Annotated in this window: 43 protein-coding genes; 27 read left to right on the forward strand and 16 right to left on the reverse strand. The window is 43.9% G+C overall.

Annotated features, from left to right (window positions below; all coding sequences use genetic code 11):
• The first annotated feature begins 176 nt into the window (after window positions 1-176).
• A complete protein-coding gene (locus AB4513_RS12690; RefSeq protein ID WP_009848486.1) occupies window positions 177-1,217 on the forward strand; it encodes a lactonase family protein in 1,041 nt (346 codons plus the stop codon).
• A gap of 79 nt (window positions 1,218-1,296) precedes the next feature.
• Here the strand turns inward: AB4513_RS12690 and AB4513_RS12695 are convergent, their stop codons facing one another.
• Entirely contained in the window at window positions 1,297-2,472 is a 1,176-nt protein-coding gene (locus tag AB4513_RS12695; RefSeq protein ID WP_102258201.1) for a 2-octaprenyl-3-methyl-6-methoxy-1,4-benzoquinol hydroxylase, read from the reverse strand.
• A gap of 308 nt (window positions 2,473-2,780) precedes the next feature.
• On the opposite strand from AB4513_RS12695, the gene miaB reads away from it, so the two are divergent.
• The 5 genes from miaB to lnt all read left to right on the forward strand — a co-directional run bounded on the left by miaB (window position 2,781) and on the right by lnt (window position 8,513).
• Window positions 2,781-4,205 (forward strand): tRNA (N6-isopentenyl adenosine(37)-C2)-methylthiotransferase MiaB, encoded by a 1,425-nt coding sequence (gene miaB / locus AB4513_RS12700; protein WP_009848484.1) that lies wholly within the window; start codon window positions 2,781-2,783, stop codon window positions 4,203-4,205.
• A 163-nt stretch (window positions 4,206-4,368) separates the two neighbouring features.
• On the forward strand, window positions 4,369-5,490 hold the full coding sequence (locus AB4513_RS12705) for a PhoH family protein (protein ID WP_009848483.1): 1,122 nt from the start codon (window positions 4,369-4,371) through the stop codon (window positions 5,488-5,490).
• Complete coding sequence (gene ybeY / locus AB4513_RS12710; RefSeq protein WP_009848482.1) at window positions 5,491-5,952, forward strand: rRNA maturation RNase YbeY; 462 nt, start codon at window positions 5,491-5,493, stop codon at window positions 5,950-5,952.
• A gap of 120 nt (window positions 5,953-6,072) precedes the next feature.
• A complete protein-coding gene (gene corC / locus AB4513_RS12715; RefSeq protein WP_009848481.1) occupies window positions 6,073-6,963 on the forward strand; it encodes a CNNM family magnesium/cobalt transport protein CorC in 891 nt (296 codons plus the stop codon).
• 32 nt (window positions 6,964-6,995) lie between these two features.
• Entirely contained in the window at window positions 6,996-8,513 is a 1,518-nt protein-coding gene (lnt, locus tag AB4513_RS12720; protein WP_009848480.1) for an apolipoprotein N-acyltransferase, read from the forward strand.
• Window positions 8,514-8,604: 91 nt separating this feature from the next.
• On the opposite strand, the gene AB4513_RS12725 is transcribed toward lnt, so the two are convergent.
• Entirely contained in the window at window positions 8,605-9,075 is a 471-nt protein-coding gene (locus AB4513_RS12725) for a zinc ribbon-containing protein (protein WP_009848479.1), read from the reverse strand.
• A gap of 263 nt (window positions 9,076-9,338) precedes the next feature.
• On the opposite strand from AB4513_RS12725, the gene leuS reads away from it, so the two are divergent.
• The 12 genes from leuS (at window position 9,339) to lipA (ending at window position 22,116) form a co-directional block, all read left to right on the forward strand.
• The gene (gene leuS, locus AB4513_RS12730) at window positions 9,339-11,915 is read left to right on the forward strand and encodes a leucine--tRNA ligase (RefSeq protein WP_102258202.1); all 2,577 of its coding nucleotides are present in this window, start codon (window positions 9,339-9,341) and stop codon (window positions 11,913-11,915) included.
• 179 nt (window positions 11,916-12,094) lie between these two features.
• On the forward strand, window positions 12,095-12,751 hold the full coding sequence (gene lptE / locus AB4513_RS12735; protein ID WP_009848477.1) for an LPS assembly lipoprotein LptE: 657 nt from the start codon (window positions 12,095-12,097) through the stop codon (window positions 12,749-12,751).
• Between the two features lie 9 nt (window positions 12,752-12,760).
• Window positions 12,761-13,786 carry a DNA polymerase III subunit delta gene (holA, locus tag AB4513_RS12740; protein ID WP_009848476.1) on the forward strand — a complete coding sequence of 342 codons (1,026 nt, stop codon included), beginning with the start codon at window positions 12,761-12,763 and terminating at the stop codon, window positions 13,784-13,786.
• 64 nt (window positions 13,787-13,850) lie between these two features.
• Window positions 13,851-14,168 carry a ribosome silencing factor gene (gene rsfS / locus AB4513_RS12745; protein WP_009848475.1) on the forward strand — a complete coding sequence of 106 codons (318 nt, stop codon included), beginning with the start codon at window positions 13,851-13,853 and terminating at the stop codon, window positions 14,166-14,168.
• Window positions 14,169-14,171: 3 nt separating this feature from the next.
• Window positions 14,172-14,642 carry a 23S rRNA (pseudouridine(1915)-N(3))-methyltransferase RlmH gene (gene rlmH, locus AB4513_RS12750; protein WP_009848474.1) on the forward strand — a complete coding sequence of 157 codons (471 nt, stop codon included), beginning with the start codon at window positions 14,172-14,174 and terminating at the stop codon, window positions 14,640-14,642.
• A 6-nt stretch (window positions 14,643-14,648) separates the two neighbouring features.
• Window positions 14,649-16,541 (forward strand): penicillin-binding protein 2, encoded by a 1,893-nt coding sequence (gene mrdA, locus AB4513_RS12755; RefSeq protein WP_009848473.1) that lies wholly within the window; start codon window positions 14,649-14,651, stop codon window positions 16,539-16,541.
• Window positions 16,541-17,662 carry a rod shape-determining protein RodA gene (gene rodA, locus AB4513_RS12760; protein WP_009848472.1) on the forward strand — a complete coding sequence of 374 codons (1,122 nt, stop codon included), beginning with the start codon at window positions 16,541-16,543 and terminating at the stop codon, window positions 17,660-17,662. The genes mrdA and rodA overlap by 1 nt, the downstream gene beginning before the upstream one ends.
• A 3-nt stretch (window positions 17,663-17,665) precedes the next feature.
• Complete coding sequence (locus tag AB4513_RS12765; RefSeq protein ID WP_102258203.1) at window positions 17,666-18,505, forward strand: septal ring lytic transglycosylase RlpA family protein; 840 nt, start codon at window positions 17,666-17,668, stop codon at window positions 18,503-18,505.
• Window positions 18,506-18,598: 93 nt separating this feature from the next.
• Window positions 18,599-19,780 carry a serine hydrolase gene (locus AB4513_RS12770; RefSeq protein ID WP_012603373.1) on the forward strand — a complete coding sequence of 394 codons (1,182 nt, stop codon included), beginning with the start codon at window positions 18,599-18,601 and terminating at the stop codon, window positions 19,778-19,780.
• Window positions 19,781-20,012: 232 nt separating this feature from the next.
• Window positions 20,013-20,291 carry a DUF493 family protein YbeD gene (ybeD, locus tag AB4513_RS12775; RefSeq protein ID WP_029223108.1) on the forward strand — a complete coding sequence of 93 codons (279 nt, stop codon included), beginning with the start codon at window positions 20,013-20,015 and terminating at the stop codon, window positions 20,289-20,291.
• 195 nt (window positions 20,292-20,486) lie between these two features.
• Window positions 20,487-21,146, forward strand: a complete 660-nt coding sequence (gene lipB / locus AB4513_RS12780) for a lipoyl(octanoyl) transferase LipB (protein WP_012603371.1) — start codon at window positions 20,487-20,489, stop codon at window positions 21,144-21,146.
• Window positions 21,147-21,150: 4 nt separating this feature from the next.
• Entirely contained in the window at window positions 21,151-22,116 is a 966-nt protein-coding gene (lipA, locus tag AB4513_RS12785; protein ID WP_009848385.1) for a lipoyl synthase, read from the forward strand.
• A 154-nt stretch (window positions 22,117-22,270) separates the two neighbouring features.
• On the opposite strand, the gene AB4513_RS12790 is transcribed toward lipA, so the two are convergent.
• The 3 genes from AB4513_RS12790 to AB4513_RS12800 form a co-directional block, all read right to left on the reverse strand.
• A complete protein-coding gene (locus AB4513_RS12790) occupies window positions 22,271-23,632 on the reverse strand; it encodes a sodium-dependent transporter (protein ID WP_012603370.1) in 1,362 nt (453 codons plus the stop codon).
• A 288-nt stretch (window positions 23,633-23,920) separates the two neighbouring features.
• Entirely contained in the window at window positions 23,921-24,715 is a 795-nt protein-coding gene (locus tag AB4513_RS12795) for a YggN family protein (RefSeq protein ID WP_017103953.1), read from the reverse strand.
• A gap of 88 nt (window positions 24,716-24,803) precedes the next feature.
• A complete protein-coding gene (locus tag AB4513_RS12800) occupies window positions 24,804-25,277 on the reverse strand; it encodes a GreA/GreB family elongation factor (RefSeq protein ID WP_017096215.1) in 474 nt (157 codons plus the stop codon).
• A 145-nt stretch (window positions 25,278-25,422) separates the two neighbouring features.
• Between AB4513_RS12800 and AB4513_RS12805 the strand changes: the two genes are divergently transcribed.
• Window positions 25,423-27,357, forward strand: coding sequence for an ATP-dependent DNA helicase RecQ (locus tag AB4513_RS12805; protein ID WP_102258204.1), 1,935 nt, complete (start codon window positions 25,423-25,425; stop codon window positions 27,355-27,357).
• A 109-nt stretch (window positions 27,358-27,466) separates the two neighbouring features.
• On the opposite strand, the gene dinB is transcribed toward AB4513_RS12805, so the two are convergent.
• The gene (gene dinB, locus AB4513_RS12810; protein WP_102258205.1) at window positions 27,467-28,543 is read right to left on the reverse strand and encodes a DNA polymerase IV; all 1,077 of its coding nucleotides are present in this window, start codon (window positions 28,541-28,543) and stop codon (window positions 27,467-27,469) included.
• A gap of 163 nt (window positions 28,544-28,706) precedes the next feature.
• Between dinB and AB4513_RS12815 the strand changes: the two genes are divergently transcribed.
• Window positions 28,707-29,945 carry a response regulator gene (locus AB4513_RS12815; RefSeq protein WP_017101906.1) on the forward strand — a complete coding sequence of 413 codons (1,239 nt, stop codon included), beginning with the start codon at window positions 28,707-28,709 and terminating at the stop codon, window positions 29,943-29,945.
• Window positions 29,946-30,078: 133 nt separating this feature from the next.
• Here AB4513_RS12815 and nqrM read toward each other — a convergent pair whose 3' ends face one another.
• The 9 genes from nqrM to bolA all read right to left on the reverse strand — a co-directional run bounded on the left by nqrM (window position 30,079) and on the right by bolA (window position 38,196).
• Window positions 30,079-30,333: a (Na+)-NQR maturation NqrM gene (gene nqrM, locus AB4513_RS12820; protein WP_009848378.1), complete on the reverse strand. Its 255-nt coding sequence runs from the start codon at window positions 30,331-30,333 to the stop codon at window positions 30,079-30,081.
• A 16-nt stretch (window positions 30,334-30,349) separates the two neighbouring features.
• Complete coding sequence (locus AB4513_RS12825; protein WP_009848377.1) at window positions 30,350-31,354, reverse strand: FAD:protein FMN transferase; 1,005 nt, start codon at window positions 31,352-31,354, stop codon at window positions 30,350-30,352.
• A 174-nt stretch (window positions 31,355-31,528) separates the two neighbouring features.
• Window positions 31,529-32,755 (reverse strand): NADH:ubiquinone reductase (Na(+)-transporting) subunit F, encoded by a 1,227-nt coding sequence (gene nqrF / locus AB4513_RS12830; RefSeq protein ID WP_009848376.1) that lies wholly within the window; start codon window positions 32,753-32,755, stop codon window positions 31,529-31,531.
• 29 nt (window positions 32,756-32,784) lie between these two features.
• On the reverse strand, window positions 32,785-33,381 hold the full coding sequence (gene nqrE / locus AB4513_RS12835) for an NADH:ubiquinone reductase (Na(+)-transporting) subunit E (RefSeq protein ID WP_009848375.1): 597 nt from the start codon (window positions 33,379-33,381) through the stop codon (window positions 32,785-32,787).
• A 7-nt stretch (window positions 33,382-33,388) separates the two neighbouring features.
• Window positions 33,389-34,021, reverse strand: a complete 633-nt coding sequence (locus AB4513_RS12840) for an NADH:ubiquinone reductase (Na(+)-transporting) subunit D (RefSeq protein WP_009848374.1) — start codon at window positions 34,019-34,021, stop codon at window positions 33,389-33,391.
• Complete coding sequence (locus tag AB4513_RS12845) at window positions 34,021-34,788, reverse strand: Na(+)-translocating NADH-quinone reductase subunit C (RefSeq protein ID WP_009848373.1); 768 nt, start codon at window positions 34,786-34,788, stop codon at window positions 34,021-34,023. The genes AB4513_RS12840 and AB4513_RS12845 overlap by 1 nt, the downstream gene beginning before the upstream one ends.
• Window positions 34,778-36,022, reverse strand: a complete 1,245-nt coding sequence (locus AB4513_RS12850; protein ID WP_009848372.1) for an NADH:ubiquinone reductase (Na(+)-transporting) subunit B — start codon at window positions 36,020-36,022, stop codon at window positions 34,778-34,780. The genes AB4513_RS12845 and AB4513_RS12850 overlap by 11 nt, the downstream gene beginning before the upstream one ends.
• Window positions 36,023-36,027: 5 nt before the next feature.
• On the reverse strand, window positions 36,028-37,368 hold the full coding sequence (locus AB4513_RS12855; RefSeq protein ID WP_102258206.1) for a Na(+)-translocating NADH-quinone reductase subunit A: 1,341 nt from the start codon (window positions 37,366-37,368) through the stop codon (window positions 36,028-36,030).
• 519 nt (window positions 37,369-37,887) lie between these two features.
• Entirely contained in the window at window positions 37,888-38,196 is a 309-nt protein-coding gene (gene bolA, locus AB4513_RS12860; RefSeq protein ID WP_009848370.1) for a transcriptional regulator BolA, read from the reverse strand.
• A gap of 174 nt (window positions 38,197-38,370) precedes the next feature.
• On the opposite strand from bolA, the gene AB4513_RS12865 reads away from it, so the two are divergent.
• From AB4513_RS12865 to AB4513_RS12880, 4 genes are all read left to right on the forward strand, one after another.
• Window positions 38,371-39,522 carry a class I SAM-dependent methyltransferase gene (locus AB4513_RS12865; RefSeq protein WP_009848369.1) on the forward strand — a complete coding sequence of 384 codons (1,152 nt, stop codon included), beginning with the start codon at window positions 38,371-38,373 and terminating at the stop codon, window positions 39,520-39,522.
• 66 nt (window positions 39,523-39,588) lie between these two features.
• On the forward strand, window positions 39,589-40,158 hold the full coding sequence (locus AB4513_RS12870) for a YajG family lipoprotein (RefSeq protein WP_009848368.1): 570 nt from the start codon (window positions 39,589-39,591) through the stop codon (window positions 40,156-40,158).
• Window positions 40,158-40,706 (forward strand): peptidylprolyl isomerase, encoded by a 549-nt coding sequence (locus tag AB4513_RS12875; protein ID WP_009848367.1) that lies wholly within the window; start codon window positions 40,158-40,160, stop codon window positions 40,704-40,706. Before AB4513_RS12870 ends, AB4513_RS12875 begins: the two co-directional genes overlap by 1 nt.
• A 51-nt stretch (window positions 40,707-40,757) precedes the next feature.
• Window positions 40,758-42,116 carry an AmpG family muropeptide MFS transporter gene (locus tag AB4513_RS12880; protein ID WP_009848366.1) on the forward strand — a complete coding sequence of 453 codons (1,359 nt, stop codon included), beginning with the start codon at window positions 40,758-40,760 and terminating at the stop codon, window positions 42,114-42,116.
• Window positions 42,117-42,221: 105 nt separating this feature from the next.
• Here AB4513_RS12880 and AB4513_RS12885 read toward each other — a convergent pair whose 3' ends face one another.
• The gene (locus tag AB4513_RS12885; protein WP_009848365.1) at window positions 42,222-43,568 is read right to left on the reverse strand and encodes a DUF4397 domain-containing protein; all 1,347 of its coding nucleotides are present in this window, start codon (window positions 43,566-43,568) and stop codon (window positions 42,222-42,224) included.
• A 511-nt stretch (window positions 43,569-44,079) separates the two neighbouring features.
• On the opposite strand from AB4513_RS12885, the gene AB4513_RS12890 reads away from it, so the two are divergent.
• The 3 genes from AB4513_RS12890 to csdA all read left to right on the forward strand — a co-directional run bounded on the left by AB4513_RS12890 (window position 44,080) and on the right by csdA (window position 47,270).
• On the forward strand, window positions 44,080-44,967 hold the full coding sequence (locus AB4513_RS12890; RefSeq protein ID WP_012603361.1) for an outer membrane protein OmpK: 888 nt from the start codon (window positions 44,080-44,082) through the stop codon (window positions 44,965-44,967).
• Between the two features lie 110 nt (window positions 44,968-45,077).
• Window positions 45,078-45,971 carry a 2-dehydropantoate 2-reductase gene (gene panE / locus AB4513_RS12895; protein ID WP_009848363.1) on the forward strand — a complete coding sequence of 298 codons (894 nt, stop codon included), beginning with the start codon at window positions 45,078-45,080 and terminating at the stop codon, window positions 45,969-45,971.
• An 87-nt stretch (window positions 45,972-46,058) separates the two neighbouring features.
• A complete protein-coding gene (csdA, locus tag AB4513_RS12900) occupies window positions 46,059-47,270 on the forward strand; it encodes a cysteine desulfurase CsdA (RefSeq protein WP_009848362.1) in 1,212 nt (403 codons plus the stop codon).
• Window positions 47,271-47,286 lie beyond the last annotated feature (16 nt).

Here is a 47,286-nt window from a genome sequence, read left to right on the forward strand (position 1 = left end):
AGTCTCTCCGACCGCACCATCATTGAATAGAACCCAGCTTTTTAGCTGGGTTTTGTTTTATCTGGAATATGTAAATCTGCAAGCCAAGTCACCAAGTATTCTCTCCTATAACCTCACTTTTACTACGATTTTATTAGACAATGTCTGCTCCATTTCCTAACTGAGTATGACTGCCTATGAAAACCCTCCCTTTAACGATCGGTTGCTACACAGATTCTCCAAGTAATAGCCAAGGTGTATATCAAACTCAGTTAGATCTAGAAACGGGAACGCTGTTGCCTTTAGAGCTTATAGCGGCCTGTACAAATCCTTCGTTTGTCACCACGACAAAGCTAGGGATCTATACAGCTTCTGAAGTTGACCAAAAGATGCAACCGCAACTGATTCATATACCGAATTCTGATTCAACAATAGCGTCAAATACTAGACTAATTTCAGGAGATCACCCTTGTCATATCACGGTAGATCCCCACAATAAGTTTGCTATTACATCGCAATATTCATCAGGGGCATTCGATATCTTTAGTTTAAGTATCAATGGCAATATCGATAAACGGCTCAAAACACTCAAAATGGTTGGTTCTGGACCTAATGCAGAAAGACAAACAGGCCCACATGCACATCAAAGCCTTTTCCTAAAGAACTCTCCGCAGTTTGTCACCGTCGATCTCGGAGCCGATCGAATCAACTTCTATTGCTTTGACGAAGAGCAAGAAGAGTTCCTTGATGAACCAATGCAATCTATCAAAGTGCGGGCAGGGAATGGACCTCGTCACTTAATCTTTAACCAAGCCGAAGATAGAGCCTATGTGGTGTGTGAGCTCTCTGAAACGATATTGATTTTGGAAAAGTCTTTAGGGGTGTGGAGTATTGTGGAAGAGGTTGATGCATTAGCAAATATGGATAAAGGAGAAGCAGCGGCTGCAATTAAGCTATCGCCAGATGAGCAATTCCTTTATGTGTCTTGCCGACATCAATCCAGAATCAGTTGTTTTAGAATAGACTCCGTCACTCAAAAGCTCATTTTTATGGATAGTTACGATGTTGAAGGCAAGTTCCCTCGCGACTTTCATATCACTAATGACGGACAATGGCTTATCGCCGCAAACCAGCATTCCAACAACCTCACATCATTCAAACGAGATATTGAAGATGGCTCCCTCACCTATACTGGATGCTCTTTAGCCATTGATGCACCTGTTTGTGTGACGCAATAGCACTAAGCACTATCATGAAATCAAAAAAGGAGAGCCTCAGCTCTCCTTCTTTTATAACTAGATAACTTGGAGTAACCAATCACAACCCTAAAGCGTACTTAAGCACCTGTGATTTAATCGGCCCTGAGTTTTCTGCTAGCTTTAGTGCTGCATTTCGCACAAACTTAAGTGGGCCAATGTCATTGCTAAACGTTTTGTAGAAAAAGTCCATGCCACTTTGCATCATTAGATTGTCACCTCTTCTGATCACTTCATAGCGTCTCGCCACAGATTGATTCAATTCGCCTTTCTCTTGGGTGATATCCAATAGTGCTGCCACATCTTTAAAACCCAAGTTAACACCCTGCCCTGCTAGAGGGTTAATCGTATGTGCAGAGTCCCCGACTAAAATACAGTTATTCCTTGAGTATGATTGAGCATGACGTCGTGTCAGAGGAAAAGAACCCGAGTTCAAAACTTTGATATCACCTAACTCTTTAGGAAAGTGAGTAAGTACTTCATTACGTAGTTTTTCAGGGGGCATTGCTGACAATTGCTTAATACGCAGTGGAGAATCATACCAAACTAACGAGCCCTGCCCGACTTCTTGATCGTCAGAGACTAGAGAACACAAAGGCAAAAATGAACGAGGACCACTTGGTAAAAATTGCTGCCAAGTAATATCTTGCTGAGGCTGTTCTGTTTCTACGTTGATAAGCATGCAGTGCTGTCGGTAATCCCAAGCCGTAATACCAATCCCTGCTTGCTGACGGACGGCTGAATTTGCGCCATCAGCGCCAACCACCCACTTCGCGGACAACTGAGTACCCGACTGAAGCTTGACTATATTGGTCTCACCAAACTCAATCTCATCGAGCTTTTCTGGGCATAACAGTTCGAGATTGTCGTAGGCATCAAACTGAGCCCATAAACCCAATTGGATTAATCGATTCTCAACGATATAGCCCAAACGAGGAAGGTCCAGTGATGCTGCATCAAACCGAGTACGACACTCTGGATGTTCCCAAGTTTCCAATCGCTTGTAAGAACAGACGCGCATCGCTGCAATACTTTGCCATGCACCAAGATCTTCAAGCAAATCGACCGATGCTTGAGAAATCGCTGACACACGAATGTCCATCGCTTGCGACTCATCAAAAGCTTGTGGGGCAAAACCTTCGATCACCGCAACACTCAGACCTTGCTTTGCAAAACCGATTGCTGTTGCTGCACCAACCATGCCGCCACCGACGACTACAATATCGTAACTGTTCATATTTTGTACTTATCAGTTTGATTCTTTGACTGTTTTTGATTGTACTTTTTCATAACGAACTTGTAACCAAAAACCTTATTCGAAAGAAGGGTTATCCCTTATGGCATATGGCGTTAACGATAATAAAAACCACTACATAAGAGATTTGTTCAGACTACTAGTCAGTCGGTTTTGAAACCAGTACAATACGCCGCTTGCCGCTAGAGCCTGTCATAAAATTGAATACCGAATTATGACGAACGGAGCTAGCGGATGAATAATGGGCGATTTGCTCCCTTAAATTAAACTAACGATCGAGCGAACATATAATGAGTAAGAAACTGCTAATTAAAACTTGGGGCTGTCAGATGAATGAATATGATTCATCAAAAATGGCCGACCTGCTTAACGCTGCAAATGGCTATGAGCTAACTGAAGTACCTGAGGAAGCAGACGTACTACTATTGAATACTTGTTCTATCCGCGAAAAAGCGCAAGAAAAAGTATTCCACCAGCTTGGTCGTTGGAAAACGCTTAAAGATAAAAAAGAAGGTGTGGTGATCGGTGTGGGTGGCTGTGTAGCGACTCAAGAAGGTGATCACATTCGTCAACGTGCACCTTATGTAGACGTTATCTTTGGCCCACAAACATTACACCGTTTACCAGAGATGATTAAGTCATCACTGTCTAACGAAAAGCCAGTAATGGACATCTCTTTCCCAGAGATCGAAAAGTTCGATAACCTGCCAGAGCCAAAAGCAGACGGCGCAACAGCCTACGTTTCTATCATGGAAGGTTGTTCTAAGTACTGTACTTACTGCGTTGTTCCATATACTCGTGGCGAAGAAGTTAGTCGTCCAATGGATGATGTGCTATTCGAAGTTGCACAACTTGCAGAGCAAGGCGTACGTGAAGTAAACCTGCTAGGCCAAAACGTAAACGCATTCCGAGGCCCTACTCACGAAGGTGACATCTGCACATTTGCAGAGCTCCTTCGCCTAGTTGCGTCTATCGACGGTATCGACCGTATTCGTTTCACAACAAGCCACCCGCTTGAGTTTGGTGACGACATCATTGAAGTTTACAAAGATACCCCTGAACTAGTGAGCTTCCTTCACCTACCAGTACAAAGTGGTAGTGACCGTATTCTTACGATGATGAAGCGTCCACATACGGCTATCGAGTACAAATCTATTATCCGTAAACTGCGTAAAGCTCGTCCTGACATTCAAATCAGCTCTGACTTTATTGTTGGTTTCCCTGGTGAGTCTAAGCAAGACTTCCAAGATACAATGAAGCTAATTAAAGAAGTTGATTTCGATATGAGCTTCAGCTTTGTTTTCTCTCCACGTCCAGGTACGCCAGCGGCAGATTACCCATGTGATGTACCAGCACAAGAGAAAAAAGATCGTCTGTACGAACTGCAACAAACAGTAAACACACAAGCTATGCGTTTCTCTCGTCTAATGCTAGGTACAGAGCAGCGTATTCTTGTTGAAGGTCCATCAAGAAAGAATCTCATGGAACTGCGTGGCCGTACTGAAAACAGCCGTGTTGTGAACTTCGAAGGTTCTGCAGACCTAATCGGTCAGTTTGTAGATGTGAAGATCACTGAGGTTTACACTAACTCACTACGTGGTGAGCTAGTTCGCACAGAAAAAGACATGGGTCTACGCGTTGTAATGACTCCAGCAGAAATGATGGAAAAAACAAAACGTGAAGACGAGCTAGGTGTAGCGACATTTACGCCATAGGCAATACAACTGTTTGAGCACAAAGCGCAAACACAAAGCTTGAAATTACCTAACTAAGTGACCATCTTAGAAATAGGGATATCACCATCAAAAGCCCGGTCTAAATCGGGCTTTTTGCTCTTTTTTATATTTAAGAGTGAGTGGCACAAAATGAGAGGCTAATTTGAGCAATAAAATCGTTACCTTAGAGATAAATCTAGAGCCAGCAGATAACAAGCGCTTGGCAAGTTTATGCGGACCATTTGACGACAACATCAAGCATCTTGAGCGTCGTCTGGGCGTTGAGATTAATTACCGTAGCAACTTTTTCACGATTGTCGGTAAGCCTCACACTACAGCCGCAGCTTTAGACATCATCAAACACCTCTATGTTGAAACGGCTCCAGTTAAAGGCAACATAATCGATATCGAACCGGAGCAAGTGCATCTGGCGGTCACTGAGTCTGGTATTTTGGAGCAACACGTCGAGTCTGAAATCGACTACGGCAAAGAAGTGACCATTAAGACTAAAAAAGGCGTTATCAAACCTCGCACGCCAAACCAAGCACAATATCTAATGAACATGGTCACTCATGACATCACTTTTGGTATTGGACCTGCTGGTACTGGTAAAACGTACTTAGCTGTTGCGGCTGCGGTTGATGCACTTGAACGTCAAGAAGTTCGTCGAATCCTACTGACTCGTCCTGCTGTTGAAGCTGGTGAGAAGCTTGGTTTCCTACCGGGTGATTTAAGCCAAAAAGTAGACCCCTATTTGCGTCCGCTTTACGATGCACTGTTTGAAATGCTTGGCTTTGAGCGAGTTGAGAAGCTGATTGAACGTAACGTGATTGAAGTTGCTCCACTGGCTTACATGCGTGGTCGTACATTGAATGATGCGTTTATCATTCTTGATGAGAGCCAAAACACCACGGTAGAGCAGATGAAAATGTTCTTAACCCGTATCGGTTTTAACTCTCGCGCTGTGATCACAGGTGATATTACACAAATCGATTTACCTCGTGGTGCAAAATCAGGCCTACGTCATGCAACTGAAGTGCTCAGTGAAGTGGATGATATTAGCTTTAACTTCTTCATGTCTGAAGACGTCGTTCGTCACCCTGTGGTTGCTCGTATCGTTAATGCGTACGAGAAGTGGGAAGCCAAAGACCAAAAAGAGCGTAAAGAGTTTGAGGCTCGCAAACGAGAAGAACGAGAAGCCAAACTTCTTGAGGCTCAGCAAGCTGTTACGACACAATTAGCAACACAAAATAGTTCTGTCATTGCAGAGCAAGGTGATAAATAGATGTCTATTGAACTAGACCTGCAATTAGCAGTCGAAAATGAGCAAGGTCTTCCAACTGAGCAAGATATTCAACTTTGGTTAGACAAGACAATTCCTCAGTTTCAAGAGAGTGCCGAGTTGACGGTTCGTATTGTTGATACACAAGAAAGCCACCAGCTCAATCATGACTATCGTGGAAAAGATAAGCCAACTAACGTGCTGTCTTTCCCATTTGAAGCACCACCAGGAGTGGAATTAGATCTACTGGGTGACCTCATTATTTGCCGCCAAGTTGTCGAAAAAGAAGCAGAAGAGCAAAGTAAGCCTCTGCTAGCACACTGGGCTCATATGGTTGTACATGGCAGTCTGCATCTGCTAGGTTATGATCATATCGAAGATGATGAAGCTGAAGAGATGGAGTCACTCGAAACAGAAATCATGCAAACTATGGGGTTTGAAGACCCGTATATTCTAGAAAAGTAAATCGATTCTAGTAAAGTAGGTTGCAGAGAAACAATAACTCATCGAACCTGTGATTTTCGCAGGAATCTGAGTTGTAACGTGTGCTATCACACTTCTGATAGCGTTATTTTTTGAGAAATCATGAACGAAGGTAACCCCCCCACTTCTGAGGGAAGTAAAAAATCTGAAGGTCCGAGTAGAAAGTCCTTCTTTGAACGCCTAGGCCAACTATTTCAAGGTGAAGTTAAAGATCGCCAAGAGCTCGTAGATGTAATCCGCGACTCAGAAATTAATGACCTAATTGACCACGACACGCGCGACATGCTCGAGGGTGTAATGGAAATTTCAGAGATGCGAGTACGCGACATCATGCTGCCTCGCTCTCAAATGGTTACAGTTGAACGCACCGATGATTTAGATACATTGATTGCGCTTATTACTGATGCTCAACACTCTCGCTACCCAGTGATCAGTGAAGATAAAGACCATGTTGAAGGCATTCTATTAGCGAAGGACCTACTTAAGTATTTGGGTTCAGAAAGTGCCCCATTTGATATCGAACAAGTGATTCGCCCTGTCGTGGTTGTTCCTGAAAGTAAGCGTGTTGATCGCCTACTCAAAGAGTTCCAAGAAGAGCGCTACCACATGTCTATCGTTGTCGATGAGTTTGGCGGAGTTTCTGGCCTGGTAACCATTGAAGATATCCTCGAAGAAATCGTTGGTGAAATTGAAGACGAGTTCGACGATGAAGAAGAGCTAGATATTCGTAAGCTGAGTAAGCATACTTTCTCTGTTAAAGCTTTAACCACTATTGAAGAGTTCAACGATACGTTTGGAACTGCCTTTAGTGACGATGAAGTGGATACGGTAGGCGGCATGGTTATGACAGCACTCGGTCACCTGCCGGTTCGTGGCGAAATTGTAGAGATTGAAAACTACCATTTCAAAATAACATCAGCAGATAACCGTCGTGTGATTCAGTTACAGGTAACCATTCCTGACGAACAGCCTCTTCCTACTATCGAAGAATAACAACTTCTCTCTAAAGAGATAACAGAAATTAGATGACTAAGACCTTTATTCATCGCCTATTACGGCCGCTAGCGGCCGTTTTTGTTGGCGCTATAACCACCCTTTCATTCGCTCCATACTCTATATGGCCTCTTGCTATTCTCAGCCCAGCTTTGTTGCTGTTACTGATCCACAACCGTTCTCCTAAAAGTGCGCTTTGGATTGGCTACGGATGGGGTTTAGGCCAATTCGCAACAGGTATCAGCTGGGTATACGTCAGCATCGATCATTTTGGCGGCATGCCACTGGCAGCCAACCTGTTTTTGATGGCTTTGCTCATTGGCTACCTAGCGGTTTATTCAGGCCTATTTACCTGGAGCTTAAACAAGTACTTCCCTGCTAATAACCTAAGCCGCTTTTTCCTCGCAGCTCCTGCATTGTGGTTAATCAGTGATTGGCTACGTGGCTGGGTAATGACGGGCTTTCCTTGGCTTTGGCTTGGCTACAGCCAAATCGATTCTCCACTAGGCTCGTTTGCACCGATTGGCGGTGTCGAGTTAATTACTCTGGCAGTCATTGTCTCTGCATCTGCACTCGCTTATATGGTTATCAATAAAGCATGGAGTGTTGGCATCATCCCTGCGATCGTATTCAGTGCAGGTTTTGGCATTCGAAATATCGATTGGGTGACACCGAACCCTGAAAAAACAACCTCAGTGGTATTGATTCAAGGCAATGTAGATCAAGACAGTAAATGGCTACCAAGCCACCGCTGGCCTACGATGATGAAGTACACAGATCTAAGTAGAGAAAACTGGGATGCCGATATCATCATTTGGCCTGAAGCCGCTATTCCAGCATTCGAAGTTGAAATTCCATCTTTCTTACGTAACTTAGATAGCGCAGCGAAGATGAACAACAGCTCAATCATCACTGGCGTACTCAATCAGTCTGAAGATAAGAAGTACTACAACAGCGTTCTTTCTCTAGGTGTCAATCCATACGGTGAATACAGCTACGATCCAGACGAACGCTACCATAAACATCACCTATTGCCATTTGGTGAGTTTGTGCCGTTTGAAAATATCTTGCGCCCATTGGCACCGTTCTTCAACTTGCCGATGTCATCATTTAGCCGTGGCGATTTTGTTCAACCAAACATCGTGGCAAATGGCCGTCACTTAGCACCTGCGTTGTGTTATGAGATCGTCTTTAATGATCAAGTTAGACAAAGCGTGACTGATGAGACGGACTTTATTTTAACGCTCTCTAACGATGCGTGGTTTGGTCGTTCGATTGGTCCACTGCAACATATGGAAATCGCACAGATGCGTGCTCTGGAGCTTGGTAAGCCAGTTATTCGCTCGACCAACAATGGTGTGACGGCAGTAACCGATTACAAAGGCAACATCATCAAGCAAATACCTCAGTTTGAAACGGCCGTATTAAAAGCTGAACTCATTTCAACGGATGGTCAAACGCCTTATCACACAGTTGGTACTTGGCCACTGTACATCTGGGCGATGCTCAGCTTGGCGATGGGTTGGCTAATAAGAAAGCCAAAGAGCTAGATTCGAAGAAAAGTGATTAGAGGGTTGACTGGTTGGGTCAACCCTTTTTGATTGCTGCGGTTTAACATTGATATCGCTATAGTTCAGAAGTTTACGGTTTAAGGGCTTTACGACTAAACCCTTTAGAACCACATTTAATGCATGGAATGATATTGGTTGGGTGGTTATATTCGGTTTGATGGCCACACTCGTCACATACCAAGGTGCCTAACCCAATGACTTCACCCGCTTGATATAAGCCCTGATGTTCAAGATCTTGGAACAACTCAACCCATTCCACCTTAGTACGATCAGTAATATCCAACAGCCCTTGCCAAATAGAGTCTGCAATCATTAAATAAAACGGACCACTTTTGCTCTCTTCATAGCTTTCGGAAAACTCTTTTAAATCCGATTTTACGTAAGCGGAAATCAACGACAGCTCGTCTTTGGTCATGTCGTTGGCTGCTTTCGCATACTTACCTGACGTTTCTATTTTGTTGTTAAGCTCTTCAGGACTATGCTTCAGCGTTTCTATCACCTCTTCGACGACTTCTTCATAGAGTGCTTTTTTCTTCGGCATAACAACCTCCTTAAGATAACCAACCTTGAAACGAGCAAACGGATGCGCCGCAATGCACTCCCGCTCACAAACAAATGCAATTCATACTCTTAAGTATAGTTGCCCTGCGAAATTCAGTGAAAATTACACAATCTACTAGGCAGCAACTGCAAGTATGAAGGGTATAACTATTGTTGTACTCAGCTCCTTTAGGTATTCTATGACGATCTGTAAGATTCTGTTCTAACCGAACTCACAAATTCCAAGATAACCGGATACCATCGATGCAAGAACAATATAACCCGCAAGAGATTGAACAAAAGGTTCAACAACACTGGGATAACAGCGAAACTTTCGTTGTAAGTGAAGACCCAAACAAAGAAAAATTCTACTGTCTTTCTATGTTCCCTTACCCAAGTGGCCGACTGCACATGGGTCACGTGCGTAACTACACCATCGGTGATGTGGTATCTCGTTTCCAACGTCTACAAGGCAAAAACGTAATGCAACCAATTGGTTGGGATGCATTCGGCCTACCTGCAGAAAACGCAGCTGTAAAAAACAACACAGCGCCTGCTCCGTGGACTTACGAAAACATCGAATACATGAAAAACCAGCTTAAACTTTTAGGCTTTGGTTACGACTGGAAACGTGAATTCGCAACGTGTACGCCTGAGTACTACCGTTGGGAGCAAGAGTTCTTCACTAAACTTTACGAACAAGGCCTAGTTTACAAGAAGACTTCTTCTGTTAACTGGTGTCCAAACGACCAAACTGTACTGGCAAACGAGCAAGTAGAAGACGGTTGCTGCTGGCGTTGTGATACTCCGGTAGAACAAAAGAAAATCCCACAGTGGTTCATTAAAATCACTGAGTACGCTCAAGAGCTACTAGACGATCTAGACAACCTTGAAGGTTGGCCTGAAATGGTTAAGACCATGCAGCGCAACTGGATCGGCCGCTCTGAAGGTGTTGAGCTATCTTTCGCTGTTAACGGTGAAGAAGCGCCATTAGAAGTGTACACAACACGTCCTGATACACTAATGGGTGTTTCTTATGTTGGTATCGCTGCAGGTCACCCACTTGCAGAGAAAGCATCAAAGAACAATCCTGAGCTTGCAGCATTCGTTGAAGAGTGTCGTAACACCAAAGTGGCTGAAGCAGAACTAGCAACGATGGAAAAGAAAGGTATGGATACTGGCCTAACGGCTATCCACCCTCTTAACGGTCGTGTTGTTCCTGTATACGTAGCAAACTTCGTTCTTATGGATTACGGCACAGGTGCGGTAATGGCGGTTCCTGCTCACGACCAACGTGACTACGAATTCGCAACTAAGTACGGCATCGATATCATCCCAGTGATCAAACCTGAAGATGGTTCTGATCTAGACGTGTCTGAAGCGGCTTACACTGAGAAAGGTGTACTGTTCGATTCTGGTGGATTCGATGGTCTTGCATTCCAAGAAGCATTCGATGCAATCGCTGCGAAGCTTGAAGCTGAAGGCAAAGGTAAGAAAACAGTAAACTTCCGTCTACGTGACTGGGGCGTTTCTCGTCAACGTTACTGGGGTGCTCCAATCCCAATGGTAACCACTGAAGACGGTGAAGTTCACCCAGTACCTGCAGACCAACTGCCAGTCATTCTTCCAGAAGACGTGGTAATGGATGGCGTTACTAGCCCAATCAAAGCTGACAAATCTTGGGCTGAAACAACATTCAATGGCGAACCTGCGCTACGTGAAACTGATACGTTCGATACGTTCATGGAATCATCATGGTACTACGCACGTTACTGTTCACCACAAGCTGATGACATTCTAGATCCAGAGAAAGCTAACTACTGGCTGCCAGTTGACCAATACGTTGGTGGTATTGAGCACGCTTGTATGCACCTGCTTTACTCTCGTTTCTTCCACAAGCTTCTACGTGATGCGGGTTACGTGACATCTGACGAACCATTCAAGCAACTTCTATGTCAAGGTATGGTTCTAGCTGACGCGTTCTACCACACCAACGAGAAAGGCACTAAAGAGTGGATTGCTCCAACTGACGTGACTATCGACCGTGACGCGAAAGGCCGCATTGAAAAAGCTGTCGACAACCAAGGCCGCAACGTTGAGCACTCAGGCATGATCAAAATGTCTAAGTCTAAGAACAACGGTATCGACCCACAAGAGATGGTAGACAAGTACGGCGCTGATACAGTACGCCTATTCATGATGTTTGCATCGCCTGCAGACATGACGCTTGAGTGGCAAGAGTCTGGCGTTGAAGGGGCAAACCGTTTCCTTAAGCGTGTTTGGAAACTGGTTCACGCTCACTCTTCTAAAGGTGCAGCTGAAACTGTGGATGCTTCTGCTCTATCTGGTGGCCAGAAAGCACTTCGTCGTGATATCCACAAAACTATCGCGAAAGTAACGGACGATATCGGCCGTCGCCAAACGTTCAACACAGCAATCGCTGCAATCATGGAGCTGATGAACAAGCTAGCGAAAGCGCCTCAAGAGTCTGTACAAGATCGTGCAATTCTTGATGAAGCACTAAAAGCAGTTGTACGTATGCTTTACCCTATGACGCCACACATCTCTTACGAAATGTGGATTGCATTGGGTGAATCAAACGTAGACTCAGCAACATGGCCAACTTTCGATGAGAAAGCGCTAGTTGAAGACGAGAAGACTATCGTTGTAATGATCAACGGTAAGCTACGAGCAAAACTAACGGTTGCTGCTGACGCGACAGAAGAGCAAGTTCGTGAGCTTGGTCTAAATGATGAGAACGCTAAGAAGTTCCTAGATGGGTTAACTATCCGTAAAGTTATCTTCGTACCTGGTAAGCTTCTAAACATCGTTGCTAACTAATTTCGTTAGCACAGTGCAATTACTGAAGAATTAACGAACTTAATTCATCAAAAGCAGTCTGTAGACAGGGTAACTAATAGCCCTGTCTACTTATTTAAACGCTTTAGACTTGAGCCTAACAACTCAAGCGAACTAAAGCCTTTTAATAAGTATTCTACCTTCATGAGAGCCATCAAATAATGCGCCTGAATTCACTATCTTCATTGAAAGTTACTATTGTTGTTCTAACCGTTAGCCTACTGAGCGCCTGTGGTTTTCACCTGCGCGGTGATTACTCTGTGCCAGAAGAGCTCAACAAGATCTCTGTGACCAGTTACGACCAATACAGTACGTTTACACGCATGATGAGAAGCCAGTTGCGTATGAATAATGTGGAAATCGTGCCACCTGCTGAGAACACACCTAACCTTCACATCATTAGCGAAGGCGTCGGTGAGCGTACCCTGTCTCTTTACCAAAACACTCTAGCGGCAGAAAAAGAACTGACGCTTAATGCTTCATATCGTGTGACGATACCAGAGCTAGGCGACAAAACCTTCTCAACTAGCGTAACTCGAAGCTATTTAGATAACCCACTAACAGCGCTCGCAAAATCGGTTGAACGTGACATGATTGAAGATGAGATGCGCAAGTTGGCAACAAGCCAAATCCTTCGTCAAATGGCTCGATTGAAAGCAAATATTGCAGCCGACAGTATGGATCTACAAGCTCTAGAGAACGTTCAAGTGAAAGAGCTTGAGAAACAATACAACATCAAGAACATCGAAATTGACGACGTTGAGATCGACGCAAGTGCAGTACCTGATGCTGAGCCTAGCGTAACGGTTGAGCAATAGGTTTATTTAATGCGTATTTTTGCTGATCGTTTATCTGAGCAACTTGCTAAGCAGTTAAGTAACGTTTACCTAATTTTTGGTAACGAACCTTTACTGCTGCAGGAAAGCCGTGAAGCGATTCAAAAGACAGCCAAAGAGCAAGGCTTTGAAGAACGCCACCGCTTTGCTATTGATAGCAGTCTCGACTGGAATCAAGTCTACGACTGCACTCAAGCATTGAGCCTATTCTCTAGTCGTCAGCTCATCGAACTTGAATTGCCAGAGTCCGGGGTCAATGCCGCAATAGCAAAAGAGCTGCTCGCACTTTCAGAGCATATTCATAGCGACATCTTGTTGATCTTGGTGGGCACCAAGCTCACTAAGGCTCAAGAAAGCGCTAAGTGGTTTAAAGCACTCTCGAATCAAGGCCACTGGATCAGCTGCCTAACCCCAGACGTTAGCCGCTTACCTCAGTTTGTCCAAACACGCTGTCGTCAGATCGGCTTATCTCCGGATCCTGAAGCGATACAAATGTTGGCGCAATGGCATGAGGGTAATCTATTTGCGCTCACCCAAAGCCTAGAAAAACTGGCTCTCCAATACCCAGATGGAAAGCTCACATTAGTACGTTTAGAAGAATCGCTGAGTCGACACAACCATTTTACGCCATTCCATTGGAGTGATGCGTTATTAGCAGGCAAAGGCAACCGTGCACAGCGAATCCTGCGTCAGTTAGAAGCCGAAGGTGTCGAACCCGTTATCTTATTGCGCAGCATACAACGTGAGCTTGCTCTGCTATTACAAATGCAGCAACAAATGAAGCAGATGCCAATCGCGCAGGTATTTGAAAAGCACCGTATCTGGCAATCCAAAAAACCTCTTTATAACGCCGCGCTAACAAGAGTTTCGATATCTCAATTACACTCCCTGTTTGCGCTACTCACTCAAGTAGAATTGATGACAAAAACACAATATGAACAGTCGCCTTGGCCACTAATTCATCAGTTAAGCGTAGAGTTTTGTATCCCTTCAGCTTCAATCCCATTTCACGCATAAAAGCGTGGTATATTCTAGGGTCAACAGACCCTAAAAAGCTAAACTCAGATTAAAGGAACACCCCGTGTTACGTGAAGAACTAAAAGATTTTCTTGCAGACAAAGCCGACGACATGAAAGCAGAATCGATTGTGACTATCGATGTAGAAGGCAAATCAAGTGTTACTGACTACATGATTGTTTGTACTGGTACATCTAAGCGCCATGTTGCCTCTATTGCACAGCACGTTGCTGATGAAGTGCGCAAGGCTGGCATGAATCCCCTTGGCATGGACGGCCAAAAAGAAGGTGAATGGGTTGTTCTAGACATGGGCACAAGCATGCTTCACGTTATGCAAGAAGAGCATCGTGAGCTGTACCAACTAGAAAAACTTTGGGGCTAAGCTTTGAAGATCCAGTTAATCGCAGTTGGTACAAAAATGCCAAAGTGGGTTGAAGAAGGCTTTAAAGAATATAAACGCCGCTTCCCTCATGATATGCCATTAGAACTCATTGAAATCACTGCGGGAAAACGCGGGAAAAATGCCGATATTGCACGTATTCTTCAAAAAGAAGGCGAAGCAATGTTAGCTGCAGTTCCAAAAGGTAACCGCATTGTCACACTCGATATCCCAGGTAAAAAGTGGGATACGCCTCAACTCGCAGAGCAATTGGAAAGTTGGAAGCTGGATGGCCGTGACGTTTCTATCCTTATTGGCGGGCCCGAAGGATTAGCACCAGCATGTAAAGCGGCAGCAGACCAAAGCTGGTCTCTATCAGCACTTACTCTCCCTCACCCATTAGTACGCGTTATCATGGCTGAAAGCTTATATCGAGCTTGGAGCGTCACTGCTAACCACCCTTATCATCGAGAATAAGCGTTAATGTTACGTAAACGTAGCCAAATTCGTGATTACAAAGCAGAAGCACGACTATTTACTAGTCGTGCTTTTGTTGCGTTTGCAGGGATTATAGTGATGATGAGCTTGCTGGTTGTGAACCTTTACAACATCCAAGTTAATCAATATCAGGACTATAAAACCCGCTCCAACGACAACCGCATCAAGGTCGTTCCAATCGCACCCAATCGTGGTTTAATTTACGACCGCAACGGTGTACTTCTTGCAGAAAACCGGCCTGTTTTTAATCTGGAGATCACCCCAGAAAAAGTCAAAAACATGGAAGATACGCTTGTTCGTTTACAAGCGTTAATCGACATACCACCGGAGCGTATCGAACGTTTTAATCGTGATCGTCGTAATTCACGTCGCTTCAAATCAGTACCTATTCTTAATCAGCTTACCGAAGAACAAGTGGCGGTCTTTTCTGTAAATCAACATAAGTTCCCAGGCGTTGAAGTGACAGGGACGCTAAAACGTTTCTACCCTTATGGTGATGTGTTAACTCACGTGATTGGCTACGTATCTCGCATCAACGACCGTGATATGCAGCGCTTGGTTCGTGAAGAGAAAGACGCCAATTACCAAGCCACCCGCGATATCGGTAAACTCGGCATTGAGCGCTATTACGAAGACATGCTACACGGCACCGCTGGCTATCAAGAAGTCGAAGTAAACAGCCGTGGACGAGTGATCCGCACTCTTAAATTTGTACCTTCGGCTCCGGGGAAAGATATCGTGCTCAACTTGGATATCAAACTTCAGCTATACGTGCATAAACTGCTTGATGGACGTCGTGGTTCAGCCGTGGTTCTCGACCCGAAAGACAATGGCGTATTAGCCATGGTTTCCAGCCCAAGCTACGACCCAAATGCCTTTGTGCATGGTATTTCCTCGAAAGGTTATAATGCCCTGCTTCAAGACAAAGACCGACCTTTAGTTAACCGTGCAACGCTAGGAATTTATCCGCCAGCATCGACGATCAAACCCTTCATTGCCGTCGCAGCTCTGCAAGAAGGCGTAATTACTCCGAACACGACGCGTAATGACCCGGGCTATTGGAAGATTCCAAACTCAAAAACGAAGCCGTTCCGCGACTGGTTACGTTGGGGACACGGTGTCGTTGACATAGAGAAAGCCATTGAAGAATCGGTTGATACCTTCTTCTACCAAATTTCATTTGATTTAGGCATCGATCGCTTATCTAAATGGATGATGTTATTCGGTTTTGGTGATTACACTGGCATCGACATTTACGAAGAAAGCAAAGCGAATATGCCCACTCGCGAATGGAAAATGGCCAGACACCGTGTACCTTGGTATCAAGGTGACACCATCCCTGTCGGTATTGGCCAGGGCTACTGGACAGCAACACCAATGCAGATTGCAAAAGCGACTTCAGTATTGGTCAATGAAGGAGAGGTAACCGCTCCCCATTTACTACGCGCGACAATTGAGAACGGTCAACCGTTCGATGAACAAACGATATCTGAAATCGAAACGTACCCTCCGGTAACTGGTGTTAAGCAGAGATACTGGGATATCGCGCAAGAAGGCATGAGATTGGTAAACCACGGAAAGAAAGGCACAGCAAGACGCTCATTCCAAAAAATGTCTTATCAAACTGCTGGTAAATCAGGTACTGCACAAGTCTTCGGTCTAAAAGAAGATGAAGAATACAACGCAGATGAAATCGCAGAACATTTACGCGATCATGCCCTCTTCACCGGTTATGCGCCTTTTGAAAATCCTGAAGCGGTCGTAACTATCGTTTTGGAGAATGCCGGTGGTGGTTCATCAAATGGTGGCCCAGTTGTAAGAAGAATTTTAGACCATATTATTCTTGCAGAAGATTATGAAAGTGAGCCAATAAAATAATGAAACTTGATCCTTCAACTGGACGAAATAGAGCCCTATTTGAACGGCTGCATATCGACCTGCCGCTATTGCTTGGCATTCTGGTTTTAATGGGCTTTGCCCTATTGATTATGTACAGCGCAAGCGGACAGAGCCTTGCGATGATGGATCGCCAAGCGATGCGTATGGTGCTGTCTTTAGGTGTGATGATCTTTTTAGCGCAAATCTCGCCTCGTACTTATGAGACCTTGGCTCCACTACTGTTTGCGGGCGGCGTTATTCTACTACTCGGAGTGTTGTTCTTTGGCGAGGCCTCTAAAGGTGCACAGCGCTGGTTAAACTTCGGCTTTATTCGATTCCAACCCTCTGAACTATTGAAGCTTGCAGTACCTTTGATGCTGGCTCGATTTATTGGTAAGCGCTCGCTGCCACCCACTTTCCAAACTTTAGCTATCTCATTAGTGATGGTGTTTGTACCGACAATCCTTATCGCTAAACAGCCCGATTTAGGCACATCGATACTCATCGCAGCATCCGGTATCTTCGTGATATTCCTGGCAGGTATTAGTTGGAAGATCATTGCCAGTGCCGCGATTGCACTGGGTGGGTTTATTCCAATCTTATGGTTCTTCTTGATGCGTGAATATCAAAAAGTTCGTGTAAGAACCCTTTTTGACCCTGAATCAGATCCATTAGGCGCGGGCTATCACATCATCCAAAGTAAGATTGCAATTGGCTCAGGTGGTATATCAGGAAAAGGTTGGCTGCAAGGTACCCAATCTCAACTAGAGTTCATTCCAGAGCGCCATACCGACTTTATTTTTGCGGTCATCGCCGAAGAGTGGGGCATGATTGGTATTTTGTTTTTGCTCGCTATCTACCTGTTCATTATTGGCCGTGGCTTAGTGCTTGCAAGCCAAGCTCAAACAGCATTTGGTCGAATGATGGGCGGCAGTATCGTACTGAGTTTCTTCGTCTATATTTTCGTAAACATTGGTATGGTAAGCGGCATTCTACCTGTGGTGGGTGTCCCTCTACCTCTGGTCAGCTATGGCGGTACCTCTATGGTTACCCTTATGGCCGGTTTCGGTATTTTAATGTCAATCCATACACACAGAAAAGCATTCTCAAAGGCGACCTAATTGATGTCTGTTAAAGTAACTCCTATAAAAACATCTTTGGTTAATGAGCTGCCAATAAAAAAACTAGTATCTATAGTGAGCCTAGCCGTTGTTATAAACGGTTGTTCTTCGACAGAACCAACAGGACGCTACGATATAGATTCAGACATTGCACCAGACGCACCGATCTCAGTAGAGCATCTCGAGGATGCTCACCCTCAGTATGAACCTTATAGTTTAGGTGGTAACACGGATTACACTTTGCGTGGCGAAGACTACAAGATCGTAAAGAAGACAGAAGGGTTTACTGAGAAAGGCAAAGCCTCTTGGTACGGTAAGAAATTTCATGGTCATTTAACGTCGAATGGCGAGATCTACGACATGTATTCGATGTCTGCGGCACACAAAACATTGCCGATTCCGAGCTATGTAAAAGTGACGAATACCGACAATGACAAAACGACGATTGTGCGCATCAATGACCGAGGCCCATTTCATGAAGGGCGAATCATTGACCTTAGTTATGCCGCGGCATACAAACTCGATGTATTGAGAACAGGCACGGCAAATATTGAGATAGAAGTCATCACTTTGGCTATGCCAACCGACGCAAATAAAAAGGCGGCTTTACCTCAATTTATTATTCAAGTAGCCACTTCCCCACATGAAGATAGAACCGAGAAGTTAGCCAAAGATCTAGGCGAAAAGTTAGCTGTAGCAACGTTCTTGCAGCCAAATGATGATAACTACCGCCTGATGCTTGGCCCATTTCATGACTATGCTCTGACTCAAGAAAAATTAGAACAAGTTAAGCTAATGGGTTACCCGTCAGCTTATATAAAAAAACACACGCTAACTCGCTAATTTATCTAACAGTTACTTCTGGTAATCAGCGCTCTGGTGTGACAGAGTGATTCTGTTAATATATGAATAGTTCACCTAATAATTGCATTCAAAATGATTAAATCTAATAAACTTGTTAAATCGATTTTTGCTACTTCAGTTGCACTTTCTGCAACGATAGCAACATCGTCATTCGCCGCTCCTATTATTGTTCCTGACGCTCCTCAAATCGCTGCTAAGGGATTTGTTCTGATGGATTACCATTCAGGCAAAGTACTCGCAGAGAAAGAGATGAACACTCAACTTTCTCCAGCAAGTTTAACCAAGATGATGACGAGCTACGTAGTCGGCCAAGAGCTAGAGCGCGGCAACATCAACCTAAACGACGATGTTGTTATCAGTGAAAATGCTTGGGCTAAAAACTTCCCTGATTCATCTAAGATGTTCATTGAAGTGGGTACAACCGTTAAAGTTGAAGAGCTGAACCGCGGTATCATTATTCAATCAGGTAACGATGCTTGTGTTGCGATGGCTGAACATATTGCTGGCTCTGAAGATGCATTTGTTGACTTAATGAACGCATGGGCGAGCTCTATCGGAATGAAAGACACGCACTTTGCTAACGTACACGGTCTAGACAACCCTAACCTTTACTCAACGCCTTACGATATGGCGCTACTAGGTCAGGCGCTGATTCGCGATGTTCCTGATGAGTACCGCATCTACTCACAAAAGAAATTCACTTACAACGGCATCACCCAGTACAACCGCAACGGTCTGTTATGGGATAAGAGCATGAACGTTGATGGCATTAAAACGGGCCACACAAGCAATGCAGGTTACAGCCTAGTAAGCTCAGCAACCGAAGGTAAAATGCGCCTAGTTGCTGTTGTTATGGGCACCAAGAATGCTAACGCTCGTAAAACAGAAAGCAAAAAACTGCTTAGCTACGGTTTCCGCTTCTTCGAAACAGTGGCACCACACACCGCTGGAGAAACCTTCGTAGAAGAGAAGATCTGGATGGGTAGCAAGGACACGGTTGCACTAGGTGTCGACGAAGATACGTTCGTTACTCTGCCTCGTGGCCAAGCTAAGAACCTGAAGGCAAGCTTCGTTCTTGAGAAAGAGCTAGAAGCACCAATCAGCAAAGGCGACGTTGTGGGTAAACTATTCTACCAAGTCGACGGTGAAGACGTTGCTGAATACCCACTACTTGCACTTGAAGATGTAGACCAAGGCAGCCTATTTAGCCGCCTGTGGGATTACCTAGTACTGCTGTTTAAAGGTTTGTTCTAAATCAGCCAACGGTTTGTTCTACACAAAACCTAAGCTTGCTGTATAGCTAACCTAATGAGTAGGTTCATGATTTTCTCATTAGCGAAACAAAAGCCGCCATGTGCGGCTTTTGTTGATCTTGAGTTCGGTGATATTTACACGTAATATTCCGCATTATTACTCGTGTCTGTTGACCGAACACGCTTTTTATCGACATTTCGCCAATTTGCGAGAGTCTAGCCTTTTGGAGCTAATCATGAACATCAATTCTGATGCAAAACTAAAAGACCTCTTAGAGTTCCCTTGTTCATTCACTTACAAAGTTATGGGCTACGCTAAGCCAGAACTTACTGAACTAGTGCTAGAAGTGATCCAGCGTCATGCTCCTGGTGACTACAGCCCAACTCTAAAACCGAGTGCGAAAGGTAACTACCACTCTGTTTCTATCAATATTACTGCGACTTCAATTGAGCAAGTAGAAACGCTATATAAAGAACTGGGCGAAATCGAAATCGTTCGTATGGTTCTGTAACTTTCGATTACGCATGAAAAACAGCGGCTTATTGCCGCTGTTTTTGTTTGAAACCCTCGCTCCCCTTACAAAGCATTCAACTTAATTTTCAATAAATACAAAGAAAGTTGAAAAACCTTGCTGTCCGTCTGTAGTTAGAAACCTGTTTCGCGTTTATAATGCGCTCACTTTATTAATCCTTGAGGAAGTGCCGCTTTGCAAAATAAGCTAATCGTAAAAAAATTAGGTCGTCAGGATTACGAACCTGTATGGAAAGCCATGCATAAGTTCACAGACGAACGCACGGATGAAGACGTAGACCAAATTTGGTTGGTTGAACACAACCCAGTTTTCACTCAAGGACAAGCAGGTAAAGCTGAGCATGTATTAAATGCTGGTGATATCCCTGTGATACAAAGCGATCGCGGTGGCCAAGTGACGTACCACGGGCCCGGTCAGTTAGTCGCTTACTTCCTGATAAACATCCGCCGCAAGAAATTCGGAGTGCGTGATTTGGTTACTCATATTGAGAACCTCGTAATCAATACTCTGAAAGCTTACAATATAGATTCAACTGCCCGACCTGACGCTCCTGGTGTTTATGTCGATGGCAAGAAAATCTGTTCACTCGGATTACGAATTCGACGCGGCTGCTCGTTCCACGGGCTAGCACTCAACGTCGATATGGACTTGTCTCCATTCCAACGTATTAACCCATGTGGTTACCAAGGGATGGAAATGGCGCAAGTAAGCCAACTCGGCGGTCCAAGTGAACTAGAAAACGTTGAGCAACAGTTAATACAAGAGCTCGTAGAACTACTCGGCTATGACCAAGTAGACATTCAAGCCACCAGTAACATTACAGCAGAAGCATAAAATCATGAGCAAACCAATCCAAATGGAAAAAGGCGTTAAATATCGTGACGCTGACAAAATGGCATTAATTCCCGTAAAGAATATGCCTGCTGAACAGAAAGAAGTTTTACGTAAGCCTGCATGGATGAAGATTAAACTTCCTTCAGACAGCCATCGTATTCAAGAAATCAAATCTGCAATGCGCAAAAACAACCTGCACTCAGTTTGTGAAGAAGCGTCTTGCCCTAACCTAGCTGAGTGTTTTAACCACGGCACGGCAACGTTTATGATTCTTGGCGCTATCTGTACTCGTCGCTGCCCGTTCTGTGATGTTGCCCATGGTCGACCAAATGCTCCAGAAGCCGAAGAGCCGAAGAAACTGGCTAAGACGATTAAAGACATGAAACTGAAGTACGTTGTAATCACTTCAGTGGACCGCGATGACTTACGTGATGGCGGTGCTCAACACTTTGCTGATTGTAACCGTGAAATTCGCGAGCAAAACCCAAACATTCGTATCGAAACACTGGTTCCGGACTTCCGTGGTCGTATGGACGTTGCGCTTGAACTAATGAAAGACAATCCACCAGATGTTTTCAACCACAACCTAGAGACGGCGCCGCGTCTATACCGTAAAGCGCGTCCAGGTGCGAACTACAAGTGGTCTCTTGATCTGTTAAGAAAATTCAAAGAGCAGCATCCAAACATCCCAACCAAATCAGGTGTGATGATGGGCCTTGGTGAGACGAAAGAAGAGATCGTTCAAGTATTGAAAGATCTTCGTGAACATGGCGTAACAATGCTGACACTAGGCCAGTACCTAGCACCAAGCCGTCACCACTTGCCAGTTGAACGCTACGTGCCGCCTTCTGAGTTTGATGAGTTGAAAGAGATTGCTCTAGAGCTAGGCTTCACTCACGCAGCATGTGGTCCGTTTGTACGTTCTTCTTACCATGCAGACTTGCAAGCACAAGGTATGGAAATTAAGTAATCACGATTGCTTAACGAACAATACAAAGGCGCTGAATTTTATGTTCAGCGCCTTTTTTGTATCGAACAAGCTTGTTCGATACAAAAACAACAAAGCCACTCATTAAGAGTGGCCTTGAACTGCAAGTCTAATCATCTAGATGTTAAATGGTCTACTAGCCAAAAGATGCCCAGATAACCGTTGCGACTAAAATTGGGCACACGAACTTCACATACATTGGCCAAACCTTACCAAACCAACCAAGTTGAAAATCAGGACAACCTTGTTCAAGTTCTTTCACTTTTGAAGCTCGGCTCCATACCCAACCACCAAACACACAGAACATCAGTGCAGCGACTGGTTGAAGGTACTGAGTCGCAATCATCGCAACCATGCCAAACATAGCGGCAAAGTTGTAAACAATCACCACACTGAACAATGCGATAGCACCACCAATTACCCAACTTGTTGGCGTTCGTCTGGTCTTAAAACGCTCACTAACAAGAGCGACAGGGGCTTCCAACATTGAAATCGATGAAGTAAGTGCTGCAATCGTTAGCAATAAGAAGAACACAATTGCGAAGACCTGGCCCAGCATACCTAGGCTATCAAACATCAAAGGCAGAACCGTAAATACTAGGGTATCAGAGCTCAGTAATGAGCCATCTTCAGCATAGATTTGAACACCTTTTTGCATCGCAACAAACATCGCAGGCATCACGACTAAACCCGCAATAAAAGCAACCGCGGTATCAACTAAGGTAACGTTCATTGCCATTTTTGGCAGGTTCTCTTTCTTACTTAAGTAAGAGCCATAAACCAACATCGAGCAACCGCCAATAGTGAGCGAGAAGAAGCCCTGTCCCATTGCCGCCAGAATCAGTTTTCTATCCCACACTTTCTCAAAGTCTGGAACAAGGTAATGTTTTAGGCCTTCCATCGCGCCAGATTGCGTCATGATGTAAACAAACAATAAGCCAAATAACACAAATAGCGCAGGCATTAAACGGGTCGACCATTTCTCGATCCCCTGCTTAACACCGCCCTGAACAATCAAGATAGTCAGTACATAGAATGCGACGGTACCAAAAACATTGCGCTCAACACTGAAGCCTTTAAACCAATCAGCAGCAGCCTCTAGACCAATCAGGTCAGCGACAGCACCTATTAGGAAGCAGATCAACCAACCACCGACAATGCTATAAAACGCTAGCACTGCACTTGGAACACTCAACCCAATCCAACCAACAAATTCACCGACTTTCTTGCCTAACGGGTTTGTAGTCAAAGAACGCATGCTATCGACAGGATTTGCTTGGCCATGTCGACCAATAGCCATCTCAACCACCAGCATCGGGAAAGCAACCACGAAAATCATAATTAGGTAAACAAGCAGAAAAGCACCACCGCCGTTACTGGCGACTTGGGTTGGGAAACCCCAAATATTACCTAAGCCAACAGCAGCACCCGCCGCTGCTAAAATAAAACCCAAACGAGAGCTAAAGTGCTCTCTTGAAGAGGAAGATTGTTGGTCCATATTGCCCGCATCAAAAATCAGTGAACTAGTTTAGAAGTACAGTAATCAAAAGCAATGATAGGCACAACTAATAAATGAGCAATCTTCTAGTTTTTACAACAAATACGCTATTTAGAACCATTAAATTAACAAATAACTGGTCTTATCGTTTACCTAAAAGCAGTAAAGCAAGGTTCAGGACTAGAGAAACAATGGATTGAATTGAGATGATTACTCGTCGTATTGTTCAATTTATACGAACAAAAAGAGCACCAAATGGTGCTCTTGTGACTTATAGTTAGATTCAGATTAGATCGTGAAGACTTGATAGTCTTTTAGGTTCGGAATGATTTCATGCAGCTGTTGCTCTTGTTCTGCCATCTCATCTAGAGAATCACAGAACTCATTCGCTTCCTCTTGCACTTGTTGAGAGTGTTCTTTCATGCGCTCTTCAACTTTAAGCTTTAATGCAGCCATGCTGTCAGCCAATTCAGTTAGGTTTAAGCCACCATCTTGTTTCATTTTTTCTGACATCGCATTAAAAGCGCTAGAGATAAATTCTTGGTTAAAGATCTCCTTAGCCTTCTCGAAATCTTCAGACCAACCATTGGCCATCGAATCAAAACTGTCTGCTGGTAACACTAACTCGCCATCTTTGTAGTAACGAGCTTCCAGTTCAGCAAAGTAGGTTTTCATTGACTCTTTTACATTATCAAATGATTCCGGTGAATCTAGGCTAGCAGCAATGTCATCAATAACATCATTCGCTAACGCTAAACCATCGTTAGCCATTTGTTTCGCTCGTGGTAAGTACTCACTCATTTTTTCGCGGTATTTCTCAATCGCCGCTTGTTGGTCGGCATCAAGCTCAACCTTCTCACCATGGATATATAAGTCGTTGTTACCATCAAAAACGGCAGTATCACCATTCACTTGGTGGATTTCGACTTTCTGGTCATCGATTCGCAATTCATTTTTCAAATCAACTCGACACTGAGCAGCAAAAGTTGGCAGGCTCACAACAGAGATTACCGCTGTTAACGATGCGATTAATACACTGTTCTTCATAAACATTTTGTTTTTCATAAATACATTGTTTTTCATAACATCCTCTCATCAATCTGACAGATTACTATACCCTTGGTATATGCTTCTTTGTCAGAGAAACGTTTTATATATATCCGTTACTCAGTTAGTCGATAGATATTACTTCATAGCAAAACTGTTTATCTGCGACCTTAAACTCAATCTCATCACCGACTTCTTTCCCCATTAGAGCCTGACCAAAAGGTGCATTTTCCGTCACGATAGCAACTTCATTGTTATTCCACGTAACAGAAAGCCCACCGACTCTCGGCCCCATAAAAAAATGTTTATATTGATCATGCTCGTCAATGACCACAACATAGCTGCTCACTGTAATCCTCTCACTATCACGCAGCACTAAGTTACGATAACACTGAATGTCATCTTCACACTCTTGCACTCTTACAGCTTGACCGTGAGCAAGATACGAAGCTTCTAGAGCCAGAGTGTCGTACTTATGCTCAGGCACAGTCTCTTCATCGGTCGCAGCATCAATAGCGCGTTGAGTAGCAGATTGTGCGATACGTAATCGGGATTCGAGTTGCTCTATGATTATTTGGCGAAGCTCAGACTTATTCATACTATTGGGGTGCTTTTCTATAGGAGCTACAGAATAGAATTAGGTACAATCAGGTGCAAGACATTTGATTCATCAAGCGACGCAATCATCAATAGGCGCCCGCTTTAACATCAATACGACACTTAATAACTCAGGTAGAACATAAATGATTGAGCAGAAGCTAAAACAAGTATTCGGATTCGACTCACTGCGTAATGGGCAAAAGCAAGTCATTGATAATGTTCTATCTGGTCACTCGACTGCCGCTATATTCCCAACAGGCTCAGGCAAGTCGCTTTGCTACCAATTGCCAGCACTAGAGTTGCCGCACTTAACCTTAGTGATATCACCATTGTTAGCCTTAATGAAAGACCAGCTCAGCTTCTTACACAGTAAGGGAATAAGCGCGGCTGCAATCGAATCAAGCCAAGACAGACAAACCACACAACAGGTGATGCAATCCGTGCGTAACGGCGATACTAAAATCCTAATGATCTCTGTTGAGCGCTTGAAGAACGAACGCTTTCGTCAGTTTATCTCCCAAGTTCCCATCTCTATGCTCGTAGTTGATGAAGCACACTGTATATCAGAATGGGGACACAACTTCAGACCAGACTACCTGAAGCTTCCCCAATACCAAAAGCAGCTCAATATTCCACAAGTACTGCTACTGACAGCTACTGCGACGACATCGGTTATCCAAGATATGAAGTCGAAGTTTGAAATTGATGAGGAACGCGTTGTGGTTACGGGTTTCTATCGTCAAAACCTCGACCTGTCGATTCAACCTTGCGAACAAACCAGCAAACTAGAAACCTTGTGCAATGTCGTTAACCAAGCTTCTCTAGCTCCGACTATTGTTTATGTCACCCTTCAACAGACAGCAGAGATGGTGGCTCAGCAACTCCGTAATGCTGGCGTTAATGCCGTGGCTTACCATGCCGGTCTTAAGCCTGAAAACAGAGATGCCATTCAGCATCAATTCATGAACGATGACGTGAACTGCATCGTGGCAACCATTGCTTTTGGTATGGGTGTCGATAAGTCCAACATTCGCCGAGTGATTCACTTTGACTTACCGAAATCGATCGAAAACTACTCGCAAGAGATAGGCAGAGCCGGCAGAGATGGTCAGCCTTCAGAATGTATTCTTCTCGCCAACAAATATGGTCTAAGTACACTAGAGAACTTCGTTTTTGGTGATACGCCAGACAACATATCAATTCAAACGGTCTTAAAAGAAATATACGAAAACCAAAACATTGCGGCTTCTGGCGCAAACCAATGGGAAATCATGCTCAACCAATTATCGCGTGAGTCCAACATTCGTCAGTTACCACTTAAAACGCTACTGGTGTATCTCGAAATTGAAGGCGTGATTGAGCCTAAATACAGCTACTTTGCTGACTACAAATTTAAATTCATACGTACTAAGCAGCAGATCACCGAACAATTCCAAGGCGAACGTCGTCATTTTGTGGAAGCGATTTTCCAATGTTCTCCTCAAGCAAGAGTATGGTGCCAAGTCGACTTCGACGCACTGTGGACACACTTCCAGACTGATCGTCAGCGTGTGATTGCGGCAATCGATTACTTCAATGAACAAGGTTGGATTGAGTTGGAAAGTAAGCAGATCACAGATGTGTATGCGATCCACAACACCACTGAAGACATGATGCAGTTATCGGAACGTCTAACTGAATTGTTTAAGGAAAAAGAGAACAGTGAGATAAACCGCCTTAACCAAATGCTGAGCTTCTTTGAGGCTGATACCTGCCTAAGCTCTCGCCTTGCGAGTTACTTCGCCGATGATAAAGCGCCAGCCAAGTGTGGTCACTGCTCAGTATGTCGCGGTCAAGTAGCAATATTACCAACCGTTGATGTTGAGCCTATTGATGATGAAACGGTAATGACATGGACCCATGAGTTCATTTCCGCAAGCCAACAATTGATCACCGACGAAGCCATTACTCGTTTTCTATGCGGAATCGCAACTCCACTTTCAACTAAGCTTAAAGCCAGCAAAATGGTTGGATACGGAAAGCTAGAGCAACAACCATTCAGTGATACCTTAGCGCGAGTTAAACAACTTCCTAGATAAGGCATATCACGTATTGATATAGAAGCTGGCTAGGCTGTGGAGTCTAGTCGGTATTCAAACTCTAGCACTTCCAGCAACACCTCTAAACCTAAACTCTCAGCGCCTTTCCCTAAAAGAAACTCAACTGACGCATTTGGTCTTTGGGTTGTAGCATTACGCTTAAACCAAGCAGGCGAATTTCTCGCCCTTGCTGCCTTTTGAGTATCTCACTCAACAGTTCTTTAAAGTGCTCTCGATCGAGAGAGGCGTGTATGTGCTCGATAGTGGTTTGCTGGAAGTCGGCAAACTTGAGCTTAATGCCCTGCTTGATGATAGCTTTACTTGGGCTAGCTTTCTCTAGACGTGCTTCAAGCTCAGGAAAAAGCTTGTCTTCTATTACTTGCCAACATTCTGCGTAAGTAGAAATATTCTGAGTAAAAGTTCGCTCTACGCCTACTGATTTTCGTTCACGCTCAATAATAACTTCTCTGTCATCAATACCATGGCTGCGCTTCCAGAGTGATGCGCCTTGACGGCCAAACCTGAGCAATAGATCTCGATAGTCAGATTCCTTAATGTCCTTACAAGTAAAGAAGCCAGCTTGATGGAGCTTTTCAATACTGACCTTGCCAACGCCTGGGATTTTTTCGAGTGGCAATTCATCTATCACTGATTGTACGTCTTGTGGAGGTATTACAAACTGACCATTGGGCTTATTCAGATCCGAGGCCACCTTCGCCAAAAATTTAATCGGCGCAATACCAGCAGAAGCGGTCAGGTTAAGTTCATTCCAGATATCGCGACGAATTGATTCGGCAATCAGTGTTGCCGAGCCACGACACAGCGTCGAATCCGTGACATCAAGAAAAGCTTCATCTAAAGACAGAGGTTCAATGATGGATGTATATCGAGAAAAAATCTCGCGAATCTTTTTCGATATCTCGACGTAGACCGACATCCTACCAGGAACAACCAACAGATTGGGACAAAGCTGCAGCGCCTTTCCCGTCGGCATTGCAGAACGAATACCAAACTTGCGAGCTTCGTAATTACAGGTACTCAAAACGCCACGCTGCTTTTCATGCCCCCCGACTGCAAGTGGTCGATTTCGGTAAGCAGGATTATCTCTCATTTCAACAGCTGCGTAAAAACAGTCCATATCAACGTGGATTATCTTTCTTACTTTCTCTTCACCCGCACTACACATCTAGGAATAACCCAATCTTACAACTGTACTTATAAACAGTATAATCAATTATTCTCAGATTTAAAATGATCTGGAGCCCAGCTAAATAGCTTTAACTTCATTAGCCACTTACTATTCTGATAGTATTGTTAGAGAGTATTTAACCTATAAGTAGGGATAACTTTTGAGTGATAAAATACTAGTAGTCGAAGATAGTCGTGCATTCAGAAACTACCTGTACCAGCAATTGAAAAATGATGGCTATGAGGTTGCGCTGGCTGAATCAGTGGCTGAAGCTGAAGCTATCTTAGAACAAGATACGGATTTCTTGTGCGCGGTGCTCGATTACTGCTTACCCGATGGTCAAGATGGCGAGATCATTGATTTGGTACTCGGCTATCAACAAAAAATTATAGTCCTAACCGGCATGTTCAACAACACACTTCGAGAACAAGTACTCGCGAAGGGTGTGATTGATTACATCCTCAAAGACAGCATGTCATCAGTCAGTTATTTGCTTCCTTTGGTTAATCGAATCTCAAATAACCGATATCATAAAGCCTTGGTTGTTGATGATTCTGCGGTTGTTCGTCGATATGTAGTGCAACTTCTTGAGCACCAATATATTCAAACGATTCAAGCGGAAGATGGCGAACAAGCACTAGAGCTTCTCCAAAACGACCCCGACATCACTTTCGTCGTTACCGATCATGACATGCCAAACAAAGATGGCATTTCGATGACCCGTGACATTCGAGTACACCATGATCGTAATCAACTCGCTATTCTTGGGCTATCTGGCAGTGACGACCGAACCATGACAGCTCGTTTCCTTAAGGCTGGTGCCAACGACTTCCTTTACAAGCCATTTAACCAAGAAGAGTTTTTCTGCCGTATTCATCAGCTACTCGATATGAAAGAGGCCACCAATGAACTATTTCGTCATGCAAATGAAGATGCTCTGACCGGGCTTTGGAACCGTCGTTATCTATTCAATCAAACATGTAAAGGCTGCGAACATCGCAGCATCGCCATGATGGATATAGACTTCTTTAAAAAGGTGAATGATACCTACGGTCATGATGGTGGCGATGCGGTACTCATTGAAGTCGGAAAGATCATCAAAAATCATTTTAAAGATGATGTCGCCGTTCGTTTCGGCGGTGAAGAGTTCTGCATTCAATCATGCCGACCATTTGAAGAATTTGTCGACACGCTAGAGTCAATGAGGATTGCGATACAAAACCAAGAAGTTATTCATGACTCACAACGGATTAAAGTCAGCATGAGTATCGGGTTAAGCGACTTAGTTGGCAGTTTGGATGAGCAAATAAAAGCCGCGGACGAACTACTTTATACTGCAAAAGAACAAGGTAGGAACCAACTGGTCTTTGCGCGCAATAACATGCAAATCGACCACTAGAAATTCGTTTTTGTTTCCGTTTTTAGCATTCCAAAATAGACAGTTCACTCAAACAAAAAAAGCTCAAGACGATAATCTTGAGCTTCTTATTCTAAGGGCATAGACAACTCTATTCCCCTATGACTGTCACCAATTAAGCGATACGGTCTTTACTCCAAGCCGCTTCTTTTTGTTGACGTTCTGCCAGTTTCTCTTCACGGTATGCTTCACGTGCTTCACGTTTTTTACGCGCATCACAAGGTTCAGGGCAGTTACATACTTTATCAATACCAACAGCACCTAAGCCACCACAGCTACCTTTCACAACTTTCTTTTGGATAATATAGCCAATTGACATCGCTGCGATTACTGCAAGAAAAACACCAAATGTAATCAGAAATGTATTCATAATTATCTCGCTTACCTTATTTACCTAAGTATGGCTTAAATGCTTCTGAAGCAATTTCTTTAAAGCCATCAGCTGTTTTTACCACCATGAACACTGGGATGTTATGTTGGTTTGCGACTTCCAGTCCTTTTTCTTCACCTAAGACCATAAGGCCAGTAGATAAACCGTCTGCAGTCATTGAAGACGGGTTTAAAACAGTCACTGAAACCACTTTGTGATGAAGCGGCTTACCTGTTTCTGGGTTGATGATGTGTGAATAACGAACACCATCACGCTCAAAATAGTTTCGGTAGTCGCCAGACGTTGCGATCGCCATATCACCAGGCTCGATGATCTCTTGAATGTTGCGCTCGTCAACACTTGGCTTCTCGATGGCGATACGCCAACCCACACTTTCACGGTTTAAGCCCTTCAAACGGATTTCACCGCCCACTTCTACCATGTAGTTATGAATGCCAATTGAATCGAGGTAGTCAGCAACGACATCCACGCCCCAACCTTTTGCGATAGTCGAAAGGTCAACATACAAGTTAGGCAAATCTTTGCTTAGCTTATTACCTTCAACGCTTAAGTGGTGAATACCAATCTTAGCCTTACGAGCCGCAAGCTCTTCGTCTGATGGAACCACTTCAGGACGTGCTTCTGGACCAAAACCCCACAAGTTAACTAATGGACCAACCGTCACATCCAACGCACCTTCAGTAAGACCGTTCAAACGAATCGCTTCTTTCACAACGATAGCGGTTTGTTCAGATACTTCGAATGCGTCCGCACCTTTGTGTTGGTTGAAACGGCTCAGCTCTGAATCTTCACGGTAAGTCGACATTTGATCATTAACTTCTTCAAGTAGACGATCGATCTCGGTATGAACTTCTTTAGACTCAGGAAATTCATCGCCATTGATGTACTTAATGTTATAACTGGTCCCCATTGTCGGACCACTTAAATGCACTTGCTCTCTTGCCTGCTCACAGCCCGCAAGAAAAATCAAAGAAGTTAATGCAACAAGCCAAATTCTCACTTGCTTACTCCTGTCTAATGTTGAGGATTTATATAAGGAAAAATAAGAGTGAAAAATAGGTATTTTAAATGCCTTACTCTTTCTTATATAAGCCAGTTTGTTGTCACGAGTAGTCTTAGAAAAACAAATGGCTGACTCGTAAGAGTCAGCCATAATATCAATCACTTAAATGGATTAACCACCGAAGTCATCTAGTAGGATGTTTTCATCTTCTACACCAAGATCTTTCAGCATGCCGATCACAGCCGCGTTCATCATTGGTGGACCACACATGTAGTACTCACAGTCTTCAGGAGCTTCGTGATCCTTCAGGTAGTTTTCGTACAATACGTTGTGGATGAAACCAGTGTAACCGTCCCAGTTGTCCTCAGGTTGAGGATCAGACAGAGCACAATGCCACACGAAGTTTTCGTTTGCAGCCGCTAGGCCGTCGAAGTCTTCAATGTAGAACATCTCACGCTTAGAACGTGCACCGTACCAGTAAGACATCTTACGAGTAGAGTTAAGACGCTTAAGTTGGTCGAAGATATGTGAACGCATTGGCGCCATACCTGCACCACCACCGATGAATACCATTTCATTGTCTGTGTCTTTAGCAAAGAACTCACCAAATGGACCAGAAATAGTACATTTGTCGCCTTCTTTAAGAGACCAGATATATGAAGACATCACACCAGGAGCTACGTCAGGGTTGTTTGGCGGCGGAGTTGCGATACGCACGTTAAGCTTGATGATGCCTTTCTCTTCTGGGTATGAAGCCATAGAGTAAGCACGGATCGAATGCTCTTTAACGATAGACTCGTAACGGAACAAGTTGAACTTATCCCAGTCACCACGGTATTCCTCAGGAATATCGTAATCTGCGTATTTCACGTGATGTGGTTCAGCTTCAATCTGAATGTAACCACCCGCGCGGAACGGAACTTCTTCACCTTCAGGGATAGCTAGAGCCAATTCTTTGATGAAAGTAGCTTCGTTATCGTTAGAGATAACAGTACATTCCCACTTCTTCACACCAAAGATATCTTCGTCTAGTTCAATCTCCATGTCAGTTTTCATAGCAACTTGACATGCTAGACGTTCGCCTTCGCGAGCTTCACCTTTTGTGATGTGATCAAGTTCAGTTGGAAGGATGTCGCCACCACCAGACTTAACTTTTACCCGACACTGACCACAAGAGCCACCGCCACCACAAGCAGAAGATACGAAGATACCAGCGCCAGCTAGGGCACCAAGTAGCTTGCTACCAGGCTGAGTAACGATCGCCTTTTCAGGGTCGCCGTTTACAGCAATAGTGATGTCACCTGATGGTACTAGCTTAGACTTAGCGAAAAGAATCACTAGTACTAGAGCCAATACAATAATGGTAAACATCGCTACGCCAAGAATAATGCTTTGCATTTGTTATTCCTTATTACTGGGTGCTTACCCTACAGTTGAACACCAGAGAAAGACATAAAGCCTAACGCCATCAGACCAACAGTAATGAACGTGATACCAAGGCCACGAAGACCTGGAGGTACGTCAGAGTACTTCATCTTCTCACGGATACCCGCAAGAGCAACGATAGCTAACATCCAACCCACACCAGAACCGAAGCCGTAAACAACAGATTCAGCAAAGTTGTAGTCGCGAGTTACCATGAAAGATACACCACCAAAGATTGCACAGTTAACTGTGATCAGTGGAAGGAAGATACCTAGTGCGTTATACAAAGGTGGGAAGAAACGGTCTAAAACCATCTCTAGGATTTGTACAAGTGCCGCGATAACACCGATGAATGCGATGAAGTTAAGGAAACTTAAATCGACACCTTCAACAAGCGCGTTTTCTTTCAGGATGTGTGTGTAAACAAGGTTGTTTACAGGAACAGCGATTGTAAGTACTACAACTACCGCAACACCAAGACCAAAAGAAGTTTTAACTTTCTTAGAAACCGCTAGGAATGTACACATACCTAGGAAGAAAGAAAGCGCCATGTTTTCGATGAAAATCGATTTAACTAGCAGACTAATATAATGTTCCATGACTACCTTACCCCTTCGCTTCTACTTGTTCTGGTTTGAACACACGAATTGCCCAAATCAAGAAACCAATTAGGAAGAATGCTGAAGGTGCTAGAAGCATCAAGCCGTTTGGCTGATACCAACCACCGTTGCTCACTAGAGGTAGTACTTCCATATCAAATAGTTTGCCAGAGCCAAGAAGCTCACGGAAGAAACCAACAGTGATCAATACGAAACCGTAACCAAGACCGTTACCAAGGCCATCGATGAAAGATGGGATTGGTGCAGACTTCATTGCGAATGCTTCAGCACGGCCCATTACAATACAGTTAGTAATGATTAGGCCAACGAATACAGATAGCTGCTTAGAGATATCGTATAGGTATGCTTTAAGCACTTGGTCTACCACGATTACTAATGATGCGATAATTGCCATCTGAACGATGATACGCACACTGTTCGGAATGTGGTTACGGATCAAAGAAACGAAGAAGTTAGACAGAGCAGTAACGAACATTACCGCGATAGTCATAACAAACGCTGTTTCTAGTTTAGTGGTTACCGCAAGAGCAGAACACACACCAAGAACCTGTAGCGCGATTGGGTTGTTGTCCAACACCGGCGCTAAGATGCTCTTTTTAATTTCTTTTGCACTAGACATTAGTTCAGACCTCCGTCACGAACTTTTGCTAGGAACGGACCAAAGCCCATATCACCTAACCAGAAGTCAAATGTATGTTGAACACCAACACTTGTTAGTGTTGCACCAGAAAGGCCATCTACACCGTGCTCAGAACCTTGAGGAGCGCCACCTTTAACAACCTGAATAGCAGGTTTGTGGTTTTCGTCGAATAATTTCTTACCAACGAATTGAGCGCGCCAAGATGGGTTCTCAACTTCACCACCAAGTCCAGGAGTTTCACCTTGCTCGTAGTAAGTGATACCAGAAACCGTGTTGCCATCAGTTTCTACCGCAACGAATGCGTACATCATTGACCATAGGCCGTTACCGTGAACAGGGATGATAACTTTAGAAGTTTCAGCGCCATCTTTCACTAGGTATACAGTACCCGTGTTAGCACGACGAATGATCTTAGCGATGTCATCTTCAGCTGAAAGCTTGATTGACTGAGCTGGATCTTTTGCCGCTTTACGTTGGTCGTATGCAGCAGCGTCGCCGTCAACGAAATCGCCAGTAGCGAAATCAACTAGACGAGGTTCGATGTTCTCTGCGTAGAGTGCTGGGATATCACCTGCAAGCTCAATACCCGCAACTTCAAGGATCTTAGTTTGCTGATCCAGAACTGCGTTAGCTTGCTGCTTAGGTTTAAGAACAACTGCAGCTGTTGAAACGATGATTGAGCACACTAGGCTCAATGCGATAACAACAAACAGCGTCTTTTTAATGCTATCGTTATTACTTGCCATAGCGCGCTAGTCTCCGCTTAATGTTCTTCTCGATTACAACGTGGTCAAACAGAGGAGCAAATAGGTTTGCGAATAGAATCGCAAGCATCATGCCTTCTGGGTATGCAGGGTTAACTACACGAATCATTACACACATTGCGCCGATTAGGATGCCGTACCACCACTTACCTTTATTGGTAAATGAAGCTGATACTGGGTCAGTCGCCATGAAGAACATACCGAATGCGAAGCCACCTAGAACTAGGTGCCAATGCCAAGGCATGCTGAACATTGCGTTAGTATCAGAACCGATCACGTTGAACAGTGTAGACACAGCAATCATACCGATCATTACACCAGCAATGATGCGCCATGAAGCGATACGCATGTAAACGATCATCGCTGCACCAATCATAAGTGCTAGAGTTGATACTTCACCGATAGAACCTGGGATGTTACCAATGAATGCGTCCATCCAAGTGATTGCTTCACCTGATGTCACGTTCATTAGTGCGCTACCGCCGCCTTGAGCCCATTGGCTAAGAGCAGTTGCACCAGAGAAACCATCTGCAGCAGTCCAAACTACGTCACCTGAAATCTGTGCAGGGTATGCAAAGAATAGGAACGCACGGCCAGCAAGTGCAGGGTTCAGGAAGTTACGACCCGTACCACCGAAGATCTCTTTCGCTACTACAACACCGAAGGTAATACCTAGTGCTGCTTGCCATAGAGGAAGCGTTGGCGGAACGATAAGCGCAAATAAGATAGAAGTAACAAAGAAACCTTCGTTTACTTCGTGCTTACGCACCATACAGAACAGAACTTCCCAGAAACCACCAACGATGAATACCGTTGCGTAGATAGGTAGGAAGTATGTAGCACCAAGTAGCATCTTGCTGCCAACACCTGCATCGGGCCCTAAGGAGGCTCCAAGCATTTCGGTTAGCCAGTAGTGCCAGTTACCACTGATAACAGATGCTAGTTCAGCGCCTGCGTACATATGGTTAAGTGCAGCGATAGCTTGGCCACCCGCGTTGTACATACCCCAGAACATTGCTGGGAATACCGCGAACCAAACCATGATCATGATACGTTTTAAATCAACGCTATCACGAACGTGTGAGCTTTTCTTTGTGATAAGACCTGGCGTGTAAAACACTGTCGCTGCTGCTTCGTAAAGCGCAAACCACTTCTCGTGTTTACCACCTGGCTCAAAATGATGCTCGATGTCTTCAAGAAACTTTTTAAGGCCCATGAAAATTACCCTTCCTTCTCAATCGTATCTAGGCATTCACGAAGTAGTTGACCGTACTCGTACTTACCTGGACATACAAAGGTACACAATGCTACATCTTCTTCGTCTAGTTCTAGCGCACCAAGTGCTTGAGCACTATCAATGTCGCCTGCACATAGATCACGAAGCAGCAATGTAGGTTCCATATCTAGAGGCATTACGCGCTCGTAGTTACCAATTGGAACCATTGAGCGGTCACTACCGTTTGTCGTCGTTGTCATGTTGAACAACTGACCTTTAAACAGGTGACCAAGGAATGAACGAGTAACAGAGAACTTGTTCTTACCAGGCATAGCCCAGCCGAATAGCTCTTTATCACGACCTTCACGTAGAACAGAAACTTGCTGATGGTAACGACCAAGGAAAGCATGTGGACCTGTTGCTTCAGTACCCGTAAGTACAGAACCAGAAATCACACGAACTTCGCCTGGCATTAACTCGCTGTCTGTCAACTCTTCAAGGCTAGCACCAATTTGAGTACGAACTAGACGTGGGTTATTCACCACTGGACCAGCCAGAGAAACAACACGCTCAGAGTAAATCTCACCAGTAAGGAAAAGCTTACCGAATGCGATAACATCTTGGTAGTTAATGCTCCACGCTACATTTTGTGCATTTACCGGATATAGGTAATGCACATGCGTGCCTGCAAGACCTGCAGGGTGTGGGCCATCAAAAACATGTTCTTCAACGTTAGACTGAGCTGAACGAGGTAAGCTAGTACCTTTTTTACAAACGTACACTTTACCGTTAGTCAGAGTTGAAAGAAGATCTAAACCAGCAACGAAAGCATCAGACTGCTCGTTAATGATTAATTCTGGCTCAGCTGCTAGCGGATTAGTATCCATAGCAGTAACGAAAATAGCCTGAGTTTCAGAATCAACTGCTGGAACCTTGCTGAACGGACGAGTTCGCAAAGCGGTCCATGCGCCAGACTCAACTAACTGAGTTTTAACCGTTTCACGGTCAAGACTTACTAGTTGGTTAGCTTCATAGCTATTGAACGTGATTTGCTCATTGCCTGCTACTTCAATCACTACTGATTGAAGAACACGCTTAGCACCACGGTTCACTTCAATAACTTTACCGCTTGCTGGAGAAGTAAATACAACACCTGGGTTCTTTTTATCTGCAAAAAGAACTTGGCCTTTCTTCACTTCATCACCAACGCGAGCATGCATCGTAGGACGCATACCAACGTACTCTTCGCCAAGCAAGGCGACTTTAGTGATGGACTTACCATCATTAATCACCTGGGATGGAGTTCCTGCGATAGGAAGATCCAAACCCTTCTTTATTGTAATCATACGCACTTGCACTACTTTATCGGGAAAAAGATTCTTTTAATTGCGTAAATTCGGGACGTTTTAAAATCGCCCTTAGACACGACATTACAGTGTCCGGTTTTGGTAAATTAGAGATACCAAAATCGCAACATTACATTAATAAACTCATCACAAAGATTATGTGAGATTTATCAGGTGCCGTATTCTAGCATTTTTTGACAACTTGATGCCATGACCAATAACTTGAATACGGCCTTAATTTGGTGAGATTTGAAGCATATGGACTCTCAAATATGTATAAATTTGACGAGCCGCACAGATAAAATGGCTTTTGAATCGTGTTTTAAACAAGAGATTAATACTCTGTCACAAACTAATATTTTACGAGTTATGTTGAAACACTGTTAATAAAAACATTACTCATTGTGGGTATTTAAAGACGCCTAATTTGACATCAATTTGAGTGATATAAACCCTAAAAACACATCAGCCTGGCGATAAAAAAGGCAGCATCGCCACCTCTTCTATCAGTTAGTTTTATTACTTACCACCGCCCATACACATAGGGCTGTCTGGCACGTTATCGAGTTGCTTCATCCATTCATCTTTTGTATAAGTGTGAATAGATAGTGCGTGAATATTATTCGCTAGCTCTTCTGAAAGTGCTTTATTTACCGCTCGATGACGACCAATAAGGCGCAAGCCTTCAAACGCATCGCTGACAACAATCACTTTAAAATGACTCTCAGAACCAGCCGGAACATTGTGCATGTAGCTCTCATTGACCACGTTTAAATGACTTGGTGAAAACTCATTGTGCAATTTTGTTTCGATAACTTCTTGGATCATTATGATTCCTTAATAACGTATTGGCATTATCTGTGGGGGAAGTATAAACCCTAACTGGTCGACTGTCTGAGTATTTCATAACGAACGACTTAGGTTTGGTTGAGTTTTTTCTATCTTGTTCAGGCTGCATTTGAGACAATATCTTTGTTATTTCTTACATAAGTATCTCAAGCTATGAAAACCGAACTTACTCTTCTCGATAGAACTTTGACCTTACATCGTTTCCCCAACCGTTCAAATGAAACCCTTCAAGCTTGGGATGCGGGCGACGAATACATTATTAGTCACGTTGAAGAGATGAATCTTGAACCTGGCAAACACATCCTGATCATGAACGATAGCTTTGGTGCCCTGTCGGCATGGTTCTCTAAAGATCATGATGTCACCATGATGAGCGACTCGTTTATCTCTCATCGCGGTGCGCTAAAAAACTTGCAGCGCAATCAAAGTAACCGTGTGAACTTCCTGAATACGATGGATGATATCCCACACGGTATCGACCTTGTGATCATGCAACTACCGAAAACAAACCGTCATCTAGTATGGCAATTGAGCCAACTACGCCAAGCGTTGCCAGAAGGCTGCCAAGTCATCAGTGTAAACAAAGTAAAAGACATCCACACATCTACACTTAATATTTTCGAAAAATACCTAGGTGAAACCAAAACTTCTCTAGCGAAGAAGAAACATCGCTTGGTTTTCTCTTCACCAAATTGTCAGCCGCTTCAAACGGTCGAACCTTTTGTTGAATGGGATGTCGACGGTGAAGATATTCGCCTGAAAAATTTACCGAACGTTTACTCAGGCGAGGCACTCGATCAAGGCGCTCGCTATATGCTAGAGCACATCCCTCAAGATCCTGAACTGCGTCATATCATCGACCTAGGTTGTGGCAACGGTGTATTGAGTGTAAAAGCTGGGCAATTAAACCCACAAGCACGTATCACCTGTGTTGATGAAAGCTTTATGGCAGTGGAATCAGCGCGCCAAAATATTAAGGATAACCTTGGCGAAGAAGGTAATTTCCAGTTCATCGCCAATAACTGTTTAGATGGTTTTAAGAAAAACAGCACTTACTTAGTTATGTGTAACCCTCCGTTCCACCAACAACAAGCGATTACAGATCACATTGCATGGCAAATGTTCTGTGATGCAAAGCATGTTCTTAGCAACGGAGGCAAATTAATTGTTATTGGTAACCGACACCTCGGATACGATGTCAAACTAGCAAGACTATTTGGTGAAGCAAACGTTGAAACGCTTGAACTGAACCAGAAATTTGAGATATTACAAGCAACAAGAGAACCTGCGAATTTTAATAAATAAGCAGAAATGACGTCACAAGAATTTAAGATACCGAGCTCCTGGTGTGAATTTAGAAAGGATAAAGGAATGAAAAAACTGATTTTGGCTGCTTCTATTTTAGCTTTGACAGCATGTTCAGCCCCTCAGCAAGAACAGATCAACGTAATGCCAGAAGCTTCACTAAGCTCAAGCAACCTTGTACAAGGCAAAACATACACACTAACCAGTAAAGATGTTCGTGCCGCTCAATATGTTGCATTGGTTGATAGTGGCCGTTCAAACATTCAGCCAATTCACGCTAAGCAAAACATGCGTATTTCTCTAGAAAACGCTATTGCTCAACAATTGGAGTCTCAAGGTTTTCGTGCAAGCGTAAACAGTGAAAACTCAATTGTTTTAGAGATTCAAGAAGCGCTTGTTACCGTCAAGCACACCATCATGGAAAACCAAATGGATGGTAAAGTAACACTTGAAGTAACCGCTGAAACGCCTGAAGGCAAGCTAGTTAAGACATTCAATGGTACAGCAACTCGCACAGGTGCATTAAGTGCATCAAATGACGATATCGCAATGGTACTAAACGATGTTATCGACTTAGTTCTTAAAGAGATTGCCAATGACCAAGAGCTGCAAACTTACATGAAGGAACGTTTCTAATGGGGCGCATTCTATCTTCTATCGCATTGATGCTGGTGAGCGTGAGCGTTTGGGCTGGTCCTAAAGTGAACGTAGAAACAACATTAGGCGGCTTCACTATCGAGCTAAACCAAGAGCAAGCACCGGTTAGTGTTGATAACTTTCTGAAATATGTTGCTGACGGTAGCTACGAAGGCACTCAGTTTCACCGTGTGATCCCGGGCTTTATGGCTCAGGGTGGTGGCTTCGATCAAGATATGAAGCAATTAGCAACTTATGCGCCTATCAAAAATGAAGGCAGTAATGGCCTGAAGAATGATACTGCAACGATCGCAATGGCTCGCACCAATGCACCAGATTCTGCAACTCGCCAGTTCTTCATTAACTTTGCAGACAACGATTTCTTAAACGCGAAAGGCGGTAATCCTGGTTACGCTGTGTTTGGTAAAGTAACCGATGGTTTTGACGTTGTTCAGAAGATGGCAACAATTCCAACCAAGCGAATGGGCCGCATGTCAGACATTCCTGTCGACCCAATCGTCATCACTAAAGTGACCCTTCTTAAGTAATCCAATGTAACGCCCTTATTCTTAAGGGCGTTTTCTATACAAGGACGCCCCATGTCATCAGGCACCCCCTCTCTTTCTTGGATGCAAACTTTCCGCAGCTACTTAGACAAACGTCTACTTTGGGTGTTTATGCTCGGTTGTTCGAGTGGCTTCCCATGGGTTCTGATTGGATCCAACATGTCTGGTTGGCTAAAAGATGCCGGTTTAACTCGTGCTGCGATCGGTTATTTCGGCAGTGTGTTTGCTGTCTATGCTATTAACTTTTTATGGGCACCGTTGGTAGACCGAGTCAAACTGCCAGTTTTACACGCGATATTAGGCCAACGACGCAGTTGGATATTCTTGTGCCAAAGCTTGGTATTGATCTGTACCCTGTTCATTGCTGGAGTAAACCCAGCCAATGACTTGATGTTCACCTCTATGCTTGCTCTCGGAATAGCTATCGCCTCAGCAACTCAAGATGTCGCAATAGATGCCTTCCGTATTGATTCATTTCCAAAATCGGAAGCATCAAAGTTGCCACAAGCATCCGCAATGGCCGTGATGGGATGGTGGACTGGCTATTCTCTTCCAGGTTATCTTGCTTTTATCAATGCTGACTCAATCGGTTGGAATGGTGTGTATTACGGTATGGCTGGTGTGGTTGTCGTGTTAATGCTGTTTACTCTTTTTGTCGGAGAACCCAATACACAACGTGAAGCATTGCAAGAGCAAGCACAACAACGTCACAACAGAGTTGTCGGTTCAAAAGTCGTCGCTTGGTTCAGCGTTACAGTGCTAGAACCGTTTTATGATTTCTTCAAACGAAACGGAGTTCAAGTTGCCATCACCCTTCTACTGTTTGTGTTCCTATTTAAGATAGGTGAAGCCTTCTTGGGTAGAATGTCTATCACCTTCTATAAAGAGATAGGCTTTAGCAATGAACAGATTGGCCACTACTCTAAGTTAATCGGTTGGGGCGCGACGATATTCTTCACCTTGCTAGGCAGTATCTTCAATGTGAAATTCGGTATTGTACGCGGGCTAATGATTGGTGGCATCGCAATGGCAGCCAGCAACCTAATGTTTGCGTGGATCGCTCAGGCAGGCCCTAGTGAAACTCTGTTCTTGGCAACTATCATTGTCGACAACTTCACAACCGCCTTTTCGACGGTAGCATTTGTCTCTTTCTTAACCTTACTGACTGGTCAAGCTTTCTCAGCAACGCAATATGCCTTATTAGCATCCTTAGGCAATTTCGGTAGAACAACACTGGCTTCATTCAGTGGCGAGCTCGTCGATTACCTCAATGATTGGTCAACCTTCTTTATACTGACGTCATTAATGGTGATTCCGAGTTTGATCATGCTCTATTCGCTACGCCACTTTTTCACTAATTTATTAGAAAAAGCGAAAAACAACCACGAATAAAAGAAAAAGAAAGCAAAAGAGAAGAGGGGAGCATTGAGCTACCCTCTTCTCTTTTCTATTTTCTATTTTCTATTTTCTATTTTCTATTTGCAGACGCTTAACGGATTAATCTGTAGTTTCACTTACTATTAAGTTAAATCCCGTTCCCATCGAATCATCAATCGCCACTACTTGATACACAACACCGTTAACTAAGGTCGCAGGCGCGGAGTCAATAGCAACAGTAGATGGATCGCCAGCCACCGTAATCGTCACATAGTAAGTTCCCGCAGCTACATAAATACCATTCGCGAAATCTTTGAATTTCACATTACTCAACGCAGGCGTACTTCCAGAAATTCCCACGTTCTCGGTTAAATAAATATCAACCGAAGCTGCAATTGGATTAGCTGCAGCATGAGTAATGTTCAATACTGCACTGGTTGCAACAGAGCGTCGATTTTCTGGAACAACTAGCGCTTCCAAATTGAGAGGACTTACCGTCCCCACGGCATAGATGCTGTAATCCATTCCGGCAAACACCGCTAAACCGTCAACATCAATGAATGTTGGAGAGGTGGTTGCTGTTTCATAAATATCGATATCGTAACTGCCTGCTGCCAAATCTAAGAAGCCACGAACTTCTTTAAACATTAGAGCATCAAGAGGAGCAAACTTAGCCGAGTTTACAAACACATCCACAGAGGGTGCACCATCAACTAAATGCCCTACTCTCACTTCTGCAGATTCTGCCATGTCGTAAATTATAGATGAACTTTTGCCATCCATTACCATCAGCTTCACCGGAGACGTACTGGTTGAATCCGCTCTTGGAACTGCCGCAATAGTTAACTCGCTACCGCCAGACAGAGTGATTTCTCCAGAGTCAAAAGCAATAGCACTTCCACTCACGGTTTCTAATCTCACACGATATTGACCAGCAGGAATATTGAGCACATCGGTAAATCCTTTGTATCCCAAAGTTCCAATCGGTGCGCCTAGAGGATCATTCGGTGCTGTAACGTATAGATTCACATCACCAACTCCAGTTGCCGCGTGAACAACTTGCACATCCAAACTCGAACTCGTCGCCGTGCCTGCTGCAGGTCGTGTCACAACGAGAGCCTCAACTGGGTTGTTGGAACCGTCAGCATCACCGACCACCATCACCGTGTAATCTAAATCACCGCTTAAATCGAACTGGCTTGGCGGAATCACTGTCGCCACACCATCTCCAGGGAGTTGAACATCGACCTGTAGAGTTGTCTGGCCTTGATTGACCGAGGTATATCCAGATGCCTGAGCATAATCAACCCCAGTCCAACGAGCCTGACTATTAATTAGCACATTAGCTAGTGGAGCATCTGGCGATGCGTGAACAGCTTGCAGCTGGGTTGTTGGTTGATCGTCATCATTACACCCTACAATGAATAGGGCTGACAACGCTACAGCGAGTATAGGTGAATATTTCATTGGTCTTCTCTCCAAAAAGTTCGACCAGTTCGTCACACAGAAGATAAGCTCACGAGCAGATCTTTAAATGTTGCCTCAAAATTGGTGCAATAAACGGTCTCAATATTGTCAGCGATGAAAAAACAACCAGAGTTAAAAGTCAGGTTAATCATCACATGAATTGTTCATCAATTGATTCAAACTTCAGTACGGAGTTGCTTGGAAATGGATCAAAGGCAGGATCGAAACGTTCGCTGAGTGAGGTGTTTTTTACGAGAAAACGCTTAGAAAGAAATACTGTTGATTTTGATATGCATGTCACACTTTTTGGTATAATCGTTTGCTTAGAGCGGTATTTCACCAATTTATACACAAAATAATCGAATTTCACAAAATCAATAGAAGTGGGGATTCATCAAGATGCATAGCAACATTAAAGTTCCATCATTTAGATCGTTAGTGTGATCACGCTCACCATAATAATCATAGTTTTCACTCTGTCTCACTTTTATTTGAGAACAAAATCGCTATTATGCTCGGCATTCGGACATATAAACACGCACGGATTAGCGGGTTACTTATTTCAAACATAGAGAGTTCCATTATGCGTAAATCACTTTTAACTCTTGGCCTACTTGCAGCAGCTTCTGCTCCAGTAATGGCGGCTGATTATTCTGACGGCGATACTCACAAGAATGATTACAACTGGATGCAGTTTAATATCATGCACACTATCGATGAGAAGCCTCAGGACAAAGATCATACTTATCTTGAAATGGAGTTTGGTGGACGCTCTGGTATCTTCGATCTTTACGGTTACATTGATGTATTCAACCTAACTAACGATAGCGGCAGCGATAAAGCAAAAGACGATCAACTGTTTGTTAAATTTGCGCCTCGTATGTCTATCGATGGCCTAACTGGTAAAGACCTTTCTTTTGGTCCAGTACAAGAACTATACGTTGCAAACTACACAACTATCGATGGCAAAGCTGACGGTGGTTACGCAACTAAAACAGGTATCGGTTCAGACGTAATGGTACCTTGGTTTGGTAAAATGCAATTCAATCTTTACGCTACGTACGATCTAAATACGAAAGATTGGAACGGTTACCAATTTTCTACAAACTGGTTTAAGCCATTCGTAAACTTCGATAACGGTTCATTCATTGCTTACCAAGGTTACATCGATTACGAGTTTGGTCGTGATAGTTCATACAACCAGTCGAGCAACGGCGGAGCTATGTTCAATGGTATTTACTGGCACAATGACCAATTTGCTGTAGGTTACGGTCTTAAATTATACCAAGATGTATACGGTCTAAGAGATGGTGCTCAAATTGATAGTGCTAACCCACAATACGGCCAGTTCTCTACTTCAGGCGTAGGTCACTACTTCGCAGTAACTTACAAGTTCTAATCGAACTTCTAAGAAAGTTTCCAAAATGGCACCCTCGGGTGCCATTTTTTATTGCTTTCATTTAATGCCTCGCTATCCTTGCAGCACCACTTTCTTATCTCGGTATTGCTGTGAACATCACTATTGTTGGGCCTGGGGCTATCGGCTCTTTGTGGGCGATAAAACTACTTCAAGCGGGTCATAATGTGGCTTTGTGGAGTCGTTCCGCAGATAACTCAATTGACTTATCGCTTGATGAACAAACTTCACTTTCCTTCAGTAACAACAATATTGAGAAGCTACCAGAAAGTGATCTAGTGATCTTCACGGTCAAAGCTTGGCAAGTAGAAGAAGCAACCACCCCACTGCTTCAATATCTCGACCCTGACACTATTCTCATGTTCATGCACAACGGTATGGGAGCGGTCGATAACATTGCTAATCAAATTGACGCTCACCCAGTAGTATTGGCGACCACGACTCAAGCAGCATTCAAACCCAATAGCAACAATGTATCCCACACCGGAATCGGCCAAACTCAATTGGGTGCTTTTAACCTCAAGGGGCAACAGTGCACTTTTTTAGTTGATGTGTTGGAACATGCCTTCCCTGCCGTGAGTTGGAATCCAGAAATAACAACGGCGCTGTGGGCTAAACTCGCCATAAATTGTGCAATCAACCCACTGACTGGGCTGGAACAAATCAAAAATGGAGAGCTTGCTGACCAAAGGTTTAACGATATTTTGAGTTCTATAGTTAAAGAACTCACGCAAGTGATGCTGGCGGAAGGCATTACTTGTTCATTCGACGAATTAGAAACAAGCGTCAACAAGGTTATTCAAGCGACAGCAAAGAACAATTCATCAATGAAGCAAGATATGTTTTACCAACGAAAGACAGAGATCGACTTCATTACCGGACACTTGATAAAAACAGCACTTAAGCATCAGATAGAGGTTCCTGTTAACCAAAAGCTGTTTACGCAGGTTAAAGAACGAGAAAATCGCTGGAATCATCAAGATTAGTCAGCAACGATTAACAAGTCGCGATAAAATAACGATACCGCTCAGCATAACGCTAGCAACAATTTCCAAGATTTTAGGTAAGAATAGATGCTTGATATCAATCACATCCGAGAGCAGTTTCCTGCGCTATCACAAACCATCAATCAACAACCGTTGATTTATTTAGACAGCGCAGCAACGACACAAAAACCTCAGGTGGTTATTGATGCCATTAGCCAATACTACTCCAAACAAAATGCCAATGTTCACCGTGGCAGTCACAGCTTAACCGCGAACGCGACCAGTCAATTTGAAGCCGCAAGAGATAAGGTCGCTCAGTTTATTGGCGCGGCTTCTTCAAAAGAGATCATTTGGACTCGCGGTGCAACCGAAGCACTCAACCTGATAGCTCAAACGCACGCAAGAAGTACGCTTCAAGCTGGTGATGAGATTTTGGTTAGCGAAATGGAGCATCACGCCAACATCGTACCTTGGCAAATTGTGGCAGAACAAACCGGAGCGAAAGTCGTAAAAGTACCGATGACGTCAGATTGTGAATTTGATCTTGCTGCCTTTGACGCTCTATTAAATGATCGAACCAAGATTGTTGCTCTGGCTCAGATAACTAATGTGACTGGTTCTCGTCAGCCCATCGAAGAAGTGATCGAGAAAGCACACAAGATGAATGCGATTGTTGTGGTCGATGGAGCGCAAGGTATTGTTCATGAGCCCGTTGATGTTGCTGCTTTAGGGGCTGATTTCTACGTGTTCTCTGGGCATAAGCTCTATGCTCCAGCTGGTATTGGGGTGCTTTATGGCAAGCTTGAATTGCTCGAAGCGATGCCACCTTGGCATGGTGGTGGCAAGATGGTTGAGCGCGTGTCTTTCTCTGGCACTACATTTTCTGAACTGCCGGGGAAGTTTGAAGCGGGCACGCCAAATGTAGCAGGAGCGATAGCATTAAGTACCGCAATAGAATGGTTAAGTGATTTTGCTCAACGAGATGTCGAAAATCATATCCACCAGCTGCAGCACGAGACTTATCTTGCACTCAGTAAACTGGATGATATTCAGGTATTGGGTTATCAACCCAACGCAAGTGTGATTACTTTTGTGATGGATGGCGTTCACCACCAAGATATTGCAACCCTGTTGGATCAACAAGGTATCGCAGTACGTGCTGGACATCATTGTGCTCACCCATTAATGGATGCACTTAATGTGAAAGGAACGGTTCGTATTTCATTTGGTATTTATAACAATCTAGATGATGTTGAAAAGCTCGTAGCGGCGATAGAAAAAGCCGTTGATATGCTGTAGCGAGTAGCGAGTAGCG

It is taken from the genome of Vibrio sp. 10N.222.54.E6, from assembly GCF_041473955.1.
In the GTDB taxonomy this organism is placed as follows: Bacteria; Pseudomonadota; Gammaproteobacteria; order Enterobacterales; family Vibrionaceae; genus Vibrio; species Vibrio tasmaniensis_A.

Bases quoted from the DNA above. Each gene is read 5' to 3' on its own strand.
- AB4513_RS12840 (WP_009848374.1), bottom strand. From the start codon at position 34,021: ATGTCTAGTGCAAAAGAAATTAAAAAGAGCATCTTAGCGCCGGTGTTG.
- AB4513_RS12695 (WP_102258201.1), bottom strand. From the start codon at position 2,472: ATGAACAGTTACGATATTGTAGTCGTCGGTGGCGGCATGGTTGGTGCA.
- csdA (WP_009848362.1), top strand. From the start codon at position 46,059: ATGCTTGATATCAATCACATCCGAGAGCAGTTTCCTGCGCTATCACAA.
- AB4513_RS12770 (WP_012603373.1), top strand. From the start codon at position 18,599: ATGATTAAATCTAATAAACTTGTTAAATCGATTTTTGCTACTTCAGTT.
- AB4513_RS12795 (WP_017103953.1), bottom strand. From the start codon at position 24,715: ATGAAAAACAATGTATTTATGAAAAACAAAATGTTTATGAAGAACAGT.
- ybeY (WP_009848482.1), top strand. From the start codon at position 5,491: ATGTCTATTGAACTAGACCTGCAATTAGCAGTCGAAAATGAGCAAGGT.
- AB4513_RS12805 (WP_102258204.1), top strand. From the start codon at position 25,423: ATGATTGAGCAGAAGCTAAAACAAGTATTCGGATTCGACTCACTGCGT.
- AB4513_RS12875 (WP_009848367.1), top strand. From the start codon at position 40,158: ATGGGGCGCATTCTATCTTCTATCGCATTGATGCTGGTGAGCGTGAGC.
- lptE (WP_009848477.1), top strand. From the start codon at position 12,095: ATGCGCCTGAATTCACTATCTTCATTGAAAGTTACTATTGTTGTTCTA.
- bolA (WP_009848370.1), bottom strand. From the start codon at position 38,196: ATGATCCAAGAAGTTATCGAAACAAAATTGCACAATGAGTTTTCACCA.
- rodA (WP_009848472.1), top strand. From the start codon at position 16,541: ATGAAACTTGATCCTTCAACTGGACGAAATAGAGCCCTATTTGAACGG.
- AB4513_RS12765 (WP_102258203.1), top strand. From the start codon at position 17,666: ATGTCTGTTAAAGTAACTCCTATAAAAACATCTTTGGTTAATGAGCTG.
- nqrE (WP_009848375.1), bottom strand. From the start codon at position 33,381: ATGGAACATTATATTAGTCTGCTAGTTAAATCGATTTTCATCGAAAAC.
- nqrM (WP_009848378.1), bottom strand. From the start codon at position 30,333: ATGAATACATTTCTGATTACATTTGGTGTTTTTCTTGCAGTAATCGCA.
- holA (WP_009848476.1), top strand. From the start codon at position 12,761: ATGCGTATTTTTGCTGATCGTTTATCTGAGCAACTTGCTAAGCAGTTA.
- AB4513_RS12855 (WP_102258206.1), bottom strand. From the start codon at position 37,368: ATGATTACAATAAAGAAGGGTTTGGATCTTCCTATCGCAGGAACTCCA.
- leuS (WP_102258202.1), top strand. From the start codon at position 9,339: ATGCAAGAACAATATAACCCGCAAGAGATTGAACAAAAGGTTCAACAA.
- AB4513_RS12790 (WP_012603370.1), bottom strand. From the start codon at position 23,632: ATGGACCAACAATCTTCCTCTTCAAGAGAGCACTTTAGCTCTCGTTTG.
- lnt (WP_009848480.1), top strand. From the start codon at position 6,996: ATGACTAAGACCTTTATTCATCGCCTATTACGGCCGCTAGCGGCCGTT.
- mrdA (WP_009848473.1), top strand. From the start codon at position 14,649: ATGTTACGTAAACGTAGCCAAATTCGTGATTACAAAGCAGAAGCACGA.
- AB4513_RS12865 (WP_009848369.1), top strand. From the start codon at position 38,371: ATGAAAACCGAACTTACTCTTCTCGATAGAACTTTGACCTTACATCGT.
- miaB (WP_009848484.1), top strand. From the start codon at position 2,781: ATGAGTAAGAAACTGCTAATTAAAACTTGGGGCTGTCAGATGAATGAA.
- lipA (WP_009848385.1), top strand. From the start codon at position 21,151: ATGAGCAAACCAATCCAAATGGAAAAAGGCGTTAAATATCGTGACGCT.
- AB4513_RS12890 (WP_012603361.1), top strand. From the start codon at position 44,080: ATGCTCGGCATTCGGACATATAAACACGCACGGATTAGCGGGTTACTT.
- AB4513_RS12850 (WP_009848372.1), bottom strand. From the start codon at position 36,022: ATGGGCCTTAAAAAGTTTCTTGAAGACATCGAGCATCATTTTGAGCCA.
- nqrF (WP_009848376.1), bottom strand. From the start codon at position 32,755: ATGCAAAGCATTATTCTTGGCGTAGCGATGTTTACCATTATTGTATTG.
- AB4513_RS12725 (WP_009848479.1), bottom strand. From the start codon at position 9,075: ATGCCGAAGAAAAAAGCACTCTATGAAGAAGTCGTCGAAGAGGTGATA.
- AB4513_RS12690 (WP_009848486.1), top strand. From the start codon at position 177: ATGAAAACCCTCCCTTTAACGATCGGTTGCTACACAGATTCTCCAAGT.
- dinB (WP_102258205.1), bottom strand. From the start codon at position 28,543: ATGTGTAGTGCGGGTGAAGAGAAAGTAAGAAAGATAATCCACGTTGAT.
- AB4513_RS12800 (WP_017096215.1), bottom strand. From the start codon at position 25,277: ATGAATAAGTCTGAGCTTCGCCAAATAATCATAGAGCAACTCGAATCC.
- AB4513_RS12845 (WP_009848373.1), bottom strand. From the start codon at position 34,788: ATGGCAAGTAATAACGATAGCATTAAAAAGACGCTGTTTGTTGTTATC.
- AB4513_RS12880 (WP_009848366.1), top strand. From the start codon at position 40,758: ATGTCATCAGGCACCCCCTCTCTTTCTTGGATGCAAACTTTCCGCAGC.
- AB4513_RS12870 (WP_009848368.1), top strand. From the start codon at position 39,589: ATGAAAAAACTGATTTTGGCTGCTTCTATTTTAGCTTTGACAGCATGT.
- AB4513_RS12885 (WP_009848365.1), bottom strand. From the start codon at position 43,568: ATGAAATATTCACCTATACTCGCTGTAGCGTTGTCAGCCCTATTCATT.
- corC (WP_009848481.1), top strand. From the start codon at position 6,073: ATGAACGAAGGTAACCCCCCCACTTCTGAGGGAAGTAAAAAATCTGAA.